This window comes from Streptomyces sp. NRRL WC-3742, from assembly GCF_000720635.1.
GTDB lineage: Bacteria > Actinomycetota > Actinomycetes > Streptomycetales > Streptomycetaceae > Kitasatospora.
Window position 1 is genome coordinate 1 of sequence record NZ_JOCF01000007.1, and the last position, 57,671, is coordinate 57,671.

At 70.7% G+C, this 57,671-nt stretch carries 41 protein-coding genes (1 of these 41 running past the window's edge); 20 read left to right on the top strand and 21 right to left on the bottom strand.

The genetic code is table 11. From position 1 onward, the window contains the following. Positions 1-880: 880 nt before the first annotated feature. A complete protein-coding gene (locus IH61_RS0106100; protein ID WP_078910875.1) occupies positions 881-3,292 on the top strand; it encodes a glycosyl hydrolase family 95 catalytic domain-containing protein in 2,412 nt (803 codons plus the stop codon). Between the two features lie 58 nt (positions 3,293-3,350). On the opposite strand, the gene IH61_RS46760 is transcribed toward IH61_RS0106100, so the two are convergent. The 6 genes from IH61_RS46760 to IH61_RS0106130 all read right to left on the bottom strand — a co-directional run bounded on the left by IH61_RS46760 (position 3,351) and on the right by IH61_RS0106130 (position 10,886). Beyond that, positions 3,351-4,844 (bottom strand): discoidin domain-containing protein, encoded by a 1,494-nt coding sequence (locus tag IH61_RS46760; RefSeq protein ID WP_031066079.1) that lies wholly within the window; start codon positions 4,842-4,844, stop codon positions 3,351-3,353. Between the two features lie 74 nt (positions 4,845-4,918). Continuing rightward, the gene (locus IH61_RS0106110; RefSeq protein ID WP_031066081.1) at positions 4,919-5,221 is read right to left on the bottom strand and encodes a hypothetical protein; all 303 of its coding nucleotides are present in this window, start codon (positions 5,219-5,221) and stop codon (positions 4,919-4,921) included. Between the two features lie 16 nt (positions 5,222-5,237). Further along, entirely contained in the window at positions 5,238-7,649 is a 2,412-nt protein-coding gene (locus tag IH61_RS0106115) for an Ig domain-containing protein (protein ID WP_063763146.1), read from the bottom strand. 101 nt (positions 7,650-7,750) lie between these two features. Continuing rightward, positions 7,751-8,599: a carbohydrate ABC transporter permease gene (locus IH61_RS0106120; RefSeq protein ID WP_078910876.1), complete on the bottom strand. Its 849-nt coding sequence runs from the start codon at positions 8,597-8,599 to the stop codon at positions 7,751-7,753. Further along, the gene (locus tag IH61_RS0106125; RefSeq protein WP_234327051.1) at positions 8,596-9,504 is read right to left on the bottom strand and encodes a carbohydrate ABC transporter permease; all 909 of its coding nucleotides are present in this window, start codon (positions 9,502-9,504) and stop codon (positions 8,596-8,598) included. The genes IH61_RS0106120 and IH61_RS0106125 overlap by 4 nt, the downstream gene beginning before the upstream one ends. An 83-nt stretch (positions 9,505-9,587) precedes the next feature. Continuing rightward, positions 9,588-10,886, bottom strand: a complete 1,299-nt coding sequence (locus IH61_RS0106130; RefSeq protein WP_031066092.1) for an extracellular solute-binding protein — start codon at positions 10,884-10,886, stop codon at positions 9,588-9,590. A gap of 272 nt (positions 10,887-11,158) precedes the next feature. On the opposite strand from IH61_RS0106130, the gene IH61_RS0106135 reads away from it, so the two are divergent. From IH61_RS0106135 to IH61_RS0106150, 4 genes are all read left to right on the top strand, one after another. After that, positions 11,159-12,223, top strand: coding sequence for a LacI family DNA-binding transcriptional regulator (locus IH61_RS0106135; RefSeq protein WP_037971758.1), 1,065 nt, complete (start codon positions 11,159-11,161; stop codon positions 12,221-12,223). A 438-nt stretch (positions 12,224-12,661) separates the two neighbouring features. Further along, a complete protein-coding gene (locus IH61_RS0106140) occupies positions 12,662-13,090 on the top strand; it encodes a hypothetical protein (protein ID WP_158844685.1) in 429 nt (142 codons plus the stop codon). A 140-nt stretch (positions 13,091-13,230) separates the two neighbouring features. Beyond that, positions 13,231-16,275: a right-handed parallel beta-helix repeat-containing protein gene (locus tag IH61_RS42585; protein WP_031066100.1), complete on the top strand. Its 3,045-nt coding sequence runs from the start codon at positions 13,231-13,233 to the stop codon at positions 16,273-16,275. A 119-nt stretch (positions 16,276-16,394) separates the two neighbouring features. Continuing rightward, positions 16,395-18,371 (top strand): glycoside hydrolase family 2 protein, encoded by a 1,977-nt coding sequence (locus tag IH61_RS0106150; RefSeq protein ID WP_267883996.1) that lies wholly within the window; start codon positions 16,395-16,397, stop codon positions 18,369-18,371. Positions 18,372-18,438: 67 nt separating this feature from the next. Here IH61_RS0106150 and IH61_RS42590 read toward each other — a convergent pair whose 3' ends face one another. The 3 genes from IH61_RS42590 to IH61_RS0106165 form a co-directional block, all read right to left on the bottom strand. Next, the gene (locus IH61_RS42590; RefSeq protein WP_158844687.1) at positions 18,439-21,426 is read right to left on the bottom strand and encodes a hypothetical protein; all 2,988 of its coding nucleotides are present in this window, start codon (positions 21,424-21,426) and stop codon (positions 18,439-18,441) included. A 113-nt stretch (positions 21,427-21,539) separates the two neighbouring features. Next, positions 21,540-23,162 (bottom strand): sigma-70 family RNA polymerase sigma factor, encoded by a 1,623-nt coding sequence (locus IH61_RS49490; RefSeq protein WP_031066108.1) that lies wholly within the window; start codon positions 23,160-23,162, stop codon positions 21,540-21,542. A 325-nt stretch (positions 23,163-23,487) separates the two neighbouring features. Continuing rightward, complete coding sequence (locus IH61_RS0106165; RefSeq protein ID WP_107057059.1) at positions 23,488-25,563, bottom strand: glycogen debranching N-terminal domain-containing protein; 2,076 nt, start codon at positions 25,561-25,563, stop codon at positions 23,488-23,490. A 170-nt stretch (positions 25,564-25,733) separates the two neighbouring features. On the opposite strand from IH61_RS0106165, the gene IH61_RS0106170 reads away from it, so the two are divergent. The 6 genes from IH61_RS0106170 (at position 25,734) to IH61_RS0106195 (ending at position 35,133) form a co-directional block, all read left to right on the top strand. Beyond that, entirely contained in the window at positions 25,734-26,768 is a 1,035-nt protein-coding gene (locus tag IH61_RS0106170) for a LacI family DNA-binding transcriptional regulator (protein ID WP_031066112.1), read from the top strand. A 71-nt stretch (positions 26,769-26,839) separates the two neighbouring features. Continuing rightward, positions 26,840-28,093, top strand: a complete 1,254-nt coding sequence (locus IH61_RS0106175; protein WP_031066113.1) for a sugar ABC transporter substrate-binding protein — start codon at positions 26,840-26,842, stop codon at positions 28,091-28,093. Continuing rightward, complete coding sequence (locus IH61_RS0106180) at positions 28,083-29,183, top strand: carbohydrate ABC transporter permease (protein WP_234327053.1); 1,101 nt, start codon at positions 28,083-28,085, stop codon at positions 29,181-29,183. The genes IH61_RS0106175 and IH61_RS0106180 overlap by 11 nt, the downstream gene beginning before the upstream one ends. Continuing rightward, entirely contained in the window at positions 29,170-30,063 is an 894-nt protein-coding gene (locus IH61_RS0106185) for a carbohydrate ABC transporter permease (protein WP_031066119.1), read from the top strand. The genes IH61_RS0106180 and IH61_RS0106185 overlap by 14 nt, the downstream gene beginning before the upstream one ends. A 154-nt stretch (positions 30,064-30,217) precedes the next feature. Next, positions 30,218-31,993 (top strand): alpha-amylase family glycosyl hydrolase, encoded by a 1,776-nt coding sequence (locus tag IH61_RS0106190; RefSeq protein ID WP_234327054.1) that lies wholly within the window; start codon positions 30,218-30,220, stop codon positions 31,991-31,993. Between the two features lie 263 nt (positions 31,994-32,256). Further along, positions 32,257-35,133, top strand: a complete 2,877-nt coding sequence (locus IH61_RS0106195) for a right-handed parallel beta-helix repeat-containing protein (protein ID WP_158844690.1) — start codon at positions 32,257-32,259, stop codon at positions 35,131-35,133. A gap of 148 nt (positions 35,134-35,281) precedes the next feature. Here IH61_RS0106195 and IH61_RS0106200 read toward each other — a convergent pair whose 3' ends face one another. From IH61_RS0106200 to IH61_RS0106245, 10 genes are all read right to left on the bottom strand, one after another. Beyond that, positions 35,282-35,977: a FadR/GntR family transcriptional regulator gene (locus tag IH61_RS0106200; RefSeq protein ID WP_031066127.1), complete on the bottom strand. Its 696-nt coding sequence runs from the start codon at positions 35,975-35,977 to the stop codon at positions 35,282-35,284. A 75-nt stretch (positions 35,978-36,052) separates the two neighbouring features. Further along, positions 36,053-36,904: an amidohydrolase family protein gene (locus IH61_RS0106205; protein ID WP_031066129.1), complete on the bottom strand. Its 852-nt coding sequence runs from the start codon at positions 36,902-36,904 to the stop codon at positions 36,053-36,055. Next, a complete protein-coding gene (locus IH61_RS0106210; RefSeq protein ID WP_031066132.1) occupies positions 36,901-37,212 on the bottom strand; it encodes an L-rhamnose mutarotase in 312 nt (103 codons plus the stop codon). The genes IH61_RS0106205 and IH61_RS0106210 overlap by 4 nt, the downstream gene beginning before the upstream one ends. Continuing rightward, positions 37,209-37,859 carry a LutC/YkgG family protein gene (locus IH61_RS0106215; protein ID WP_031066135.1) on the bottom strand — a complete coding sequence of 217 codons (651 nt, stop codon included), beginning with the start codon at positions 37,857-37,859 and terminating at the stop codon, positions 37,209-37,211. Before IH61_RS0106215 ends, IH61_RS0106210 begins: the two co-directional genes overlap by 4 nt. Beyond that, entirely contained in the window at positions 37,856-39,322 is a 1,467-nt protein-coding gene (locus tag IH61_RS0106220) for a LutB/LldF family L-lactate oxidation iron-sulfur protein (RefSeq protein ID WP_031066138.1), read from the bottom strand. The genes IH61_RS0106215 and IH61_RS0106220 overlap by 4 nt, the downstream gene beginning before the upstream one ends. Then, a complete protein-coding gene (locus IH61_RS0106225) occupies positions 39,319-40,059 on the bottom strand; it encodes a (Fe-S)-binding protein (protein ID WP_031066142.1) in 741 nt (246 codons plus the stop codon). The genes IH61_RS0106220 and IH61_RS0106225 overlap by 4 nt, the downstream gene beginning before the upstream one ends. Next, positions 40,059-41,078 (bottom strand): aldo/keto reductase, encoded by a 1,020-nt coding sequence (locus tag IH61_RS0106230; RefSeq protein ID WP_031066145.1) that lies wholly within the window; start codon positions 41,076-41,078, stop codon positions 40,059-40,061. Before IH61_RS0106230 ends, IH61_RS0106225 begins: the two co-directional genes overlap by 1 nt. Then, a complete protein-coding gene (locus IH61_RS0106235) occupies positions 41,075-41,836 on the bottom strand; it encodes an SDR family NAD(P)-dependent oxidoreductase (protein ID WP_031066147.1) in 762 nt (253 codons plus the stop codon). Before IH61_RS0106235 ends, IH61_RS0106230 begins: the two co-directional genes overlap by 4 nt. Next, positions 41,833-43,185: an L-fuconate dehydratase gene (locus tag IH61_RS0106240; RefSeq protein WP_031066150.1), complete on the bottom strand. Its 1,353-nt coding sequence runs from the start codon at positions 43,183-43,185 to the stop codon at positions 41,833-41,835. The genes IH61_RS0106235 and IH61_RS0106240 overlap by 4 nt, the downstream gene beginning before the upstream one ends. Positions 43,186-43,196: 11 nt before the next feature. Next, on the bottom strand, positions 43,197-44,048 hold the full coding sequence (locus IH61_RS0106245; protein WP_031066153.1) for a fumarylacetoacetate hydrolase family protein: 852 nt from the start codon (positions 44,046-44,048) through the stop codon (positions 43,197-43,199). 535 nt (positions 44,049-44,583) lie between these two features. Between IH61_RS0106245 and IH61_RS0106250 the strand changes: the two genes are divergently transcribed. From IH61_RS0106250 to IH61_RS0106265, 4 genes are all read left to right on the top strand, one after another. Further along, entirely contained in the window at positions 44,584-45,639 is a 1,056-nt protein-coding gene (locus IH61_RS0106250) for a sugar ABC transporter substrate-binding protein (protein WP_031066156.1), read from the top strand. 71 nt (positions 45,640-45,710) lie between these two features. Continuing rightward, positions 45,711-47,267 (top strand): sugar ABC transporter ATP-binding protein, encoded by a 1,557-nt coding sequence (locus tag IH61_RS0106255; RefSeq protein ID WP_037971763.1) that lies wholly within the window; start codon positions 45,711-45,713, stop codon positions 47,265-47,267. Next, positions 47,251-48,273 carry an ABC transporter permease gene (locus IH61_RS0106260; RefSeq protein WP_031066162.1) on the top strand — a complete coding sequence of 341 codons (1,023 nt, stop codon included), beginning with the start codon at positions 47,251-47,253 and terminating at the stop codon, positions 48,271-48,273. Before IH61_RS0106255 ends, IH61_RS0106260 begins: the two co-directional genes overlap by 17 nt. A gap of 184 nt (positions 48,274-48,457) precedes the next feature. Continuing rightward, positions 48,458-49,492 carry a sugar ABC transporter substrate-binding protein gene (locus tag IH61_RS0106265; RefSeq protein WP_031066166.1) on the top strand — a complete coding sequence of 345 codons (1,035 nt, stop codon included), beginning with the start codon at positions 48,458-48,460 and terminating at the stop codon, positions 49,490-49,492. A gap of 76 nt (positions 49,493-49,568) precedes the next feature. Here the strand turns inward: IH61_RS0106265 and IH61_RS49495 are convergent, their stop codons facing one another. Further along, on the bottom strand, positions 49,569-50,987 hold the full coding sequence (locus IH61_RS49495; protein WP_031066168.1) for an LPXTG cell wall anchor domain-containing protein: 1,419 nt from the start codon (positions 50,985-50,987) through the stop codon (positions 49,569-49,571). 323 nt (positions 50,988-51,310) lie between these two features. Then, positions 51,311-52,486 (bottom strand): ROK family protein, encoded by a 1,176-nt coding sequence (locus tag IH61_RS0106275; RefSeq protein ID WP_031066171.1) that lies wholly within the window; start codon positions 52,484-52,486, stop codon positions 51,311-51,313. A 117-nt stretch (positions 52,487-52,603) separates the two neighbouring features. On the opposite strand from IH61_RS0106275, the gene IH61_RS0106280 reads away from it, so the two are divergent. The 5 genes in view from IH61_RS0106280 to IH61_RS0106300 are tightly spaced (at most 9 nt apart) and all read left to right on the top strand, a layout consistent with a single transcriptional unit that may run on beyond the window. Continuing rightward, entirely contained in the window at positions 52,604-53,695 is a 1,092-nt protein-coding gene (locus IH61_RS0106280; RefSeq protein WP_078910880.1) for a Gfo/Idh/MocA family protein, read from the top strand. Further along, the gene (locus IH61_RS0106285) at positions 53,689-55,125 is read left to right on the top strand and encodes a sugar ABC transporter ATP-binding protein (RefSeq protein WP_031066177.1); all 1,437 of its coding nucleotides are present in this window, start codon (positions 53,689-53,691) and stop codon (positions 55,123-55,125) included. Before IH61_RS0106280 ends, IH61_RS0106285 begins: the two co-directional genes overlap by 7 nt. Further along, entirely contained in the window at positions 55,122-56,111 is a 990-nt protein-coding gene (locus tag IH61_RS0106290) for an ABC transporter permease (RefSeq protein ID WP_031066181.1), read from the top strand. Before IH61_RS0106285 ends, IH61_RS0106290 begins: the two co-directional genes overlap by 4 nt. Further along, a complete protein-coding gene (locus IH61_RS0106295) occupies positions 56,108-57,043 on the top strand; it encodes an ABC transporter permease (RefSeq protein WP_031066184.1) in 936 nt (311 codons plus the stop codon). Before IH61_RS0106290 ends, IH61_RS0106295 begins: the two co-directional genes overlap by 4 nt. A 9-nt stretch (positions 57,044-57,052) precedes the next feature. Next, positions 57,053-57,671 carry the 5' portion of a substrate-binding domain-containing protein gene (locus IH61_RS0106300; RefSeq protein ID WP_031066190.1) on the top strand. 575 nt of this gene lie beyond the right edge of the window, so only the first 619 of its 1,194 coding nucleotides appear in the window; its start codon is at positions 57,053-57,055; the stop codon falls past the right edge of the window.

Consider the following 57,671-nt stretch of genomic DNA (forward strand, 5'->3'; position numbering starts at 1 on the left):
TCCCGCACCGACCAGAAGCTGGCCTATCCGCTGCCGGCGGGCGCCGACCCCGCCAAGGTCCGCGCCTCCGCCCTCTACCAGGACCACCGCAGTGACATCGCGGTCTCGGTGGCCGACGGCGCCGTCAGTGTGACCGTGCCGGCGGGTGTGCCGGTCATCGTCTACCTCGACCAGCAGGCACCGGAGTTGATCAACGACAGCTCGTCCGCGATCAGTTACTCCGGCAGCGGGTGGGCGGCGATCACCGGCCGGGGTCTCGGCGACCACGGTGACGACGTGCACGCGACCTCGACCGCCGGGGACTCGGCGAGCGTGAGTTTCACCGGCACCGGTATCGACCTGATCACCGAGACGAACAGCGACCAGGGCGCCGCCGACGTCTACGTCGACGGCCAGCTCGTGCGCAGCGTCAACGCCAACGCCGCCGGCCGGTCGGTGCAGGTACCCCTGTACAGCGTGGCCGGGCTCACCTACGGTGCCCACACCCTGAAGGTCGTGAACACAAGTGGGTCCCTGTTGATCGACGCCTTCAAGGCGTACACCAACATCCTGCCGGTCCAGACCGTCAACGACAACAGCTCCGGTATCGCCTACACCGGAGCCGCATGGACGTACCACCCCTCCCGGACCTTCGGCGACCTGTCCGGTGACGTGCACGCCACGAGCGCCAACGGCGACTCGGCCCTCCAAGCGTGGCCTGACCTCGGGCCCCCACACCGTCACCGTCACCAAGCAGAGCGGCGACTACATGCTGATCGACGGCTTCACCACCGTCAACTGACCCTCCAGGGCCTGGCCGACGGACACATCCGCCGGCCAGGCCCTCACGCTGCCCCGGCGCCGCCGACGGTGGCACCACTTCAGGAAAGGAACCACCGCGTTGAGTGTTCTGAGGTATCGCCGGCCGGCCCGGGCGTGGACCGAGGCCCTGCCGATCGGCAACGGATACCAAGGAGCGATGCTGTTCGGCGGCGTCGAGACCGAACGGCTGCAGATCAACGAAGGCACCGCCTGGTCGGGGAGCACCGCGAGCGAGCAACTGCCGCCGACGGTCACCGCGGAGCAGGCCCGAGCAGCGGTGGAAGCGGCACGGGCCTCGCTGCTGGCGGGTGACCCCGAGGCCGCGGGCACCGCCGTGCGAGAGCTCCAGCACCGGCACAGCCAGGCATTCCTGCCGTTCGTCGACCTGTCGCTGAGGGTGACGCCCGCCGGATCGGGCACCTGGCGCAGCGAACCCGACCTCTACGAGCGCAGCCTCGATCTCGGCACGGCCACCCACGAGACGCGCTGGCGGCGCGACGGCACCGAGGTGCGGCAGACCTCGTTCGCCGGCCATCCCGACCACGTGCTGGTCCACCGGCTGCGGGCCGGGCGCCCGGTCGACGTGGAGCTCTCGCTCACCTCCCCGCTGCGGACACCGGGCGCCGTACGGTCGCCCGGCGGCGCTGCGCTCGCGATCCTGCTGCAACTTCCCAGCGACGTCCGGCCCGCCCACGACCAGGTGCAACAGCCGATCTCCTGGGACGGCACACCGGGCGCCGCACTGCGCGGCGCCGCGACCGTCGCGCTGCTCCACGACGGCGAGGTGGTCGTCGGCGAGGACGGGACGCACGCGACGCTGACGAACGTCACCACCCTGGACCTCGTCATCGCCACCGCCACCACCTTCGAGGGCATGGGACGGCCCCCGCACGGCGACGAGCACGACGCCCTGGTCCGTGCGAGCGCGCAGCTGACCGAGGCGCTGGAGCGCGGTGTCCCGGCGATCCGGGAGCGTCAACTCGCCGACCACCGTGAGCTGTTCGGGCGCGTCAGCTGGGAGATGGACGCGCGGGAGCCGGCCGACGGCTCGACCGGCGAGCGCCTGCTGGCGGCCAACGCCCACCCCCGGGGGGCGCTGGCCGCCGACCCGAGGCTCGCGGTCCTGCTCTTCGACTACGGCCGCTACCTGCTGATCTCCTGCTCCCGGCGCGGCGGGACCCCCGCCAACCTCCAGGGCATTTGGAACGACTCGATGCGTGCCGCCTGGAGCTCCGGCTTCACCACCAACATCAACCTACAGATGAACTACTGGCCGGCCGAGGTCGCCAACCTCCCCGAGACCGTGCCGCCCCTGATCGAGCTGGTCGAGGCGCTGAGCCGCAACGGCCGGGGGACCGCGCGCCGGCTGTACGGGGCATCCGGCTGGGTGGCCCACCACAACACCGACATCTGGGCCTACACCCAGCCGGTCGGCGAGGGCGGGCACGACCCGAAGTGGGCGTTCTGGCCGTTCGCCGGCCCCTGGCTGGTGCGGCACCTCCACGACCACCTCGCCTACGGGGCCCGGTCCGAGCCCGACCCGGAGGAGTTCGCGCGCCGCACCGTCTGGCCGGTCACCGCCTCGGCCGCCGAGTTCCTGCTCGACTGGCTCGTCGAGCAGTCCGACGGCAGCCTCGGTACCGCGCCGTCGACCTCGCCCGAGAACGAGTTCCTCGCCCCGGGCGGTGGAGCGGCGGCGGTGACGCGATCGTCGGCCATGGACCTCGGCCTGGCGGCCGAGCTCCTCCAGAGCCTGCTCGACCTCGCCGCCCGGCTCGGGCGGGCCGACGACCGCCTGGTGGACCGGGCCCGCTCCGCCCTGGCGCGCATTCCCGCTGTGCGCGTCGGCCGGGACGGAGGCATCGCCGAATGGCTCGACGACCACGTTGCCGTCGACCCCCGGCACCGGCACCAGTCGCACCTCTACCAGCTCTTCCCCGGTGCCGGGCTCGACGAAGAGCTGCGCGCGGCGGCCAGTCGGACGCTGGACCTGCGCGGAGACGACTCGACCGGCTGGTCACTGGCCTGGCGGCTCGCCCTGCGCGCGAGGCTGGGGGAGCCGGAGGCCGTCAGCCGCCTGCTCGCGTTGCTCTTCCGTGACATGGAGACCGACCGGGGCCCGTGGTCCGGCGGCCTGTACCCCAACCTGTTCGCCGCTCACCCGCCGTTCCAGATCGACGCCAACCTCGGCTACGTCGCGGCCGTCGCCGAGTGCTTCGTACAGAGCCACGACGGCCGCATCACCCTGCTGCCCGCCGTCCCGGCAGAGTTCGCCGATGGCACCGTGCGCGGCCTGGTCGCGCGACCCGGTGTCCGGGTCGACCTGGAATGGAAGCAGGGAGAGACCGGCGCCGAACTGGTCTCGGCCCGGCTCCGCGCCCTGCACGAGGGAGCCTGCGGCGAGCACGCCATCGCCTACCGGGGGCGGCAGCTGACCGTACGTCTCGACCGGCGGGTCACCGAACTGGGCGGTGACTCGCTCGATCCGTGAGTCATGAGTGCCGGAAGCCGGTCGGCTGGGACGGCCGCCGGCTTCCGGTGTGTGGGGGTCAGCTCAGGACCTGGACCTCGGCGAGGGACAGGGGGCGGTCGGAGCCGCGCAGCTGGACGCGGACGTACCGGGCGGTGCGGTCGACGGGCACGATCAGGGACGTTCCGACCGCGGCCTCCTGGTGGAAGCCGGTCACGCCGGGCTGGGCCAGGGTGGCCGTCAGGTCGGAGGAGGTGAACGGGGTGTCGGAGGTGAGGACGTAGACGTCGCGCAGGCGGTCGGAGCAGCAGTCGGCGCGGTTCCACAGCCTGATCGAGCCGACCTGCCGGGAGGAGCCGAGGTCCACCTGCCACCACGGGTCGGTGTCCAGCGGGCTGTCCGAGGTGTGGGTGACCGAACCGGCCCCGAAGTCGCCGTCGGTGTTGCCGTCCACCGCACGCGCGGCGTCCCCGCCGTAGCCCGTGCTCGACTGCGTGGCGGCCTGGCCGAGTGCGAGGTTGCGTACGGCCTGCCCGATGGCCTTCAGCTGTTCCATGGCCGGTTCGGAGATGTGCCCGTTGCTCCGGTCGTAGCCGACGTCCCAGGTCACCGCGCCGCCGACACGGACCACACCTCTGCTGAGCGAGACGATCTCGTCGGTGCTGAAGGACAGCGGAGCGGTCGGCTCGTCACCCCAGTAGCGCTGCAGGAAGGAGAGGTACTGCAACTGCGTCCGGGTACCGCGGTCGTCCACCCACCGGCTGTCGGTGGGGCGGGGCCAGTCGTCGGCGCCGGTCTCGCCCGGCGTGAAGTCGGACTCCTTGGTCCACGACCTGAGCGGGCGCACAGAGCCGGCGTTGAAGGACACCAGGGCTTTCGGGTTGCCGCGGCGCAGGGTCCTGGCCATCTGGTCGTAGAACGGCTCCAGAAGCTCGAAGAAGGCGCCGTCGACCCAGAAGCCGTCGACGTCGGTCCCCCACTGCGTGGCCCAGGTCTGCACGACCTTGAGCCAGTTGGCCTGGAACACCGGGGTCGGCTGCTCCTGCTTGACCTGGTCCGGGCCGGCGAGCATGAGCCGGGCGTAGTCGTCGTACGCCATGGTGTCGCTGGTCACGTAGACGATGAGTTTCATGCCCTCGGCGTGCAGGGCGGCGCCCAGCTCCTTGATCAGGTCGCGGCGCGACAGCCGGGACGGGTGCTCCGCCGTGGGCGGGACCAGCGCGTCGTAGGTGGCGTTGGGGGAGGTGTAGTAGGCAGTGTTCTGCCCGAGCGCTATCTGCATCCAGCCCGCGCCGACCGACTTCAGCTGCTGGACGACGCCCTTGACGTCATAGGCGTCCACCCGGTCGTTCCACTCCTCGGCCGTCGGCAGCTTCGGGTAGGTGGTGGTCGGGCAGCCGTCGGGCGGACAGCCCTCGGCGAGGAAGTGCTCCATGACACCGAACTTGCCCTGGGACATCCAGTCCGTCGCCGAGCCGCCCGCGGCCTGGGCGGACCCGGTCGGCAGCACCGTCAGGGCGAGGCCGAGCAGTAACGCGACCACGGTCGCGAGGACCGATCTGACTTTTCGCATCGAAGTTCCTTCCTCGGTGGGGGACGTGCGCCCGCGCTCGGGGGGCGCGGGGCGTTCGGCTGCGCGTCGTTCCGTCAGTGAGCCCGCAGAGCGTGCGGCGTGCGGCGCAGCGGCTCGGGAAGTGCGTCTCCGTGGGTGGCGACCATCTCGTCGCACAGCTGCCGGATCTGATCCACCGTCAACTGCGCGGTGGTGGAGGGGTAGGTCATGGCGGCGTGCCGGATGTGGTCGGGGTCGCCTTCCACCGCGGCGGCGACGACGAGTTCGACGACGTTCAGGAACTGCCGGTTGACGGCGGCGAGTTGCACCGGCAGTGCGCCGAAGTTCGGGTTCGGCCTGCTGTTGTCGGCGGGGCACAGCTGGTGGGGGCGACTCACGGGCTGCGGAGCGGACCTAGCTGATCGGGCTGGTCGGGCTGATCGTGAAGGTCTGGACGGCGTCGGCGGTTCCGAGTCCGCCCTTGCCGGTGATGGTGAAGGTCGCGGGCGTCCCGGTGGTCGGGATGCCGGTGATGCCGCCGGTGTCGGGGTTGAGCGTCAGGCCGGCGGGCAGCTCGCCCGAGGTGACCGAGTACCGGATCGTCTGGGGGGTGTTGGTGACCACCCGGGCCTCGTAGAGGGTGCCCGTGCTCGTCGTCGGCAGCGTGGTGGTGGTGAACGCCGGGGTCGGGGCCGTGACGGACTGCGCCGGGCCGGTGGGGTTGCCGTTCGCGTCGAGCTGTTGCAGGGACCAGGACTGTCCGGGGGTGACCACGGACAGGTGCCAGTGGGTGGACTGGTCCCGGAGGGAGGCGAGCTGGGCGGGGGTGAACGAGCCGAGGTCGCGGGCGGTGTCCCACTGCTTGATCGCTTCGAGCAGGACCTCGGTGTTGGGCCCGTCGGTCAGGCTGCCGATGGAGGTGCGGAAGCCGGAGCCGGCGTTCCAGGACGCCGCGCGGGCCAGGATATCCTCCAGGTCCTTGGGCTTGGTGCCACCCTCGAGCGTGATCCAGCCCATCATGCCGGGCAGGTAGTTGGCCCGGTGGTACGCGTTGTGGAGGTACAGCTTGTCCATTCCGGTGTTGGCCTCGCCCCAGCTGGCCCGGGAGATGCCGTCCCAGATGTTGGAGCCCTCACGGCTGGTCTCGGAGATGAAGCCGTCGGGGCTGGTCTGTCGACGGAAGGTCTCGTTGACGAGCCTGGCCATGCCGTAGGCGCCCCAGCCGGACTCCGAGGCGGACTCCAGCCCGTCGAAGGAGGTGGCGGCGATGCCGGTGGTGTTCCAGACGGTGGCGAACCGGCCGGCGACGGCGTTGACGATGTTGATGCCGCCGAGCGCGCCGCCGTATTCGTTCTCGGGTATCCGGGCGGTCGGCGTGCCGGCCTGGTGGGCGTCCGAAGCGCTGTCCCATGCCTTGCGCTTCACGTCCGTGACCTGGCACTCGCCACCGGCCTGCGTGTAGCCGCCGTAGGTGACGACCTCCTGGCCGACCAGCATGCGCTGGCCTTTGGGGCCCTTCGCCAGCGGTGCGCAACTGGTGAGGTACAGGGTGGTGTCGGCCGGCCCGAGGTTGCGGCTCAGGGTGGTACTCAGGCCGAGAGCCATGTCCGGGCTGAACGGCGGCTGGATGTAGGGATCGTTCGGGGTGACGAAGTCCGACAGGGTGTGCACTCCCAGCCGGACGCCCTCGGCCCTGGCCTCGTCGGCCATCGCCTTCGCGGCGGTGTCGCTGTTGCCGAAGTCACTGTCGAACCCGTAGTGCCCGTCGGAGTCCCAAGGGCCGTCCTGGGGGCCCAACTTGTAGATCAGGCTCATCCCGCCGGCCTTCGCGAGCTTCGCGGCCTCGCCGACGTTGCCGGTGTTCAGGTCGGAGAGGACCAGGATCGACTGGGAGGTCGCCTGGGCGCTCTTCTGCCACTGCCCGTTGATGGTCGGGTACGGCAGGCCCTGCCCGCGTGCGAGGTTCGACAGCACGGTGGGCGCCAGGTCGGGGGTGGTGCCGAACAGCGCGATCTTCGAACCGACCACGCTGCCCTGCCCGTTCGGCAGCGGACCGACGGGCATCGGGTAGACGTCCGTCGAGCCGTCGCCGGTGGTCACACGGGTGCGCGTCCGGGTGTAGTCGAAGGTGAACGCCCGCAGCACCGTGCCCCACGGCGTGCGACCCCCCACGCTCCACTGCTCATGGGCGTCGTCCACATTCATCGGGTTGGACGCGACCTGGTTCTGCCAGCCGATGGGGGTGTTCAGCTCCTCGCGGGGCCAGCCGCCCTCGGTACGGTCGGTGAGCGGCTTCATGCCGAGGGCGAAGTCGTCGTCGCGGACGATGCCGGCGCTCTCGCCGAGGGTCTGGGTGATGTTCGTGGCCAGCGGCCCCCACAGGAGGGTCTGGAGGTCGGCGCCGTCCGGAGCGGTGGCCTTGGTGACGGTGAGGGTGGAATACGTGGTCAGGTCCTGGACCGCGACGTCGACCTCGAACCCGCCGGGGCCGGTGAAGACGAGCGTGCCGCCGTCGAGCGCGAGCGCCGAGGGCATCACCTGCCGCCCGTCGACCATCAGGCTCACCAGCGGCGCGGTGCCCTGGCCGGTGGCCACGTACTCCTTCGCGGTGCGCTTGTCGACCAGGGAGGTGACCTGTCCCGTGGCGTCGAGGTCAAGGTGCAGGTAGCCGGCGTCCAGGACGACACCGCCCGACCCGTCCGGACCGACGGCGGCAGCGGCGGCAGTCGCGGGCGTCCTGCCCAGGCCGGTCAGTCCGGCCACCGCGAGCGCGGTGACCACCCCGAGCACGGCGGCCCGGGTTCCTGCTGTGGGGGTGGAAGGCATTCTCGTACCTCTCAGGGGGATTTGAGGAACGGTGCAGGGTCTGGGCGGTCATGGCGGTGCGGTCGAGGCCCGGCCACTGGTGGTCGCCCCGGGTGCGGCGCCTACTTGGAGGCCCCGCTGGTGAGGCCCTTGACGAAGTGGCGCTGGAAGGCGAGGAAGAGGATGAGGACGGGGAGGGAGGCGAGCAGCATGAAGGCGAAGAGCTGGCCGTAGTCGGTGGAGTGCATGCCGACCGCGCGGTAGACGCCGACGGTGACGGTGGTGCCGCTCTCCGGCCCGAGGATGATCAGCGGCGTCAGGAAGTCGCTCCACAGGTAGACACCGAGGAAGATCGTGACGCTGGCGGTGGCGGGGCGCAGCAGCGGGAAGACGACGAGCCAGAAGGTGCGGAACCGGCCGGCACCGTCGATGGCGGCGGCTTCCTCGAGTTCGAGGGGTACGGAGCGGACGAATCCGGCGAAGAGGAAGACGCCGAAGGGGACGTAGTAGCCCATGTTGCACAGGACGAGTCCGGGCAGGGTGTTCATCAGGCCGACGGTGCGCAGGATCTCGACCATCGGGTTCAGGATGACCACGCCGGGGACCATGAGCCCGGCAAGGAGGAAGACGAGCAGGAGCCGGGCGCCGATGTGGCGCGAGCGGGCGATGGCGTAGCCGAGCATGGCGGAGGTGACGGTGACGGCGACCATCGAGATGACGGTGATCTGGAGGCTGTTGAGCAGGCCGCTCCAGAAGAGGTGGTCGGGGCCGCTGATCACCTGGCGCAGGTTGGCCAGGGTGGGATGGGTGGGCAGGGTCCAGGGCTCGGTGGCGATGTCGCGGTTGGGTTTGAGGACGTTGGCGACGACGAGGTAGAGGGGCGTGGCGTACAGCGTCGCGCAGGCCAGGGAGAGGACGGGGCGCAGCCAGGGGATGCGGTCGTCGGACCAGCGTCGGGTGCGGAGGTTCACAGGTTCTGCTCCCGCCGTTGCAGGAGTCGGAGGGTCACGGTCGAGACGACGGCGGTCAGGACGAGCATGACCACGGCGTAGGTCGACGAGTAGCCGACGCGGTTCTCGTTGAAGCCGATCGTGACGATGTTGTAGGCCAGGGTCGTGGTCGCGTCCGTGCCGGGCCCGCCGTTGGTGATCACCTGGACCTGGTCGTAGGTCTTGAACGCGTTGATCAGCAGCATGACCGTGTTGATCGTCACCGCGGGTGCGAGCAGGGGCCACGTGACGTGGCGGAAGCGCTGCCACGCGGAGGCGCCGTCGAGGGTGGATGCCTCGTTGAGCTCGTGCGGGATGGTCTGCAGGCCGGCGAGGTAGACCACGACGCAGAAGCCCACGCTCTGCCAGATGGCGACCGTCGCCACGCTGTACAGGGCGAGGTGACGGTCGGTCAGCCAGCCGGGAGGCTCGTGCACGCCGAGCTGCGCCAGCATCGTGTCCAGGATCCCGCCGTCGGCCAGGATCGCCTGCCAGATGACGCTGACCACCACACCGGACAGGATGACGGGCACGAAGAACACGCTGCGCAGCGCCCGGTAGAGGCGGCTGGAGCGGTCGATGAGCATCGCGACGGCCAAGCCCAGGGCGTTGGGGACGACGATCGTCAGCACCGCGAGGATCAGCGTGTTGGTCAGGGCGTGATGGAACGCGGGGTCGTCGAGCAGGTCCTGGTAGTTGCGCAGGCCGATCCAGCGGGTCGGCGGGTTGAACATGTTCCTGTTCGTGAAGCTCTGCCACAGGGCCATCACGGTGGGCAGCGTGACGAAGGCGAGGTAGAGGAAGACTCCTGGCCCGGCGAAGCCGAGCCAGTACGACCCGGTCCGCACCCGGTTGCCTCGTGACGCCGTCTTGAGTGCGCTCGGCACTGTTCTCCTCCTGATCGACGGACGGTCCACCGGTGCGGTGTCCCTGGGCGGGCCGCCGACCGGCGCGGGGTACGACCGGGGTGTCAGCCGCTGGTGTTCTTCCTGTAGGAGTCCTGCATGACCTGGGCGAACTGCGCCGCACTCCTGCCGCCGTTGACCAGGTCGACGATCGCCTTGTACATGTCGTTGGTGACACCGGAGGGCAGGGCGTCGTTGACGGCGAACGCCTTGACCGTCCTGTTGGCCGCCACGGCCTTCTGGTACAGCTCGTAGCCGGCCGTGTAGTTGGCGCCCAGCGTGCTCGGCGGGGTGTAGCCCTTGACCGCCATGAACAGGCCGTCGGCCTTGACCGCGGCATCGAGGTTGTCCTTGTCGGTGCTGAACGCCAGCGCCCACTTCTGGGCCAGCGCGACGTTCCTGGACTTGGCGCTGACGGCGGTCCCGCCGCCGGTGTCGGCCGGCATCACGATCTGCCCGCTGTCGGTCGGCCAGGTGAACACCCCGACCGGGAAGGAGGGCGGATCGGTGTCGGCGGAGGCCGGGAACCAGCTGCCCATCGGGTACATCGCGGCCTTGTGCTCGCGGAACGCCTGCTCGGTGTTGGCGTAGCTGCGGCTGAGCCCCGCCTTGTCCAGGTAACCCTCCGAGGCGAGCGTGGCCACCTTCTGCGCGGCGGCCACGAACCGGGGATCGGTGAAGGACGCCTTGCCGGAGGCGAGGTCCGCCACGAACGTCGGGGCCGCGGGGTACAGGTCCGCACTGACGGCGGCGACCAGCGGGTACTGGTCGGCCCAGCTGTCGGCGCCGCCGCCGCCGATCTCGATCGGGGTGATGCCGGCGGCCTTGAGCTCGGCGCAGTCGGCCAGGAACTCCGACCAGGTCGTCGGCGGGTGGTCGATCCCGGCCTTGGCGAAGTCGTCCTTGTTGTAGTAGACCATCGGCACGGCCTGGGTGGCCCAAGGCGTCTGGTAGCTCCTGCCGTTGATCGAGTTGGCCATGGGGTCCACGAAGCCGGTCAGCTGGTCGGCCGTGAACGGGGCCAGGGCGCCGGCCTTGACGAAGTCGGTCGGCGAGATGCCGATCATCACGTCCGGAAGCTGGCCCGAGGCGAGCAGCTGCTTCGCGTAGGTGGTGTAGTCGGTGTTCGGCGTCACCAGCTTCCTGATCGTGACGCCGGGGACCTTGGCGCTGGTGCGTGCGATCGCCGCGTCCCAGTACGCGGCGTTCAGGTTCGGCGTCTCGAACGTGAGGAACGTCAGCGTGACGCCGCCCGAGGCGCCGCCACCCGATGTGGACGAGCCGCCCGCGGAACAGCCTGCGGTCAGTGCGAGCGCGGCCGTGGCCGCGGTGAGGAACACGAGCCGGCGGGAACGTCCGAGCATGGTGGCTGTCCTTCGGGGGCGCCGCCGGCGGGGGTCGGCGGGATGAGGACGGGACGGGGGCCGCGGAGAGGGCTCGCCCGTCGTCATGAATGCGTATTCACGTTGGCGGCGACGTTAGCTCCGCCCGAATCGGCGGTCAAGACCCGTGGGTGGAAGCGGCTCGTGAGCGGATTGACAGCCTCGACATGCCCTGCCCAGGATGGACCCGCCCTGGGAGTGAATGCGTATTCCTACGCACGGTTACCCGGGGCCGGAGAGGAACACCGAACACCATGGCCACCAGTGAGGATGTGGCTCGGCTGGCAGGGGTCTCCCAGGCGACCGTGTCGCGCACCTTCTCGGGTTCGGCGCGGGTGAGCGAGGCCACCCGGGCCAAGGTCGAGGCCGCCGCGACCGCGCTCGGCTACGTGCCGGACGCTGCGGCGCAGAGCCTGGTCACCGCGACGTCCAGGACGATCGCCCTGAACGCGTTCGGCAACGAGGCGCTGCTGTCCCTGCTGTCCCGGCCCGACCTGTACTTCTACATCGGGGTGCTGCGGGCGCTGCAGGAGCACGCCGCACTCGCCGGCTACGACCTGCTGATGCCCTCCACGCCCGACCGGCCCGACCGGTCCGACGGCGCCGGCTACATCCGCCGACTGCGTTCGCGCAAGGTGGCCGGCGTCATCAGCCTGGGCGCCCCCCTGGACACGCGCAGGCAGGCGCTGCTGGAGTCGGGCATGCCGACGGTGTTCATCGACGCGGCGGGATCGGGGCCGAGGGCCACCCATGTGAGCTCCGACAACGTCGACGGTGCCAGGCAGGCGGTACGTCATCTGCTGGAACTCGGCCACCGGAAGATCGCCCGCATCGCCGTCCCCGAGACCGTACTGCCCGGGCGCGACCGCGCGGCCGGTGCCCGCGCCGCGCTGGCCGACGCGGGTGTGCTGGAGGACCCCAGGCTGGTGGTTCCTTCGGACTGGACCCCCGAGGGCGCCTACGACGCGACGACCATCCTGTTGGCCGGCGGCGTCGAGTTCACCGCAGTGGTCGCGGAGAGCGACATCGAGGCGTTCGCGGTGATCCACGCGCTGACCGACCACAGGCGGCGGGTGCCGGAGGACGTCTCCGTGATCGGCTTCGACGACCTGGACCTGTGCACCTTGATGCGGCCCGCCCTGACCACCGTGCACCAGGACGTCCACCGGATCGGGGCGCGCGCGGTGGAGGCGCTGCTGCACACCATCGAGCAGGGCGGCGCCCCGGACCCGATCGTCGTCCCGGCCCGTCTGGTGGTGCGCGACTCCACCGCGCCGCCCCCGGCGGCCTCCGGAATCACGTCTGCCGCATCGGCCTGAACCGCGGGTGCAGACCTTCGGCTCGGGGTGAAACGGTCTGCTCATCAGAACCTCAGGTTCTCCGTGGCACTCTCATCGCGTGCAGGCCACCCGGCTCGCACCGGAGGACGGGCTCCGACGCGGCCCAGGCCCACGGGTCGCCGGCACCGGTGGGTACCGCCGCCATCGCCACCTGGCGGACGGCCGTACGACCGGCACCGGCCCGGACCGGGTGCCACCTCCTGACCATCCGGACAGCGGCGGAAGACGGGCGAGATCATGGCGGCGGATCAACGGCAGCTCCAGCGTGGGCAGTTCCTCCGAGAGGCGGCGGCATTCCAGCGTGCCAACGCCGGCGGCAGCCGGTACCTGGCACGGATCGCGTTCCCCTCCGCCGAGGATTCGAACGGGGTCCCCCTCGTCCTGGTCACCACGGTGAGTCCCAGGTCGGGAGCGCCGGTGCTGCTGCCGGCCACGGCGACCCGGCACGACCTTCACGTCGCCCTCGCCTCCGAAGGCGGATGGGCTGCCCCGGACCCGAGGCCCCTGACCCGGTTCCCGGTGACGGGGGAGGCGCCGCCCCTGCTGGTCTACGCCGACCTCCTCGAGGACATCGGCGACCTCCTGTTCACTTTCACCGACTACCCCGCCAACGTCGGCCGCCCGGACGTCGTGGCCAGCCTGGACACCGTCGGCCTCGTCGGCGAGACCACCGCGGTGGTCGAGGTGTCCGCCCTCGGTTCGGTCCACCGGGTCAGCATCCCGCTGGACTCCGGATTCCCGCTGGTGGCCGTGCCGTTGGAGATCGCCGAGCACCTGCTGACGGTTCGGCCGTCCGAGGACGGCGCTCCCTCCGCCGAGTGGGAGTACCCCGTCGGCCGGTGCTGACGGCGGGCAACGCCCAGATTTGTCCACTCCATTGACATTGATCGGATGCTTGTTCACTATCGGGCCTGAAATGCACGCATTCAGCGCCCCGATCACTCGCTGACATCCGATGTCTAGGCAATGTCGCAAGGAGTACCCCCATGGCTCCGCCCACCCTGCGGACAGCGGCCGTGGCTGTCGCCACGGCTGCCACCCTGGTCGCCACCGTCGGCAGTCTCGCCGCCACCCCGGCGCGTGCCGCCGTCCAGACCGTCCTGTACGCCTCCCCCTCCGGCTCGGGAAGCGCCTGCACCCTTGCCGCCCCCTGCTCCCTCACCGCCGCCCGCGACCTGGTCCGCACTCTCGCCCCGAGCATGAGCGGCGACATCGCCGTGCAACTGCGCGGCGGCACCTACCGGTTGGCCGCGTCCTTCGAGCTCGGCCCCCAGGATTCCGGTACCGGCGGCCACACCGTCGTCTACCAGGCGTACCCGGGTGAGCAGCCGGTGCTCAGCGGCGGCCGGCAGGTCACCGGCTTCACCCAGGTCGATGCGGCCAAGAACATCTGGAAGGCCCCCGCTCCGGCCGGAGCCCAGGGTCTGCAGATGTACGTCAACGGCCAGCGCGCGGACCGCACCCGCTCCGCGCTCAACCCGGCGGGATTCAGGAAGTCCGCCGCGGGGTTCACCACCGCCGATCCCTCGTACACCACCTGGCGCAACCCCTCCGACGTGCAGATCGCCGCCCTGTCCTACTGGAAGCACCTGCGCTGCCCGCTGTCCGGCATCACCGCGGCGGACGGGGGCTCCAGCCTCGACGCCGCCCAGCCGTGCTGGGCGAACAGCACGGAGTCGCCCGCGCCCGGGTACCCGTACAACGGATCCGGCCGCCCCCCGTTCGACCCGCTCAGCTGGATCGAGAACGCCTACGAACTCCTCTCCGCTCCTGGGCAGTTCTACCTGGACCGGACCGGAGTGGTGGACGGCAGCGGGACGCCGCAGGTGTACTACATCCCCCGCACCGGGGAGAACCTCGCCGCCGCGGACGTCGAACTGCCCACGCTGGAAACCCTGGTGAACGTCGCCGGGACTCCGGGCCACCTGGCGCCCGTCAACGACGACGACACGAGCGCCGTGTACGGGGGCTCCTGGGCCGTCTCCGGCAAGCGCGGGTACGGCGACCTCGGCGACGACGTGCACTTCACCCACACCGACGGCGACTCGGTCGCCTACACCTTCGACGGCACCGGCCTGGACGTGCTCGGCGAGACCAACACCGACGAAGGCGGCCTGGACGTCTACGTCGACGGCGTGCGCACCGGTTCGGCCTCCGCGTACAGCTCCACCCGGCTCGCACAGCAGGTGATCGCCTCGGTCCGCGGTCTCGCCAAGGGCTCGCACACCGTGAAACTGGTCAAGACCGGCGGTGGCGTCCTGACGGTCGACGCCTTCACAGTCGTGCCCGACGTGGTCGCGCCGGTCCACGACATCGCCTTCCAGGGCATCACCTTCTCGTACGCCACCTGGTTGCAGCCCGCCGGCCCGGACGGCTACGCGGACAACCAGGCCGGCGTCCTGTGGGCGGGCAGGTCGACCCAGGTGGTGCGCACCCCGGGGGCGGTCCAGGTGCACCACGGGCAGCGGATCTCGATCACCGGCGGCGAGATCAGCCACGTCGGCGGCAATGCCGTGGATCTGGCCGACGGCACGCAGGACTCCGGCATCACGGGCAACCGCATCCAGGACACCTCAGGGGCGGGAGTGTGGGTCGGGGAGGTCGACGACTACTACCTCAACGACACCGCGCTGATGACCTCCGGTGACACGGTCTCGGACAACGCGATCGTGAACATCGGCCGCGAGTACGCCGACGCGGTCGGCATCATGGTCGGCAACTCCCGCGCCGTCACCGTCGCCCACAACGAGATCGCCCACACCCCGTACTCCGGGATCTCGGTGGGCTGGGGCTGGGGATGGGCCACCCAGGGCGTCGCCCAGCACGGCACCGTCTACTCCGGCGGCAACCGGATCCTGGCCAACTACGTCCACGACACCATGCGCGTCCTCGAGGACGGCGGCCCGGTCTACACCCTCGGCGGCCAGGGCACCGGCGACGGCAATGCCACGTCCGTGGTGGCCGGCAACGTCCTCGCCGTCTCCACCGGCAACAACGGCGCGGCCTACGGCCTGTACCACGACGAGGGCAGTTCCAACTGGGACAGCTACGACAACGTCATCAGCCAGATGGGCAGCGACTGGAACCACGAGTGGCTCTGGACGATCCACGACATCACCATCCACAACAACTACACCGACACCTCCCGCTACCTGAACAACGGCACCAGGGTCGACGTCAACAGCAACAACACCGTGGTGACGAACGGCTCCTGGCCGCAGGGCGCCAAGGACATCATCGCCCGGGCGGGCCTGGAAACCGGCTACAGGTCCCTGATGCCGCCGGACGCCGACCTGCTCAACGACAGCGACTACGGCGGCCTGACGGCCCCGGCGACCATCTCCTACACCGGCAGCTGGAACGTCTACAGCATGCGCCAGACCGGCGACCTGGGCGCCGACGTCCACGCCACCCCGGCCAACGGCGACACGGCCACCATCAAGTTCACCGGCACCGGCCTGCGCGTCCTCGGTGAACTCTCCTCCGACCAGGGCCAACTGGCCGTCACCCTGGACGGCGCCCCCGCCGGCACCGTCGACACCTCCACCGCCGGCGCACGCCAGGCCCAGGTCGCCATCTACCGGACCGCGAACCTGCCCTACGGCAACCACACCGTCACCCTGACCAAGACCAGCGGCAGCACGGCCACCATCGACGGCTTCCAACTGGACCACTCCGTCAACGACACCGACCCGTCGCTCGCCTACTCCGGCAACTGGTCCCACCTCACCGGCCGCGGCTTCGGCGACTTCAACGACGACGTCCACTGCACCACCACCGACGGCGACTCGGTCACCGCCACCTTCAACGGCACCGGCGCCGACGTGGCCACCGAGACCAACAGCGACGAGGGCACCATGGACGTCTACGTCGACGGCCAACTCCGCGGAAGCGTCAGCGCCAACACCCCCACCCGCACCGCCCAGCAGCGGGTCTACACGATCGACGGGCTGCCCTACGGAGTGCACACCCTGAAGCTGGTCAAGACCGGCGGCGACTACCTGCTGGTCGACCGCCTGACCTACCGCTAGAGACGGCGGGCCGACCGGGGCAGCAGACCCGGTCGGCCCGCCGTACCAGCGAGAATCCGCCGCTACGGAGTGTCTCGTGCGACTCGCGGGGGGCCGCGAGCCCGCGAACGTCGATCAGCCTGAACCAGGGCTGGCAGTTCACCAGGTCCGACGTCAACGGTGCCGAGGCGCCCGGCTTCGACGACTCCGGGTGGGCGGCCGTGAACACCCCGCACACCTGGAACGCCGCCGACTGCGTCACCAAGACCTACTACCGGGGCATCGGCTGGTACCGGCAGAGCTGCACGGTTCCCGCCGAGCTGGCCGGGCGGATGCTCTACCTGCAGTTCGCCGGCGTGAACCAGGTCGCGGACGTGTGGGTCAACGGCAAGCACGTCGGCCGGCACAAGGGCGGCTACTCCCGCTTCCGGTTCCCTGTCACGGGAGTTCTGGTGCCGGGGCAGGACAACGTGATAGCGGTGAAGGTGAACAACGCCCACGACCCGGACATCGCCCCGCTGAGCGCCGACTTCTCGTTCGACGGCGGCATCTACCGCAACGTCAGCCTGCACGCCGTCGACCCGCTCCAGGTCCAGATGCTCGACCTCGCCGGGCCGGGTGTCTACCTGCGCCAGAGGGACGTCTCAGCGAACTCGGCGACGGTCACGGTCACCACGAAGCTGTGGAACCACCACACCGACGCACGGTCGGCATCGGTCCGGACGGTCATCACCGACGCGACCGGGACGGTGATCGCCGACCAACGCACCGCCGCACGGGAGATGGCTCCCGGTACCGGGGCCGACGTGGTGCAGACCGTCACCGTCAGCCGACCGCGGCTGTGGAACGGGGTGACCGACCCCTACCTGTACCAGGCCAATGTCGAGGTCCACGACGCCACCGGCGGAGCCGACACCATCACGGACGCGGTCACCGAGCCGCTCGGCCTGCGCACCTTCAAGCTCGACCCGGCGACCGGTTTCCACCTTAACGGGAAGCCGCTGGGACTGCACGGCGTCAGCCTGCACCAGGACCTGGCCGACAAGGGCTGGGCCCTCTCCGACGCCGACCGCGCCCGGGATTTCGATCTCATCCAGGACCTGGGCGCCAACACCGTCCGCATGGCGCACTACCAGCACGACCAGAACGACTACAACCTCGCCGACGAGCGCGGCATCGTCGTCTGGGCCGAAATTCCCCTGGTCGACACCGTCACGGCCTCCACCGGGTTCACCGAGAGCACACAGAACCAGCTCCACGAGCTGATCCGGCAGAACTACAACCACCCCTCGATCGTGTTCTGGGGCATCGGCAACGAGCAGCGCAAGGACGACACCGCGACGAACACCCTGCTCGGATCCCTCGCCGACATCGTCATGGCCGAGGACCCGGACCGGATCTCCGCCTATGCGGACGACAGCGGCACCTGGGACGTCGGGATCCGGCGGCACTCCCAGACCTTCGGCGGCAACCAGTACTACGGCTGGGACGACGGGGGCTCGATCCACGACGACCTGGGAGAGTGGGCCGACACCGTCCACGAGAACGACCCGACCCGCCCGTTGGGCCTGTCCGAGTACGGCGCCGGCGCCAACACCGCCCATCACGCCCTCAACCCGTCCTCGGTCGACGCGGAGAGCCAGTGGCATCCGGAGGAGTACCAGGCGCTGTTCCACGAGGCGGCCTGGCAACAGCTCGCCACGCGCCCGTTCATCTGGGGAACGTATGTCTGGAACATGTTCGACTTCGCCTCGTCCTGGCGGAACGAGGGAGGTCAGCCCGGCATCAACGACAAGGGGCTGGTCACCCGTGACCGCGCCGTTCGGAAGGACGCCTTCTACTTCTACCGGGCCAACTGGTCCACCGCGCCGACCCTGTACATCACCAGCCGACGCTGGACCCGGCGCACCGATGCGGCAACCGAGTTGAAGGTCTACTCCAACGCCGACACGGTCTCCGCCACGCTCAACGGCTCGTCCCTCGGCGGCCGGAGCAGCGCGAGCCGCATCTTCCGGTGGACCGGGGTGACCTTGCAACCGGGTCCGAACACCGTGGTGGTGACCGCGACGATCAACGGCGAGACCCACACCGACACGGTCACCTGGTCCCTCGCGTAGTCGCGCCCCAAAGGCCCGGGCGAGGTCCTCCAGGACCTCGCCCGGGCCTTTGGCGTCGGGGCGAGGATCACCTGATGTCGAACCTGTCGACCAACAGGTAGCCGCCGCCGGCCTTGGTGAGGGTGAGGGTGTGGTGGCCGAGCGTCAGGCCGCCGGCTGAGTAGAGGTTCTGCTGAGCGGCGCGGGTCGCGGAGTAGGCGTTGCGGCTGCCCTGCGAGGTGCCGTCGAGGGAGACGCTGACCGTGCCCTGATCGGTGTTGGTCTCGGTGAGGTAGTCGATGCCGGTGCCGTAGAACGTGACGGTGACCGCGTCACCGTCGGCGGTCGCGGCGTGGACGTCGTCGCCGTGGTCGCCGAAGCCGCGGCCGGTGGATGCCTGCCACGAGGATCCCGTGTACTGCAGCGACGGGTGATCGTCGTTGACCGTCCGGGTGACCTGGAAACCGTCCAGGGTCGCGAAGGCTCCGCTGCTCTTGACGACCTTGACGGTGTGGGAGCCCGGGGTCAGGCCGCTGGTGCTCCAGACGACCTGCTGGACCTGGCGGGTATCGGCGTGGGTGTCCACCTGGCCCTGGGAGACACCGTCCAGGTACACGGTGACCAGGCCCTGGTCGGCGCCCTTCTCGCCGAGCACCTGGATGCCGGTGCCGGTGAAGGTGTAACCGGCGGCGTCACCGTCGGTGGTGGCGACGTGGATGCCGTCGTTGAAGTCGCCGAGGCCACGGTTGCTGCTGTAGCCCCAGGAGCCACCGGAGTAGGAGATACCGGGATCGTCGTCGTCGATCCGCCCGGTCAGTGGCCTGTACTGCGCTCGCGGGCCGGCGGCGGTGATGATCGCCTGCGCGGGGGCCGGCCAGGCGCCGTCGGTGACGACGGTGGCCGGCTCGACAGTGGCGCCCTTGCCGTTCTCGGAGAGGGACGTGTCGGAGTAGTTGCTCTTGACGGTGGTGTCGTGGACCGATCCGTCACTCTGTACGCCGACCCAGGAGCTGGGTGCGATGAAGCGCATCACGTTGTCGTGGACGTCCCACCAGGAGCTGCCTTCGTCGAGGTAGACGGAGCAGCAGGCGTGGCTGGCCACGGCCAGGTAGTTGCCGGAGATCACGGATGTGGTGGTGGTGCTCGCGTTCGTCCCGCTGCCGCTGTTGCCCTGTCCGCCGTTGAGGTAGACGGGGCCGCCGTCGCGGAGGAGGAGCATCACGTTGTGGAGGGAATTGCCGGTGATCCGGTTGTCCCCGGCGTAGTTCGTGCCGTAGTGGGTGGCCCAGCCCCAGCCCCAGCCGAGGGAGATGCCGGAGTACGGCATGTATCCGATGTCGTTTTCGGCGATCGTGACGTTCTGGGTGTAGCCGGCCCAGACCCCGATGGTGTCCTGGTACTGCTGCCCCACGTACGTGATGGTGTTGTCGGTGATGGTGTCGCCGGTGGTCATCAGCTCGGGGCGGGTCTGGTAGTAGTCGTCGGCCTCGCCCAGGGAGACGCCGCCGCCGGAGGTGTCGGTGATGATGTTGCCGGTGACGGCGGAGTTCTGGGTGCCGTCGGCGAGGTCGAGGGCGGTGGAGCCGAGGTGGGTGAAGGTGTTGCGCGTGAAGGCGATGGCGTTGCCGCGGTGGACCTGGACCGCGCCGGGGATGCGGGTCGGGGTCGGGTACTTCGTGGCGGTGTTCCACAGCACCCCGGCCTGGTTGTCGACGTAGCCGGTGGTGGTGGGCTGGTTCCAGGTGTTGTAGGCGAAGGTGACGCCCTGGAAGGTGATGTTGTGGACCGGCTGGACGGTGTCGGGGATGACGCTGAACCCGTCGACGAGCATCTCGGAGCCGCCGGCCTTCACCAGCTTGACGGTGTGCGTGCCCTTGCTCAGCCCGGATACGTCGACGAGCGGCTGCTGGGCGAGCCGGCGGCTGCCCGCAGCGCTCGCTGCCGAGACGGTCCGGGTCTTGGTGCCGTCGACGTAGACGTCGATGTCGCCCCCGTCGGGGTGCTTCTCGGTCAGGACCTGCACACCGGTGCCGGTGAAGGTGTAGCTGACGGAGTCGCCGTCGGTGCTGGTGGCGTGGACGTCGCCGTACAGATCCCCGAAGGAGCCGCGGTCGCCGAGGGCGGTCCATGAGCCCGTGTAGACGGCGTCGGGGTCGTCGTCGTTCACGGGCGCGATGTGGCCGGGTGTGCCGGAGAGGTCCAGCAGCTCGGCGGCGGTGGGCAGTTGGACGTCGGCGCCGGCGAGGTTCTCGCCGGCGCGCGGGATGTAGTACAGGTAGCCCGCGTCGCTGTCCAGGTAGAACTGGCCGGGCTGGGTGAGCAGTTGGTACGCGTTCTCGATCCAGGAGATGCCGTCGAGCTTCGGCAGGCCGGAGCCGTTGAAGGGGAAGCCCGGATTGGGGACGCTGCTGTTGTTGTTCTTGAAGCAGTCCGCGTTGACGTTGAGGCTGGAGCCGCCGCTGTCGGTCGCGGTGATGCTCTTCAAGGGGCAGCGCATGTGCTTCCACTCCCTGTTCGCCACCACCTCGATCCGGCTCTGATCGGTGAACGAGGCGTAGGACGGATCGCTGGTGGTGAACGAGGACCCGGACAGGTCGAAGCCCTGGGGGTTCAGCGGTCCGCGGGCCCGCTGCGCGCGCACTCCGTTGACGAACAGCTCCCGGCTCTGCGTGCCGACGGGGACGGACGCGCGCCAGATGTTCTTGGAGCTGTCGTAGGCGCTGAAGCCGGTGACCTGCTGCCCGCCGCTGAGGACCGGGACCTCGCCGGGGTAGGCGACCCAGTTGACGTTGTGGCCGCCGGTGCCGGAGTCCTGCGGGCCCAGGGCCAGCGGGCTGGTGCGGTGGTAGGTGCCACCGCGCAGGTAGACGGTGATGTCGGCGGTCATCGAGCCGTTGGCGGACCGGACGGCGTTCTGCGCGCCGTCCAGACTGCAGGGGGCGGTGATGGTGCATTCGCTGCCGGAGCCGGCCGGCGAGGCGTAGACGACGGTACCCGTGGCGGCCTGCGCGGTGCCGGCAAGCGGCACGGCTGCCAGAAGCAGGACCCCGGCCGCCAAGCCGGATAGTGCTGCCATTCGTGACATGGCGCTCCTTGAGGGGTGGGGGTGGGGGCGCTCCTGACGAGGGGCTAGGCCCTCGTCGGGTCGTGGCCGACCGGCGGCGTTTCGCAGTGCCGGTCGCGTCTGCGTCAGCCCGAGAAGTCCTGGGTCATCCAGATCCTTCCGGAGCCGTCCCGGACGATCGAGATGCCCACGTGGCGGTACGAGCAGCCGAGGATGTTGCGGCGGTGGCCGTCCTCGGGTGCGGTCTCGGCAAGCATGGCGTTCGTCAGGCCGACGGCCATCCCGCCGATCGCTCCCGGTGTGTTGGCCACCGGTCCGCCGTTGCCGATGTTCTCGGCGGTGGCCGGTCCTCGGGCGCCGAGGTTCGGCTCGCCCGGGCAGGTGTGGTTCAGTCCGCAGCCGGACAGCATCGCCTGGCTGTGTCCGTTGGCGCTCCGGTTCAGCGCGGTGGTGCGCTGCAGTGCCGGCAGATTCTGCTCGGCGCGTGCCCGGTTGATGGCCACGAGTACCTGTTCCTCGGGTTCGGCCGCTCCGGCGGAGCCGGTCGTGGACGTCGCCGCCGAGGGGGTGGCCGTTGACGGAGCGGCCGACGGGGTGGCGGACGCCGCCGGGGAAGGTGTCCCCCGCGATGCCGACGGCGACGTCACGGAGGAGGGAACGGGGGCCGGCCCGGTGGGTGAGGGGGAGGCGTGCCGGGGGATCGGGTCGGCGGTCACCGGGGCGGAGGCCGCGCCGGTCGGCCGGGGGGTGGCGGCGGGGGAGTCCGGCGCCGACGCGGACGGGAGAGGCGCGGATCGCGGCGTCGGGTTCCCGGTCTCCGGTTCGAGGACGGCCGCCGTGCCGCCGATCGCCGTCACGGCCACGACGGCCGCGGCGACCTTCGTCTTCCAGTGGTCCTGCCGGGACTTCGGCTTGCGGTGGGAGGCCCGGCCGTGCGCCTGCGCCGGTCCGGCGGGCACGCCGGGCAGGTTCGACGTGACCTTGCCGACAAGGCCGACGGGCAGGGGGACCAGCGCCAGCCCGGCCAGGAGGCCCTCGACGGGCACCAGGTCGCTTCCGGCGTCCCGGCAGCGGCGGCAGTCCTGGGTGTGGCGGGCGATGCGCTTGCGCCAGAGCGGTCCGGGAACGCCGGGCCAGTCGGCCGTGAGGGCCGTGAGGTCCGGGCAGCGCGGGGTGGCGGCCAGCGCGCGGACGATGCCGCGCGCCGTGTCGAGCTGCTTCTTCATCCGGCCGATCCGCACGGTGACCGCGTGCGCGTTCGCACCCGTCGCGGCGATGAGGTCGGCCCGGCTCAACTGGCCCGACTCGACCAGCCACCAGAGCGACAGCAGGTCCCGGTGGTCGTCGTCCAGCCAGGCGGCGGCCCGGGCGGTCTCCTGCCGCTGGCCGGTCAGCCGCAGTTTCCACACCGACAGTTCGGCGAAGTCGGCTTGGGGATCGGGGAGGGTGTCGAAGACATCCTGGGGGTGCGGGTCGGCCTGCCGGGGCCGGTGGTGGCTGCGGACCTGGTTCATCGTGATCGCCACCAGCCAGGACCGGAAGGCTTCCGGATCGCGCAGGCCGGGCAGGCCGCGGACGACGTGGAGCATGACGTCCTGCACGGTGTCGTCGACCTCGGCGTCCCGGGCCAGGGCCCGTCCGACGATGTTGTACACGAGCGGGAGGTAGGCGGCGACGACCTCGTCGAGGGCCGCTCTGTCGCCGTCCCGGGCTGCCGTCACCAGGGTCGTGTCGACATCCGTCACCATCCGTCAGACTCCAGACATGCGGGATTTCGAGGGCCTCTGCACGGGGAGACGGGCGGCGACTGCCGAAGTCACACAAAGAGCACGCCTCCGTCGGCAGGGATGCGCGGTGCGACGGGCGCAGCCCGGTGAGCCGCTCAACGTCCAAGCGGTGACCGGCTGATGACTTCCCCAGGCCGACGGCTGTTCCGCCGGGAAGTAATAGTTAAATTACATTACGACCCGCGGGTTTGCCCAGACCGGTCGCCGTGAAGTTCGCTCCGGGCCCGGTGATGGCCGTCGCCGCCGGGGAGCGCCGGGGAGCGCCGGGCGGCGCTCCCCGGGCGGGTCAGTGCTCCACCGTGACCGTGAACCCGCGGGGCGCGCGCAGGTCGACCGCCCCGCTGTGGTCGGTCGTCACCTCGATCGGCAGCCCCGCCACCGTCAGGCCGGTGATCCGCAGGGACTCGTAGCCGGCCGGGACCCGGCTGCGGATCCACAGCCGCCGGTTGGGCGCGTCGGCCTGGAGGCCGAGCAGCGACTGCAGGACCAGCACGGCGGACGCGGCGGCCCACGCCTGCGGCCGGCAGGAGGCCGGGTACGGGACGGGGCGGGCGTACCGGGCGCGCGGGTAGCCGGCGAACAGCTCGGGAAGCCGGTGGTCGAACGCCGCCGCCGCCCGTACCAGTCCGGTGGCCAGCGGCGCGGCGGCCTCGTGCAGCCCGGCGCGGGCCAGGCCGTGTACGGCGACGGCGCTGTCGTGCGGCCAGACCGAACCCGTGTGGTAGCCCAGCGGGTTGAAGCCGGCCGCGCCGGCGTCCAGGCTGCGCAGGCCGAAGCCGCTGTCCATGCCCGGGGCGGTGAGCCGCCGCGCCACCAGGGCCGCTTCCTCGGTGGAGAGCAGCCCAGTGCCGAGCAGGTGGCCCATGTTGGAGGCGACCGAGTCGACCGGGCGCTTGTGCCGGTCGAGCGCGACCACGGGGTAGCGGCCGTGCTCGTCCTCGGCCCAGAACCGGGCGCGGAAGCGCTCGCGCAGCCGCTGCGCCCACTGGCGCCACCGCTCGGCGCCCGGGCGGCCGAAGGCGTCCAGCAGCGCGGCCGCCGCGAGCGCCGCCTCGTGGGCGTACGCCTGGACCTCGCTGAGCGCGATCGGGGCGTCGGCGATCCGGCCGTCACGGAAGCGGATGCTGTCGGAGGAGTCCTTCCAGCCCTGGTTGGACAGGCCCCGGCCGGTGCTGTCCGCGTACTCCAGGAAGCCGTCGCCGTCCGCGTCGGCGTACGTCCCCAGCCAGTCGAGGGCGGCCTCGGCGTGCGGCAGCAGCTCCTCGACCTCGTGCTCGGGCATGCCCCAGCGCCAGGCGTCGTGCAGCAGGACGAGCCAGAGCGGGGTGGCGTCGGCGGTGCCGAAGTAGCAGGGCGGCAGCCGGGAGCCGGTGTCCAGGTGCTGCTCGTCGCGCCGGACCTCGTGCAGGATCTTGCCGGGCTGCTCCTCGGTGGCCGGGTCGACGGTGCGGCCCTGACGGCGGGCGAGGGTGCGCAGGGTGCCGGCGGCGAGGTCGGTGCCGAGCGGGAGCATCATCCGGGCCGCCCAGAGCGAGTCCCGGCCGAACAGGGTGAGGAACCAGGGTGCCCCGGCGCCGAGGAAGGTGTCGCCGGGGTGCAGCGGGTCGGTGAGCAGCAGGCCGCGCAGGTCGCTGTGGGAGCGGGCGATCCAGTGCGCGAGGTCGTGCTCCCTGCCGATCACCGCGGGCGTGGTCCAGGGGGCGGTGTCGGCGGGCGGTGCGGGGAAGAGGTCGCCGTCGCGGTGTTCGGCGGTGCATTCCAGGACGGCCTGCCAGCTTTCGCCGGGGGCCAGTTCGATCACGAAGCCGAGGGTTCCGGTGGCGGCGTCGAGCCGGTCCGGCGCCGGGGTGGCGGTGAGGACGGCGGTGAGCGGGCCGCTGCTCCAGCGCAGGGCGTCGCCGCCGAGGGCCGTGGGCGCCAGCGGGACGCCGGTGCGGCCCGCCTTGACGGTGTCCATGGTGGCGAAGTCGCTCTCCGCGCGGATGTCCAGGCGCAGCCGGGCGGTGAGGTCTCCCGCGTTGCGCACGGTGAGGCGTTCGACCAGGCGACCGGGGTGCAGGTCGCGGCGGCGTTCCAGGGTGGTGGCCGGGTCGGCGGTGCGTTCGGCGAGGCCGCGCAGCACGGTGACGAAGGAGAGCTGCCCGTCCTCACCGTGCGAGGCGGCGACCGGTGCGCCGACGACCGGTGCGCCGGAGATCCCGGCGACGTCGGCCTCCAGGCGGGAGAGGAACCGGCGGTCCCCGTGGTAGAAGCCCTCGGCGCCCCCGGCGATCCGGCCGTCGGGGCGCGAGGCGCAGAAGCTCGGGGCCGCCACGGAGAGGCGGGCGTCGTGCAGGAAGGGCTGCAGCTCGATCGCTGACATGGTCTCCACATCCTCGTTCCGGGGCTTGACAGTTGCTTCCAAAGGGGCGCAACCTTTCCGTCATTGGAGCGTTCCAAGACATTAACCCCGCTGATGGGGGAGATGGAACCCCCACTTGGAACGCTCCAACTCCTTCTCGTCGATCGAGACCGAGCCCTAGGATCGCCGTCATGCATGCGAACCCATCGCCCAAGCCGAAGACGGGCACCGCCGTGACCCTGGAGATGGTCGCCGCGCGGGCCGGTGTCGGCCGCCAGACGGTATCCAACGCGATCAACGCGCCCGAACTGCTGCGCCCGGAGACGCTGGAGCGGGTCCGGCGCGTGATCGACGAGCTCGGCTACCGGCCGCACCGCGCCGCGCAGGCGCTCAAGTCCAGGGCGAGCAAGCTGATCGGCTACGGCGTCCGGGCCGGCGGCACCGGAGCCGCGACCCCGGTCCTCGACCAGTTCCTGCACTCACTCGCCGAGGCCGCCGACGGGGCCGGCTACCGCGTGGTGGTGTTCGCCGTCACCCCCGGGGACAGCGAACTCACCGGCTACCAACGGTTGTTGGACGAGCACGGCGCGGACGGCTTCGTCCTCAGCGGCACCGAGCGCGGCGATCGCCGCCAGGCATGGCTGCACGAGCACGGCGTCCCCTTCGTCGCCTTCGGCCGCACCTGGTCCGGCAGGGACGTGGGGGACTGGGTCGACGTCGACGGCGCCGCAGGGACCTCGGCCGCCGTCCGGCACCTGGCCGCGCTCGGCCACCGCAAGATCGGCTTCCTCGGCTGGCCCAAGGGCTCCGGCGCCGGCGACGACCGCGCCCGCGGCTGGCAGAGCGCCATGCGTGAGCTGGGCCTGCCCACCCGCGGCCGCCGGACCGAGAGCGTGAACGACCCGGCCGAGGCCGCCGAGGCCGCCGAGAAACTGCTCGCCGCCGGTGCGACCGCCGCCGTGGCCGTGAGCGACACCCTGGCCCTCGGCTGGTACCGGGCCCTGCGCGCCGCCGGCCGCACCCCCGGCCCGGACGCGGCCGTCATCGGCTTCGACGACTCGCCGATCGCCCCCCTGGTGTTTCCCGCGCTCTCCAGCCTCGCCCAGCCGATCGACGCGGTGGGCCGCGCGTGCATGCGGCTCCTGCTCGACCGGCTGAACGGCGGACGCCGCCCCGCCCAGCACGTGTTGCTCGCCCCGGAACTGGTCCTGCGCGAGAGCCTCTGACCACCGGGCGGCCGCCCGAGCCCCATGACTCCCTCCCCGGACCCCCACCCACCCCCGCAAGGAGACCCAGCATGGCCACTTCCCGTACCCTCTCCGCGGCCGCCGTCTGCGCGGCGCTCGCCCTCGGCGCCGTCACCGGCTGCTCCTCCTCGGGCGGCTTCGGCGACAGCTCGGCCAAGCAGTCCTCCGGCGGAAAGCAGAGCCTCACGGTGCTGATCGCCACCTCCGGCGAGGCCGAGACCGCAGCGGTCAAGGCGTCCGCCGCCGGCTGGGCCCAGAAGACCGGCAACACCGTCACCGTGCAGATCGCCAGCGACATCAACCAGCAGCTCGGCCAGGCGTTCGCCGGCGGCAACCCGCCGGACCTCTTCTACGTCAACTCCGACCAGTTCGCGAACTACGCCAAGGGCGGCTCGCTCTACCCGTACGGCGACCAGATCCCCGACGCCTCCGACTTCTCGGAGCAGCTGCGCAAGGCGTTCAGCCGCGACGGCAAGCTGACCTGCCTGCCCAAGGACAGCTCCACCCTCGGCCTGGCGGTCAACACCACGCTCTGGCAGAGAGCCGGGCTCACCGAAGCCGACTACCCGACCACCTGGCAGCAACTGGCCGACGTCGCCGCCAAGCTCACCAAGGACGGCGTGACCGGCCTGGTGACGACCCCCGAGTACCAGCGGCTCGGCGTGTTCATGAAGCAGGCCGGCGGCTGGATCACCAACCCCGAGCAGAGCGCGATGACCGCCGACAGCCCGGCCGACAAGCAGGCTCTGGAGTACGTGCAGTCCCTGCTGAAGGCCGGCAGCGCCAAGTACGTCTCCGAGGTCGACGCCGGCTGGGGCGGCGAGGCGCTCGGCAAGGGCAAGGCCGCGATGACCATCGAGGGCAACTGGCTCAAGGGCGCCATGGCCAAGGACTACCCGAACGTCCCGTACAAGGTGCTCCCGCTGCCCGCCGGCCCGGCCGGCCAGGGCACCCTGGCCTTCAGCAACTGCTGGGGCATCGCCGCGAAGAGCACCCACCAGGCGGCCGGCGTCGACCTCGTCAAGCACCTCACCTCCGCCGACCAGCAGCTGGAGTTCGCCAAGGCGTTCGGGGTCATGCCCTCGCGCACCAGCGCGCTGGCCGCCTACGCTGCGAAGTACCCCGAGTCCAAGGCATGGGTCGACGGCGTCGCCCACGCCCAGTCGCCGGTCACCGTCGCCGGGTTCACCAAGGTGCTCACCCAGTTCAACACCGACCTGCAGTCGCTGCGGACGGGCGACCCGGCGACCGTCCTCGGCAACCTCCAGCGCAACGGCGAGCAGGCCCTCAAGAATGCCAAGTGACAGCACCACTCGCACGAAGCGCCGCCACCTGCGCGAAGGAGCGTGGGGCTGGCTGTTCGCCGGCCCCATGGTCCTGGTCCTCGGCCTCTTCCTGGTCCTGCCGATCGGCATGGCCCTGTGGGTCAGCCTGCTGCACTGGAACGGCCAGTCCAGCCCGTTCAGCGGCAGCGCCGACTTCGTCGGCCTGGACAACTACCGCCGCCTCTTCGCCGACGACGGCCTGGACCGCACCCTCTTCGCCACCTCGCTGCGCAACACGTTCTACTACGTCCTGCTGACCGTGCCGCTGCAGACGGTGCTGGCACTCCTGCTCGCCCTCCTGGTCAACCAGCGGATGCTGCGCGGCCGGGGAGCCCTGCGCACCGTCTTCTACTTCCCGTCCGTCACCAGCACGATCGCCGTCTCGACGGTCTTCCTGTTCCTCTTCCAGGGCAGCGGAGCCGTCAACCGGATGCTCGGCTGGTTCGGCGTCCAAGGGCCCAACTGGTTCGCCGACCCACGCGGCGTGGTCTGGCTGGTCCTCGGCCCGCTCGGCGTCCACCAGCCCGCGCCGGGCGGGGGAGGCCCGCTCGGACTGTCCTGGTCCGAGTGGTTCGCCGGGCCCTCGGTCGCGATGTTCACCCTGATCCTGATGGCCGTGTGGACCACCTCCGGCACCTTCATGCTGATCTTCCTCGCCGCCCTCCAGGACATCCCGCGCGAACTCGAGGAGGCCGCCGCGCTCGACGGCGCCAACCGCCGCCAACTGCTGCGCCACGTCACGCTTCCCGCGCTGCGGCCCGTGCTCTTCCTGGTCCTCACGCTCGGACTGATCTCCACCTGGCAGGTGTTCGACCAGGTCTACGTGATGGGCAAGGGCGCGCCCGGCAACACCACCCTCACACCCGCCTACCTGTCCTACTCGGCCGGCTTCGACAACGCCGACTACGGGCAGGGCGCCGCCATCGCGTTCGTCCTGCTCGGCCTGATCCTGCTGCTGACCGCCCTGCAGCGGTGGGTCCTGCGCGAGCGGGACGGCCGGCCGAAACGGCGATCCCGCAGCCCCCGGAGCTTCGGCAGCCCGAAGGGAGCCCGTCGTGCCCCGCGCTGACAAGCCCGCCCGGGAGCGGGCGGTCCTCGGCCGCTTCCCCGCGCCCCTGCGGTACCTCGGCTACGCGGCCGTGGCCGGGTTCGCCCTGCTCTACCTGCTGCCGTTCCTGCTGCAGCTGGCGAACAGCTTCAAGACCGATCCCGACGCGGCGGCCCACCCGATGACGCTGCTGCCGCAGGGCGGCACGCTGGCCTCGTACCGGCGGCTCGTCGGCCTCGCGGACGGGGTCGAGAACGTCCCGTTCCTGCGCTGGCTGGGCAACAGCGTCCTGGTCACCGTCCTGGTGACGGCCGGCCGAGTGCTGTTCGACTCGATGGCGGGCTACGCGCTCGCCCGGCTCCGCTTCCCCGGACGGCGGCTGCTGTTCGTCTTCGTGCTGACGGTGATGGCCGTCCCGGGCGTCGTGCTGCTCATCCCGAAGTTCCTGGTGCTGAAGAGCTTCGGCATGTTCGACACCTACGGCGGGATGATCCTGCCGCTGCTGGTGGACGCCGCCGGGATCTTCATCATGAAGCAGTTCTTCGAGTCGGTGCCGCGTGAGATCGAGGAGGCGGCGCGGATCGACGGCGCCGGGACGTTCCGGATCTTCTGGTCCGTGGTCCTGCCGATGTCCAGGCCCGCGCTGATCACGCTCACCGTGCTCTCCTTCCAGGGCTCCTGGAACGAGTTCACCCACTTCCTGGTCTCCACCCAGTCCAGTGAGCACGACACCCTCACCACGGGCCTCGCGCACTTCGTCTCCGGTGGCCTCGGCTCCGGAACGCAGTACCCGCTCAAGCTCGCGGCCGCGCTGATCTCCACGGTGCCGGTGGCGGTGCTGTTCTTCTGCTTCCAGCGCCACTTCGTCCGCGGCGCCAACTCGGGCTCGTCCAAGGGCTGAAGCCGTGCCTCTTCCGTCCTGAGGGAGGCCGGTCCGAGTGCGGCCCGCTCATCAAAACCTAAGGATCGCCCTGTCACAATCCGCGTCATCGGCCGCGCGGTTGCCGCAGCCGAATCACTGGCCTGGCACCGGCCGCAGGCCCACGCTGCCCGGAGTGCGACAGCGGACCCCACCGGAAGCGGCGGCCGCCGGCCTGATCCCCCACAGTCAGTTCAACCGTCGATTGGAGGCGGACATCATGGTGTCCCGACGCAATTTCCTCGTCGGATCCGGAGCTGTCATCCTCGGTTCCGCACTTGCCAACAGCACGTTCAGCGGGATCGCCCACGCCGCACCGCAGGGTGGTCCGGCCTGGCTGGAGAAGTCGGTGATGTACCTCCTCTACCCGCAGACCTTCGCCGACTCCGACGGCGACGGCATCGGGGACATCAAGGGCATCATCGGTCGCCTGGACTACCTGAAGTGGCTGGGTGTCAACCTGATCTGGATCCCCCCGATCTATCCCTCGCCCTTCAAGGACGCCGGTTACGACGTGTCCGACTACAAGGCCGTGGCGTCGCGTTACGGCACGCTGAAGGACTTCGAGACCTTGGTGAAAACCGCGCGGGAGAAGGGGATCCGGATCCTGCTGGACTTGGTCGCCGGCCACACCTCGGACCAGCACCCCTGGTTCACCGCCTCGGAGACCGACCTGAAGGACGGCCGTTACATCTGGACCGGCCCGGACCACGCGGACGCCGACGACCTGCCCGGAAACTACGTCCTGCGGGAGGGATCGAAGCGCGGCGCATTCCTGCACAACTACTACGAGAGCCAGCCCGCGCTGAACTACGGCTTCGCGCGGATGGACCCCGAGGAGCCGTGGCGCCAGACCGTCGACGCCGAAGGCCCGATGGCGAACCGTGCCGCACTGCAGGAGATCATGAAGCACTGGCTGGACCTCGGGGTTTCCGGCTTCCGCTGCGACATGGCGTTCTCCCTCGTCAAGGATGACCCCGGCTACGCGGAGACCTCGAAGATCTGGCGAGCAAACCGGAAGTGGCTCGACGCCAACTACCCGGAGGCCATGCTGATCTCCGAATGGGGGTACGCCAAGCAGTCGATCGATGCCGGCTTCCACGCGGACTTCTTCCTCCACAACCTTGGTTCCACCTCCCCGGACCCCACCAAGGGCGGAGCATGGAATTCGCTCTTCCTCAGCGGCAAGGACCCGTACTTCAGCGACTCCGGCAGTGGGTCGGCCAAGATCTTCGTGGACACCTGGACGCAGTGGAGCGGGGACATCCGCCAGCGCGGGGGGTACATCGCCCTGCCCACGGGCAACTTCGACGACGCCAACCGCCTGAACGACGGTAATCGTGGCACCGCCTCCTTGAAGTCGGGCCTGGTCCTCCAGCTGACCTGGCCCACCCTGCCGATGATCTACAACGGCGAGGAGATCGGCATGAAGATGATCAAGGGTCTGCCGAACAAGGAGGGCAGCGACGACGGTGATCCCGACGGGGACCGACAGCGCAATCGCACGCCGATGCAGTGGGACTCCACGGCCAACGCGGGATTCTCCAAAGCCCCCGCCGACAAGCTCTACCTGCCGATCGACAAGGACCCGAAGCGCCCGACGGTGGAAGCGCAGCAGGACGATCCGGACTCGCTGCTGTGTCTCGTGCAGCGGCTGATCAAGCTGCGGAAGTCGGAAACGGCGTTCGATCCGAGCTCGGAACTCCGGGTCCTCTCCACCGGCTATCCGTTCACCTACCTCCGTGGTGACCGCTACCTCGTGGCCGTGAACCCGCGGCGGGACGCGGCCGAGATCGTGGTCGACGACGCGCGGCTCGGTCGCGCCCGGTCGGTGGAGAACGTCGGCACGACGATCGACGGCCCCCGACTGCAGGTCGACGGTTTCGGCTTCGGGATCTTCGACCTGAGCTGAGCCTGGTGCTCGCCCCCGCAGGCTTTCGCGCCAGGCGATACATCGGATGACGTTGCCGACGCGCCGTCCCGGAAGCCGTGCCTCCTCGGAGGCATGGCCACCGGATCTAACCTTTCCCCACCAGCATCTTGACGTTCAGGACCCTTCGCGCCCAGGATTCACCCACGCGCCACATCCGGCCACACATCGGATGTCTCCCTCAGGTGCGGCGGCAGGTGTCACCCCCCGGCACCTGGCAACCGTCCAGCGCAAGGAGCCGCAACATGCCGAACTCCCACCCCCACCGGTCCGGCCGCCCGAGACGGCCGTCCCGACGCATGCTCGCCCTGGCCGCCTCGACCGCCCTCATCGCGGTCGCCCTCACCCCGGCCCTGTCCACGCCGGCGGCGGCCGTGACGCCCTCCGACCCCGCCGCGGTGAACCTCTACGTCGCGACCGACGGTGACGACGACAACGAGGGCACGTCGGAGGCGCAGGCATTCCTGACCCCCGTCCGGGCCCAGACCGCGGCCAGGGAGGCGAGTGCGGCCGGCAGCGCCGTCCACATCTGGGTCCGCGGCGGCACCTACTACCTGGCGGCCACCCTGTCGTTCTCGGCCGCCGACTCCGGGAGCGCGTCGGCCCCGGTCACCTACTCCGCCTACCCGGGCGAGAAGGTCGTCCTCAGCGGTGGCCGCGCGGTGCGGTCGGGCTGGTCGACGTACTCGGGCGACATCAAGGTCGCCGACGTCGGCACCGGCCTGGACATGGACGGGCTGTTCGTGAACGGGAAGAAGCAGATCCTCGCCCGTTACCCGAACTTCGAAGCCGACGCGGAATTCCTCAACGGCACCACCAGCATGTCCACGCTCAACAGCCGCGCACAGAACTGGAAGAACCCCGCCACGGGCTTCGTCCGCGCACTGCACAACGGGCACTGGGGAGGCAACGACTTCCGGATCACCGGCCGCACCTCCTCCGGGCTCCAACTGGAGTGGGTGGGCGACAACAACCGCGGCAGCGGCAAGGACGACAGCACGGTCGTGGCGGAGAACGTCTTCGAGGAGCTCGACGCCCCGGGCGAGTGGTTCTACGACAAGGCGGCCGGGAAGCTGTACTTCCAGCCGCCGGCCGACACCGATCTGAACACCGCCGTGGTCGAGACCGCCGAACTCAACGAGCTGGTGCGGATCGAGGGCGCGTCGGCTTCCCAGCCGGTCCACGACCTCGCCTTCGACGGCTTCACCTACACCGGGACCCATCGCACGCTCTTCAACACGCCCTACGAGGGCCTGCAGTTGGGCGACTGGGCGATCGCCCGGGCCGGAGCGGTCCACGCCAAGAACGCCGAGCGGATCACCGTCTCCAACTCCGCCTTCCAGGAGGTCGGTGGCAACGGCGTCGTCATCGACGGATACAACAAGGGCGACGTGGTCACCCGCAACCGGTTCACCGGCTCGGGCGCCAGCGACGTGCAGGTCGTGGGCTCCCGCAGTGCCGTACGCGATCCCTCCACCTGGGCGTCGATGGTCAACCCGCCCACCGACTCCACCCCTGGCCCCAAGAGCGAGGACTACCCGCGCGACATCACGGTCAGCTACAACAGCATGGCCGACATGGGCCGCTTCGAGAAGCAGAGCGCCGGCGTCAACATCTCCATGAGCAGCCGGGTCACCGTCTCCCACAACACGGTCCACGGCAGCCCGCGCTCGGGCGTGAACGTCAACGACGGCACCTGGGGCGGCCACCTCATCGAGTACAACGACATCTTCGACTGCGTGAAGGAGACCTCGGACCACGGGCCGATCAACGCCTGGGGCCGCGACCGCTTCTGGCCCGTCGCCGGCCCCAACCTCAATCCGGACGCCGACTCCGACGCGTACCAGAAGAAGATCTCCCAGCTCGACGTCGTCGAGCCGATCACCATCAGCAACAACAGGATCTGGCACAACAGCGAGTGGGCCGTCGACCTCGACGACGGCTCCACCAACTACGTCCTCAAGAACAACCTGCTGCTGAACGCCGGCATCAAGCTCCGGGACGGCTTCAACCGCACCGTCACCAACAACATCCTGGTCAACGGCACCATCTACGAGCAGATCACCCACCGCAACGTCGGTGACACGATCAAGAACAACATCACCCTCTCCGGCAAGGCGTACGACAACTACCAGAGCGACCCGGCCACTGCGAAGTACACCGCCGACAACAACCTGTTCTGGAACAACGGCCAGCCGGTCAGCGGCCTCGGCGGTACCTGGGAGTCCAACGGCCTGGACAAGAACTCCAGGACCGCCGACCCGCTCTTCGCGCAAGGCTCGCCCTGGACCGACCCCGCGATGAAGGACTACACCGTCGCCGCCGGATCGCCGGCACTGGCGCTCGGCTTCACCAACTTCCCGATGGACCGGTTCGGCACCGGCAACGCCGGCGAGGCCACCCCGCCCGCCGTCACCTTGCCCACCTCGCCCGTCGTGCCGAGCATCAAGGACCAGAAGGAGCTGTTCCTGGGCGCCACCGCCAAGGACATCGGCGGCAACGCGGACCAGTCCGCCACCGGCCTCCCGGACCAGAACGGCTTCCTCCTGACCGCCGTGCCCACCGACTCGCCCGCCTACACCCAGGGCCTGCGCGCCAACGACGTGGTCCGCAGGATCAACGACATCACGGTCACCGACCGCAACAGCTTCTGGACGGTCTACAACAAGGTCGCCCCCGGGAGCACGGCCGCCCTCGACGTGTGGCGCGGCCAGCAGGGCGGAACCGCTGTGACGGTGACCAAGCCGGTCACCGCCCAGACCTACAACGACACCGCCGGGGTGACCTACTCCGGTGCCGGCTGGAGCTGGCACTACGCGGCCATCGGCGGAGCCAACTCCCTGATGGACGACATCTGGGCCACCACCACGATCGGTCACTCCTTCAGCTACACCTTCAACGGCACCGGTGTCGAGTTCATCACCGAGACCAACACCGACGAGGGCCAGATCGAGATCTCGATCGACGGCGTCGTCCAGAAGACCGTCGACGCCTACAGCGACAGCCGCAAGTACCAGCAGACCGTCTACTCCACGAGCGGCCTGGCCCCGGGCGAGCACACGATCACCGGGGTGATGAAGACCGGCCAGTACATGATCGTCGACGGGTTCAGGGTCTCCTAGACCCTCTGGAGCTCCTGGACCCTCTGGAGCTCCTGGACGCTCGACGGACGGCGCACCTCAGCTCCGTCGGTGCCACCGCGGCGGTGGTGGCACCGACGGTGAGGTGACGCCGTATTCGTGCGCCTCATGTGCGGGGCGGGGCCGCGGATCAGCCGAGGGCCGAGCCCGCCGCGCCCAGGGTGCCGCGCAGCCACTGCTCGACGCCGCCGATGTGGACCGTCGTCCACGCCTGTGCGAGGTCGGGGCGACGTGCCGCGATGGCGTCGACGATCGCCTGGTGCTGCTGGCGGGTGCGTTCGACAGCGCCCTCCTCCGTCAGGCCCCGCCAGATCCGGGCCCGCGCGGTCGGCCCGGACAGGCCGTCGACCAGCGAGCCGAGCACCGCGTTCCCCGAGCCGGCCGCGAGCCTGCGGTGGAACTCCAGGTCGTTCTCGATCAGCTCGTCGAGCGAGGGGTCGTCGCTCAGGCCCGCCAGTACGGCGCCGAGTTCGGCGATGTCCTCGTCCGACATCGCGCGCGCGGCCATCGCCGCGGCCGCCGGCTCCAGGATGCGGCGGACCTCCAGGAAGTCCAGCACCGTGTCGTCCTGGTGGAAGTCGACGACGAATCCCAGGGCGTCGAGGAGCAGATCGGGGGCCAGGCTCGTGACGTACGTGCCGTCGCCCTGGCGGACGTCGAGGACCCGGATGAGGGAGAGCGCCTTGACAGCCTCCCGGAGGGAGTTGCGGGAGAGCCCGAGCCGGTCGGCGAGGTCGGCCTCCTTCGGGAGCCTCGATCCCGGGCTCAGCTCTCCGCTGACGATCATGGCCTTGATCTTCTCGATCGCCTCGTCGGTGACTGGCACTTCTTCGCCCCTCCAGAATGGTCCGATGTCTAAAGAATAGACCCGCCCCGTTCGACGGGGCGGGTCGGTGGCTGCTCAGAGGGCGTAGACGCGGACCGCGTTGTCGTGGAACACCGCCGACTTCTCGGCGGCGGTCAGCCCGTCCGTGAGGCTGTCGGCGATCCGCAGGACCTCCTGGTAGCCGGCCTCCAGGGTGCACACCGGCCAGTCCGAGCCGAAGAGGAGCCGCTGCGGGCCGAAGGCGTCCAGGGCGGCATCGGCGTACGGCTTCAGGTCCTCGGTCCGCCAGCGCCCAGGGGCCGCCTCGGTGACCAGGCCGGAGAGCTTGCAGACGGTGTTCGGCAGGGCGGCGAGGCGGTGCAGGTCCTCGGCCCAGGGGGCGACCTCGCCGGTGGCGATCGGAGGTTTGCCGAGATGGTCGAGGACGAACGTCAGACCGGTCAGGCCGGCGGCGGCGAGCGTGGCGGCCTGCAACTGGTGCGGTTTGAGCACGAGGTCGTAGGCGAGCCCGGCGGCGGCGACGGCGAGCAGGCCGCGGCGCACGTCCGGGCGCAGCAGCCAGTGCGGGTCGGGCTCCTCCTGGACCTGATGGCGGATGCCCACGAGCCTGTCGCCGCCCGGGAGTTCACGCAGCTCGAGGATGGCGTCGGCGACGTTCGGGGCGGTGAGGTCGGTCCAGCCGACGACCCCGGCGACCAGGGTGCTGCCTGCGGCGAGGGCCAGCAGCTCGGGGGTCTCCTCGGGGACACAGATGGTCTGGACGACGACGGTGCCGACCACGCCGGCCGCGCGGGCCTCGGCGGTGAGCTCGTCCGCGGTGAAGGAACGGGCCAGCGGAGCGAGGGCCCCGCCGGTGATCCAGGGCTGCGGGCGCGCCGCCAGGTCCCAGACGTGGTGGTGCGCGTCGATGATCCGCGGGGGCGTCACAGCTCCCACACCACCGGCAGCCCGGCCGCGCCACCGGCGGCCGAGTAGTCGTGGACGACGTCGAGGAGCTCGGCCATGCGCGCTTGCCAGGCGATGTTGACCGGCAGGTTCTCCAGCTCGGCGAGCAGGCGGGCGTAGTCCTCGCACTCCAGGACGTGGAACAGCTCGGAGCCGCTGCGCCAGATCGTCCACTCGCGTACGCCTGCGGCCTTGATGGCGTCGGTGAGTTCGGCGGGCACCTCGCGGTGCGCGGCCTCGTACTCCTCGATCCGGTCCTCGCGGACGCGGGTGTGCAGGGCGATCCTCATGGCTGCTCCGGCGTGGGGAGGTCGACGACGATGACGTCGAGGGTGCGGGGGCCGTGGACTCCCTCGACCCGGTCGAGTTCGATGTCGCTGGTGGCGGACGGTCCCGAGACGAACGTCAGGGGGAGGGTGGGGTCGAGGCGCGCGAGGGCGTCGGGGACGTCCTCGGCGATCTGCTCGGCGCGGACGACGCACAGGTGGTAGTCGGGGACGAGGCTGAGGGCCCGGCGGCCCTGGCCCGGGCCGGTGTCCAGGACGATGGTGCCGGTGACGGCGATGCCGACGGAGGCCAGGGTGATCGCGCCGTCCAGTGCGTCGAGGTCGGGGACGTCGAGCGGTTCCGGGTGCCACTCCCAGCCGCCGGTCGGCAGCATCTCGAGGGGGAAGCCGTCGGGCAGCGCGAGCCGCGTGGCCCCGCGTGCGGTGAGGGCGGCGGCGATGGCGGCGGGCAGCCCGGCGGGGTCGGTCCGGGTGACGGTGGCGCGGTAGTCGGCGACCCGCTCGGCGAACAGGGCCACGGCGTCCTGACCGGGCTCGACGTGGCTGCGACGGTAGTTCCGTGGGACGGGCACGTCGTTCGGGAGCTCGTCGGCCGGGACGTCGGCGAGGGCGGCGCGGATGCGGGCGAGGACGGCGGCGCGGCTGCTCATCGGTCACCTTCCCTGTTCTTGCGCCACCAGGTGCGGAAGGACTCGGCGGGCGGCGCGGGGGTGTCGCGGGTGTCGGACCAGCCGCTCAGCGGGCCGGGCAGTCGGCGGATGCGGCCGCGCCGGGCGAGCGCGCGCCCGCCGAGCGAGCCGGCCTTCTGGGCGGCGGTGAACAGCGCGGGGGAGTCGAGGACGGTGGTGGCGGCCTTCATCGCCAGAGCCTCGACGGTGGGCAGGTGTCGTCCGGCCCGTTTGGCCTCGACGGCTTCGGCCCGCAGGTGGGCCAGCAGCTCAGGGATGTTGATCTTCACCGGGCAGGCGTCGTAGCAGGCCCCGCACAGGGTGGAGGCGAAGGGCAGCGAGGCCGCCTTCTCGACGCCGACCAGTTGCGGGGTGAGGACGGCGCCGATGGGCCCGGGGTAGACGGAGCCGTAGGCGTGGCCGCCGGTGCGCTCGAAGACGGGGCAGACGTTGAGGCAGGCGGAGCAGCGGATGCAGGCGAGGGCCTGGCGGCCGAGGGTGTCGGCGAGGGTGTCGGCGCGGCCGTTGTCGAGCAGGACGAGGTGGAACTCCTGCGGCCCGTCGCCCTCGGTCACCCCGGTCCAGGTGGACGTGTAGGGGTTCATCCGCTCGCCGGTGGAGGAGCGGGGGAGCAGCTGGAGGAACACCTCCAGGTCGTCCCAGGTGGGGACGACCTTCTCGATGCCCATGACGGTGATGAGGGTCTCGGGCAGGGTCAGGCACATCCGGCCGTTGCCCTCGGACTCGACCACCATGACCGTGCCGGTGTCGGCGACGGCGAAGTTGGCGCCGGAGACGGCGACCTTCGCGCTGAGGAACTTGTCGCGCAGGTGGCGGCGGGCCGCTTCGGCGAGCGCCTTGGGGTCGTCGGTGAGGCCGTCGGGTGCGGGGAGGCCCCAGTTGCCCATCTCGGCGGCGAACAGGTCGCGGATCTCGCTGCGGTTCTTGTGGATCGCGGGCACGAGGATATGGGAGGGCCGGTCGTCGCCCAACTGCACGATCAGTTCGGCGAGATCGGTCTCGTAGGCGGTGATCCCGGCTTCGGCCAGGTGCTCGTTGAGGCCGATCTCCTGGGTGGCCATGGACTTGACCTTCACGACCTCCTTCTCCCCGGTGGCCCGCACCAGCGCGGTGACGATCCGGTTGGCCTCGGCGGCGTCGGAGGCCCAGTGCACGGTGCCGCCCGCCGCCGTGACGGAGCTCTCCAACTGCAGCAGGTACCAGTCGAGATGACGCGAGGTCCGGCGCTTGACCGCTTCGGCGGCGGTGCGCAGCTCCTCCCAGTCGTCCAGCTCCGAGGCGACGGCGAGGCGCTTGTCGCGGATGGTGCCGGTGGCCCGCTTCAGGTTGGCGCGCAGCTGGGTGTTCCCGAGTGCGCTGCGGGCCGCGTCGGGAAAGGCGGGGGAGCCGAGCCACACGACGCCCCGGTCGGTCGGGTTGCTCATCGCGGAGCTCCTTCGGTGCTGGCGAGGATCTCGGCCAGGTGCATGGTGCGCACCGTACTGCCTTGGCGGGAGAGTCCGCCGCCGATGTGCATCAGGCAGGAGTTGTCGGCCGCGCACAGGACTTCGGCGCCGGTCTCCAGGACGTCTGTGGCCTTGTCGGCGAGCATCGCGCCGGAGGTCGCGGCGTTCTTGAGGGCGAAGGTGCCGCCGAAGCCGCAGCAGGAGTCGGCGGCCGGGAGGTCGACCAGGTCGAGGCCCTCGACGGCGCGCAGCAGCCGCTGCGGCCGGTCGCCGAGGCGCAGTCCGCGCAGCGAGTGGCAGGTGGGGTGGTAGGTGACGCGGTGCGGGAAGCGGGCGCCGACGTCCTCGAGGCCGAGGACGTCGGTGAGGAACTCGGTGAACTCGTGCACCTTGGGGGTCAGTTCCGCGACCTGCCGTTGGAGGACCCCGTGGCCGTACTGCTCGGCGAGCACCGGGTGGTTCTCCCGGATCATGCCGGCGCAGGAGGCGGACGGGGTGACGACGGCGTCGTAGCCGGCGAAGGTCCGGGCGAAGCGGGCGACCAGGGGCATGGCGTCCGGGCGGTAGCCGGTGTTGAAGTGCATCTGCCCGCAGCAGGTCTGCTCCTGGGGGAACTCCACGGTGTGGCCGAGCCGTTCGAGGACGGTCACCACGGCGCGGCCGGTGTCGGGGAACATGGTGTCGGCCATGCAGGTGATGAACAGGGCGACGCGCATCAGCTCGCCTCCCAGGGGGTCGGGACCTCGAGGGGGATCAGCCCCTGCTCCTTGAGGTCGGCCCAGAGGGCGTCCGGGACGCGGTGGTCGAGCATGGCGGCGGCGTCCCGGACCTCGGCGGCGCTGCGGGTGCCGACCAGCACGCTCGCCACGGCGGGGTGCCCGAACGGGAAGCGCAGGGCGGCGGCGCGCAGCGGCACCCCGTGCTCCTCGCAGACGGCCTTGAGGTCCAGGGCGCGGGTGAGCAGTTCCTCGGGCGCGGCGGCGTAGTCGAAGGTGGCGCCGGGGCGCGGGTCGGCGAGCAGACCGGAGTTGAAGACCCCGCCGACCACGACGGCGACCTTGCGTTCCTCGGCCAGCGGCAGCAGTTCGGCGAGCCCGCGCTGGTCGAGCAGGCTGTAGCGGCCCGCCAGCAGGACGGCGTCGAGGTCGGTGTCGCGGACGAAGCGGGCGGGCAGCTCGGCCTGGTTCATGCCGATGCCGATCGCCCCGACGACCCCCTCCGCCCGCAGGCGTTCCAGCTCGGGGTACGCCTCCTCGAGGGCCTGCTCCGCGTGGTCGTCGGGATCGTGGAGGTAGGCGATGTCGATGCGGTCCAGGCCCAGCCGCCCAAGGCTGTCCTCGATCGAGCGGCGCACGCCTTCGGCGCTGAAGTCCCAGCGGCGCCGGTGGGTGGCGGGGACGGCGAAGCCGTCGGCGAGGTCGTCGGCGAGGTCGTCGGCGAGGTCGTCCCCGAAGGTGGGGACGGGGTCGAGGAGGCGGCCGACCTTGGTGGACAGGACGTACTCGTCCCTGGGGCGATGGCGCAGGGCCTGTCCGAGCCGGCGCTCGGACAGGCCCAGGCCGTAGTGCGGGGCGGTGTCGAAGTACCGCACACCGCAGTCCCAGGCCGCGTCGAGGGCCTCGGCGGCCTGCTCGTCGCTCAACGGGGTGAACAGGTTGCCGATGCCCGCCGCGCCGAAGGCGAACTCGCTGACCCGGAGCGGGCCGCGTCCGAGCCTGTTCCGGCGCAGGGTCATGGCGTCGGCTCCGGTCGCAGGCGCAGCCCCGCCATGCCGCCGTCGACCGCCAGGGCGGTGCCGGTGGTGCTGCCGGCTGCGGGGGAGGCCAGGTAGGCGATGGCGGCGGCGACCTCCGCGGCGGCGACCAGGCGGCCGGTGGGCTGGCGGGCGTTGAGCGCGGCGCGCTCGGCGGCCGGGTCGTCGGCGGCGTCGAGCAGCCGTCCGACCCAGGGGGTGTCCACGGTGCCGGGGTTGACGCAGTTGACGCGGATGCCCTCGCGGACGTGGTCGGCGGCCATGGCCAGGGTGAGGGAGAGGACGGCGCCCTTGCTGGCGGAGTAGAGCGCGCGCTGCGGCAGGCCGGCGGTGGCGGCGATGGAGCAGGTGTTGACCACCGAGGCGTGGGCGGAGCGCCGCAGGTACGGGAGGGCGGCGCGGGTGGTGCGGACGATGCCGAGGACGTTGACGTCCAGGACGCGGTGCCACTGCTCGTCCGGGTTGTCCTCGACCGTCCCGGCGGCCCCGATACCGGCGTTGTTGACGAGGATGTCGATCCCGCCGAGCGCCTCGGCCGCCCTCTGAACGGCCGCGCGGACGGACAGGTCGTCGGCGACGTCGGCGGCGAAGCCGTGCAGCGGCGCGTGTGCGCCCTTGGGGTCGAGGTCGAGGACGGCGACCTCCGCTCCGCGCTCGCTGAGCAACTGGGCGGTGGCGAGCCCGATTCCGGAGGCGCCGCCGGTGACCAGGGCGGTGAGCCCGTCGAGGTCGGTCGTCATGCGTCCTCCTCCGTGCCGGAGCCGGCCAGGTCGGCCGCCCAGAACGTTCCGTCGGGGTAGATGTAGGTGTCGATGGTGCTCTGGTGCATGGCGGCGGAGAAGCCGGGCGCGGTGGGGGCACGGTAGTGGCCGTCGGTGATCACCACCGGGTCGAGGAAGTGCTCGTGGAGGTGGTCGACGAACTCGATGACGCGGTCCTCGGTGGTGCCGGTGAGGGCGACGTAGTCGAACATGGACAGGTGCTGGACGAGTTCGCACAGGCCCACGCCGCCGGCGTGCGGGCAGACCGGGACGCCGAACTTGGCGGCGAGCAGCAGGATGGCGAGGTTCTCGTTGACGCCGGCGACCCGGGCGGAGTCGAGCTGGAGGATGTCGATGGCGTCGGCCTGGAGCAGCTGCTTGAAGACGATGCGGTTCTGGACGTGTTCGCCGGTGGCGACCTTCACGGGGCTGACCCCGCGCCGGATCGTGGCGTGTCCGAGCACGTCGTCGGGGCTGGTGGGTTCCTCGATCCAGTACGGGTCGAACTCCGAGAGCGCCGTGGTCCATTCGACGGCCTCGGCGACGTTCCAGCGCTGGTTGGCGTCGATGGCCATCCGGATGTCGGGCCCGACGGCTGCGCGGGCGGCCCGGCAGCGGCGGATGTCGTCGGCGAGGTCGGCGCCGACCTTGAGCTTGATCTGGGTGAAGCCGTCGGCGACGGCCTCGCGGGCGAGGCGGGTGAGCTTCTCGTCGGAGTAGCCGAGCCAGCCGGGGGAGGTGGTGTAGGCGGGGTAGCCCCGGCGCAGGAGTTCGGCGGCGCGCCCGGTGGCGCCCTGCTTGCCCTTGGTCAGCAGGTCGAGGGCTTCGTCGGGCGTCAGCGCGTCGGCGATGTAGCGGAAGTCGATCTGGGAGACGAGCCAGGCGGGGTCGGCGTCGGCGAGCAGCTGCCACAGCGGCTTGCCCTCCTGCTTGGCGGCGAGGTCCCAGACGGCGTTGACGACGGCGCCGACGGCCATGTGCATCACGCCCTTCTCCGGGCCCAGCCAGCGCAGTTGGCTGTCGCCGATCAGGTCACGGTACAGCGAGCCGGGGTCGGCGCACAGCTCGGCGACCGTACGTCCGACGACGTGGTCGCGCAGCGCGTCGATGGCGGCGACCTGGACGTCGTTGCCGCGCCCGATGGTGAAGGTGAAGCCGTGGCCCTCGTGACCGCGCTCGCGTCCGTCCTGGGAGGTCCGCAGGACGACGTAGGCGGCGGAGTAGTCGGGGTCGGGGTTCATCGCGTCGGACCCGTCCAGCTCCCGCGAGGTCGGGAAGCGGACGTCGTAGGTGTCGACGGCGGTGATGCGTGCTGCGGTTGCGGACAAGGGGGTGCCTCTCACGCGTTGCGGAAGGTCTGGCGCTGGGTGCCGAGGCCGTCGATGGACAGCTCGACGGTGTCTCCGTCGCGCAGGTAGGGGTTGCCGGGCAGTCCCAGGGCCACACCGGCCGGGGTGCCGGTGTTGATGACGTCGCCGGGGCGCAGCACCATGTACTGGCTCAGGTACCGGACGAGGTACGCGACGTCGAAGACCATGTTCTTGGTGTGGCCGCTCTGGCGGGTCTCGCTGTTGACGGCAAGGCGCAGGGCGAGGTCCTGCGGGTCGCCCGCCTCGTCCGGGGTGACCAGCCAGGGGCCCAGCGGGTTGAAGCTCTCGCAGGACTTGCCCAGGTCCCACTGGCCGGAGAACTCCAGCTGGAACTCCCGCTCGGAGACGTCGTTGCTGATCGCGTAGCCCGCGACGCACTCCCGCGCCGCCTCCGCGTCGGCGAGGTAGCGGGCCTCGCGGCCGATGACGACGGCGAGTTCCACCTCCCAGTCGGTCTTCACCGACCCGCGGGGGATCAGCACCTGGTCGTACGGGCCCACCACGGTGGACGGGTCCTTCATGAAGACCACCGGGCGCTCGGGGACGGCGGCCCCGGTCTCCTCGGCGTGGTCGCGGTAGTTGAGGCCGATGCAGACCACCTTGCCCGGGCGGGCGACGGGAGGGCCGATCCGCTGGTCGGCCGGGTCGATGGTCGGCAGGGTGCCCGCGGCCAGTGCGTCCCGGACCCGGTCGATCCCGTCCGAGGCGAGGAAGGGCCCGTCGATGTCGGCGGTCAGGCCCGAGAGGGAGTAGGTGCACCCGTCCTCGCCGAGGACGGCCGGGATTTCCGCCCCCGGAGCCCCCATACGCAGTAGCTTCATGCGGTGTCTCCTGTCGTAGTTCCGGAGGTCGTGGCCCTCCGCCGGCAACACATCGGATGATTCTGCCGTGCCCTGACCATACGAGCCAGGGCACTTCATCGCAAGAAGTCATCGGATGTCTTGGGACATCTTTGGATCTCTGCCGTCCTCGCTCGGTGGATCGCCTTGTTGCGTGTACGGGTCGGAACGAGGCGTAACACTTCTTGACAATGCAGGTTGGACACCTGGATGTTACGAATGGGAATCATCCGAGGTCTTCTCTTGTCAGCCTGATGGCGCCCTCGTAAAGTCCTCACTACCGCAATCCATCCGATGACTGCGGAGGCGTGATCCGTTCCCCCGTCGCGGGCCCGCCGGACCGGGGAATCGGCCTCCCTCCCGGATGAGGGCCGGGAGGGAGGCCGATTCCCCCCTCACTCTGCTCCCTCTGCTCCGCCACCCCGCGGGGACGAGCCGCTCGGCTCCCCCGCGCCGGACCGAACCGCTTCCCGCCAGTCCCGAGGAAGCCGGCATCCCAGCCAAGGAGATCAGCACCATGAAGCCTCGCTCCTCCAGAATCGCGGCCACCGCCGCCGCCGTGGTCGTCCTGGCGGGGGCCGCCACGGCCTGCAACCGTGGCAGCGACTCGGCCTCCTCGTCCTCCTCCGGTGGCGGAAAGGCGGCGATCGGCATCGACCTGCCCCGTGCGGACTCCGACTTCTGGAACTCCTACGCGCAGTACGTCAAGAAGGACGCCTCCTCCCAGGGCCTGAACACCCTGCCGGTCAGCAACTCGCAGAACGACGTGACCAAGCTGGTCGCCAACGTCCAGGTCTTCCAGAACACCGGGGCCAAGGCCGTGGTCATGGCCCCCCAGGACACCGGTGCCATCGCCTCCACCCTCGAACAGCTCTCCGGCAAGAAGATCCCGGTGGTCAGCGTCGACACCCGCCCCGACAAGGGCAACGTCTACATGGTCGTCCGCGCCGACAACAAGGCGTACGGCACCAAGGCGTGCGAGTTCCTCGGCAAGCAGCTCGGCGGCAAGGGCAAGGTCGCCGAACTCCAGGGCGCGCTGAGCTCCATCAACGGCCGCGACCGCTCCGAGGCGTTCGCTGCCTGCATGAAGGAGAAGTTCCCCGACATCCAGGTGATCGAGCTGGCCACGGAGTGGAAGGGGGACGTCGCCTCCGCGAAGCTCCAGTCCACGCTGGCCGCCAACGCCGACCTGGGCGGCATCTACATGCAGGCCGGCGGCGTCTTCCTCCAGCCCACCATCGCCCTGCTCCAGCAGAAGGGCCTGCTCAAGCCGGCTGGCCAGCCGGGCCACATCGCCATCGTCTCCAACGACGGCATCCCGCAGGAGTTCGACGCGATCCGCAAGGGCGACATCGACGCCACCATCTCCCAGCCCGCCGACCTGTACGCCAAGTACGCGCTCTTCTACGCGCAGGCCGGCGCCGAGGGCAAGACGTTCCAGCCCGGCGCCACCGACCACCAGTCCACGATCATCCAGCTGCCCAACGGCCTGGAGGACCAGCTGCCCGCGCCGCTGGTCACCAAGGACAACGTCGACGACAAGAGCCTCTGGGGCAACAACGTCAGCAAGTAGTCCCCAGAGCCGTGAGTGGCGGCAGGCTGCTCGCCGCCACTCACGGAACCCCCAGCGGAAAGGACATCCCCATGGCGGACCCCAGCCCCGTCCGGGGCCCGGTCGTCGAGGCCGACGGGATCAGCAAGCGCTTCGGCGCCACCGTCGCCCTGAGCGCCGCGCGCATCTCGGTCGAGCCCGGTGAGTCGCACGCCCTCGTGGGCCGCAACGGCGCGGGCAAGTCCACGCTCGTCTCGATCCTCACCGGACTGCAGACGCCCGACACCGGCTCCCTGCGCTTCGACGGCGAACCGGCACCGGCTCCCGGTGACACCGACGCCTGGCGCTCGAGGGTCGCCTGCGTCTACCAGCGCTCCACGATCATCCCCGCGCTCAGCGTGGCAGAGAATCTCTTCCTCGACCGGCAGAGCGCGGGCGCGCTGCGCCCGATCAGCTGGAAGCAACTGCGCCACCGAGCCGCAGAGTTGCTCGCCGAGTACGGCGTCGACGTCGACCCCACCGCGCGCGCCGAGGACCTCACCGTCGAGCAGCGCCAGTTCGTGGAGATCGCCCGGGCGCTGTCCTTCGGCGCCCGGTTCATCATCCTGGACGAGCCCACCGCCAAGCTCGACGCACGCGGCATCGAGAAGCTCTTCGAGAAGCTGCGCTCACTGCAGGAACAGGGTGTCGCCTTCCTGTTCATCTCGCACCACCTGCAGGAGGTCTACGAGCTCTGCACCACCGTGACGGTCTACCGCGACGCCCGGCACATCGTCACCGCCCCGGTCGTCAGGCTGGACCAGCAGGCGCTGGTGGAGGCGATGACCGGCGAGAGGGCGGGTGGCGCCGAGCCCGCGTGGTCGGTGAAGGGGAGAGCACGATCGGACGGCGACCCGCTGCTGGACGTCTCCGGTCTCACCCTGGCCGGCGTCTACGAGGACTTCTCCCTGACCGCGCGCCCCGGAGAGGTCGTGGGGCTCGCCGGGGCGGCCGCGAGCGGCAACGTGCAGCTCGGCGAGACCCTCGCCGGCCTGCACAGGCCCGGCAGCGGCACGGTCACCGTCGCAGGGCGTCCGGTCCGGACCGGACGGGTCCACGCCGCCCTCGCGGCCGGGATCGGGTTCGTCCCCGAGGACCGCCACGTCCAGGGCCTGGTGCCCCAGCGCAGTGTCGCCGAGAACGCGACCCTCACCGTCACCGACCAGCTCGGCCCCTACGGCACCGTGCTGCCCTCCCGTACCCGGGCGTTCGCCGAGCGGATGATCAAGGACCTGGACATCAAGACACCCGGGGCCTCCGCCCCGGTGTCGGCCCTGTCCGGCGGCAACCAGCAGAAGGTCGTCATCGCCCGGGCACTGGCCACCGCACCGCATGTCCTGGTCGCGATCCGCCCGACCAACGGCGTGGACATCAAGTCCAAGGAATCCCTGCTCGGCACCGTCCGCCAGGTCGCCGACGACGGCAAGGCCGCCCTGATCGTCTCCGACGAACTCGACGACCTGCGGGTCTGCGACCGCGTGCTGGCCATGTTCCACGGCCGCGTCGTCGCCGAGTTCGAGCACGGCTGGAACGACGAACAACTGGTCGCGGCCATGGAGGGCATGACCGGCCCGACCGATACGAAGGAACCCCATGACTCCCACCACTGAGGTCCCCGCCGCGGCGGTCGCCGCCCCCGCCGGGCGCCGCTTCGACCTCGCCCGCTACCGCGACCTGTCGCTCGTCCCGGTCCTGCTGGTCCTGGGCGTGATCGGATTCATCGTCTCCCCGGCCTTCCTGACCTCGGACAACCTCCTCGGCGTCGGCCAGCAGGCCACCGAACTGAGCCTGCTCGTCCTCGCCGAGGCGCTCATCCTCATCGCCGGCCGGATGGACCTGTCCCTCGAATCCACCATCGGCGTCGCCCCCGTGATCGCCGTCTGGCTCGTCCTGCCCGACCACGGCGCCCGCTTCAACGGCCTCGGCCTCTTCCCGGAGTGGAGCGCCATCCCGCTGTGCCTGCTGGTCGGCGCCCTCATCGGCGCGATCAACGGCTTCCTCATCCTCAAGCTGCGCCTCAACGGCTTCATCGTCACCCTCGGCGCGCTCACCCTGCTGCGCGGCCTCCAAGTCGCCGTCTCCCAGGGCCAGTCCATCGTCAACGTGCCCGACTCCTTCCGCTACCTCGGCAGCGCGAGCTGGCTCGGCGTCCCGGCCGCGATCTGGATCTGCGCCCTGCTGTTCCTGGCCGGCGGCAGCGCCCTCGCCTGGCTGCGGCACGGCCGCGCCCTCTACGCGATCGGCGGCAACGCGGAGGCCGCCCGGGCGGCCGGTATCCGCGTCGACCGGATCGTCTGGGCCGTACTGATCCTCGGCGGACTGCTCGCCGCCTTCGCCGGCATCCTCTACACCGGCCACTACGGCTCGATCTCTGCCGACCAGGGCAACGGCTGGATCTTCCAGGTCTTCGCCGCCACCGTCATCGGCGGCGTCAGCCTCAACGGCGGCCGGGGCACGCTCTTCGGCGCCCTCACCGGTGTCCTCACCCTCCAGCTCGTGGTCAACGTCATGACCCTCGCCGGAGTGCCACCCCTGTGGAACCAGTTCCTCAACGGCGCGATCATCATCATCGCGCTGATCATCTCCCGCTACGCCTCGGGAGAGAAGCAGGAGTGACCGGTACCACCACCTGAAGCCGCCGGAGCGGCGCCACCAGTCCGTCGGGGAACCTGGTCGCGCTGCTCCGGCCCTTTTCGCTCCCCGGCCCCGGCCTGCCCGCTTCGGTGGCGGGCCGGGGCCTCGGACCTCCGCCGTCTCCGCCACCCGGTGCGAGAACCCCACCCGAAGGACGGTCTGACGAATGAAGAGACGAAAGGCCCGGAGAACCTGCCTGTGCGGCGCCGCGGTCCTGCTCACCGGATGCCTCAGCGCGTGCGGCGGCAGTGCCGAGCCGAACGGAGCACCGCCGCGGATAGGCATCGACACCCCCAGCACCGATTCCGACTTCTGGAAGGCGTACGCCAGGTACGTCCGGCTGGAGAGCGAGAGCCTGGGGCTGAACATGCTGCCGCCGACGGCCTCGAACGGCGACGAGGCGACGTTCACCGCCAACATCCAGGCGTTGGCCGCCCAACACCCCAAGGCCATCGTCATGGCGCCGCAGAACACCAGAGCCCTGCAGCCGCTGCTCGACAGCCTCAACGGCCAGAAGATCCGTGCGGTCAGCGTCGACACCGAGCCGGAGGGCGGCGAGGTGTACATGGTCGTCCGCGCCGACAACCGCTCCTACGGCTCCAAGGCATGCGAGTTCCTCGGCCAGCAGCTGCACGGGAAGGGCAGGGTCGCCGAGCTCCAGGGCTCCCTCGCCTCGATCAACGGCTACGAGCGCTCGAACGGCTTCGCCGCCTGCATGAAGCGGAACTTCCCGGGGATCGAGGTCATCGAGCTGGCCACCGAGTGGAAGGGGGACGTCGCCTCCGCGAAGCTCCGGTCCACGCTGGCCGCCCACCCGGACCTGGGCGGCATCTACCTGCAGGCCGGCGGTGTCTTCCTCCAGCCCACCATCGCCCTGCTGCAGCAGAAGGGCCTGCTCAAGCCCGCCGGGCAGAGCGGCCACATCGCCATCGTCTCCAACGACGGCATCCCCGCCGAGCTCGACGCCATCCGCAAGGGCCAGATCGACGCGACCGTCTCCCAGCCCGCCGACCTGTACGCCAAGTACGCGCTCTTCTACGCGAAGGCCGCCGCCGAGGGCAGGTACTTCCAGCCCGGCCCCACCGACCACCAGTCCACCATCAAGCTCCTGGCCAACGGCCTGGAGGACGAGCTCCCCGCCCCCCTGGTCACCAAGGACAACGTCGACGACAGGACCCTGTGGGGCAACAGCCACGGCTGACCGGGGCCCGGGGCAGGTGGGGGGAGGGGCCGTCCGCGAGGACGACCCCTCCATCGATCAGGCCGATTCGGCCGGATCAGTGACGACGGTGCCGCACCTGGCGGCGGCGGCGCAGGACGAGCACCGCACCTCCGCCGAGGAGGGCGGTGCCGATCAGCGTCGGGACCATGACGCTGCTGCCGCCGGTGGCGGCGAGCTGCGGGCCCTTGGCGGCGGGCGACGCCGACTGGTCGGAAGCCTTGACCGGCGACTTGGCCAAGGCCAGGTCCTCGGTCGTGTCACCGGGGTGGGAGTGGCTCGCGCTCGGCGTCGTACGGGGGGCGGTGGTGGCCGGCTTGGGAGCGGCGTCCGCGCCCTTGCTCGCGCCGGGCGTGGCGCTCGCGGTGCCGGACTGGGCGCCTTGGAAGGCGAGGTCGACGGTGACGTCGACCCCGTCGGCGGTCATCTTGCTGTAGCTCAGCTTGATGTGGTGAGCGAGGTCGGTCATCGGTTCGGTGCCCGTGAAGGAGCCGACCATCTTGGCCTTGTCCTCCGTGGTGTTGCGGAGGTTGTCCGGGTACAGGTAGTTCCCCCCGCGGACCAGGAAGACGAAGACGCCCGGGTTCTCGACGTCGGTGTCCACGCTGTCGGCGACATTGGTGCGGTACTCGAGGACGACCCGGTCGCCGTCGCTGCCGAAGGGTATGTCGACGACCCGGGAGCCACCGGCGGCCGCCGGGGCGTGGAGGGGGGTGAGGTGGACCGTCGTGGTCGTCTTGGGCGAGACGATCCGGTCGGCGGGCAGCCACTTCTTGGCGATGAGCTCGGGTGAGGACAGCCCCTTGTGACCGCCGCCCCCGCCCATGGGGGTGATGTGGCTGGTCCCGTCGCCCGAGCAGTTGGTGAACTGCCCGACGGGGCACAGCGCGCGTCCCTGATGGGGGAAGCCCATGTTGTGCCCGAACTCGTGGAGGGCGGCGGTGGTGTCGTCGCCGTTGATCGCTCCCTCCTGGAACCAGGTGGTCGGCCCCGGCTGCGAGCCCAGACCCCACCAACTGCACGCGTTGCCGCCGGGCATGACGATCGACAGGTGATCGCGCTTCACGTCGGCCGGCATGGCCTTGGCGGCCAGATCGGCGATCTTGCCGGGATCGCACTGGGACTTGTCGATGTCGATGTCGAACGGTCCGAAGACGCCGTCGCCCTGCGCCGGTACCACGGCCACGCGCCCGCCGGAGTTCGTGGCGTAGTACGCGGCGACGGAGTCCTTGGACTTGAAGAACTGCTGAACGGCCTTCTCGTGCACCACCTTGGCGTCGGAGAGCGAGGCGTTGCGGAAGTTCACCAGGACCACCGCGTGGTGGTCCGTCACCTCCGGCCCCGGCTCGGCCGCGGCGGGAGCGGTGAACGGGCCTCCGGCGAGCACCGTCGTGGCGGTGGCGGCGGCCAGGGCGAGCGCCCGGCGGCCGAGTGGCCGCCGACCGGAGCGGGTGGTGCGGAGATCTGTGCGTGCCATGCGCGCATTCCTTAACTCCCCGGGCGTCCGACCTCGCGTCGTGCGTCCCGGGGATCGGTTGGCAACAGGTTTCCGTGACGGCGGCTGCCCCGGGGCGGGGCGCGCTGTCACACGGAGGACCGGGAGTGCCCGAGGCGGGCGGCACCGGTGATGCTCCTCCACCCGGAGGAGACGGGCGCCGACGGTCCAGGTCACAGAAAATCTCCGCGCGACCCGACGTTGCCGATCCGTTATCAAGCCCCGCAGTCCGGGCCGTTGCTCTCCCTGTTCTCGAATAGTTAAATCCTCTTACAAGGAGAAGGTCTGGGACGGCGCTCGCTCACTCACCGCTCGGCGCTCGCGACCGAGCGGTCCACTGCCATGGGGCTGAGGACGTGTTCGATGACCATGACGGAGGCGCCGATGACGCCGGCGCGGTCGCCGAGTTGGCGGCCCCGGATCGTCAGGTGCTGGGTGGCGAGAGGGAGGGAGCGGCGGTAGACGACCTCCCGGACGCCGGCCAGCAGGTGCTCGCCCGCGTCGGCGACGTCGCCGCCGATGATGATCACGCCGGGGTTGAAGAAGTTCACCAGCGTCGCGAGGACGTCGCCGATGTCGCGCCCGGCCTGGCGGATCAGCTGGATCGCCTTCGGATTCCCGGAGCGGACCAGCCTGACCACGTCGCGGCCGTCGGCGGCGTCCATGCCCTCCTCCCGCAGCCGGGCGGCGAGGGCCGCGCCACCGGCGACGGCCTCCAGGCAGCCGGTGTTGCCGCAGCGGCAGAGCCGGTCGCCGGCGGAGGCCACCCGGATGTGGCCGATGTCCCCGGCGGCGCCCTGTGCCCCACGGTGGAGGCGGTGCTCGGTGATGATGCCGCTGCCGATCCCCGTGCCGACCTTCACGAAGAGCAGGTGCGCGACCTCGGGGCTGGCGGCCCAGTGCTCCCCGAGCGCCATGATGTTGACGTCGTTGTCGACGAGGACGGGCGCGCCGATCCGCGGGCCGAGCCACCCGGGCACGTCGAAGCCGTCCCAGCCGGGCATGATCGGCGGGTTCACCGGCCGTCCGGTGGTGTGTTCGACCGGCCCGGGCAGGCCGATGCCGACGCCGCAGACGTCGGCGAGGGTGTGCCCGGACTCGGCCAGCAGGCCCGTGAACTCCTCGACCAGCCAGCCCAGTACGGGCTCGGGCCCCTCGGTGATCGGCATGTCCTGGCTGCGCTCGGCCACGACCCGGGTGGTCATGTCGGTGACGGCGATCCGGGCGTGGGTGGCGCCGAGGTCGGCGGTGAGGACGATCCTCGCCCCGACGTTGAAGGCGAACGCCACCGCGGGTCTGCCACCGGAGGAGATGGCGTCGTCGGCCGGCACGATCCACTGCTGGTCGAGAAGGGCGTCGAGCCGCTGCGACACGGTGGACCTGGCCAGCCCCGTGAGCTGCATCAACTCGGCGCGGGTCCGGGCCTGACCGTCGCGCAGGATCGCCAGGAGGGCGCCCGCGCCCGCCGCTTCAGTGGTCAACTTCGCGTCTCCTTCTCGTCGCACCCGCCGCCCGTCGGCCGGCCAGCCGTACTTAATCATAACGAGAACCGTACTTATGCTTGACGGCCGTCATAAGTAGTTCCTACTCTCTGAAACATGCTCGACATACGACGACAGTCGGCGGAACTCAGGGTGGGAATCGTCGGAAGTGGCTTCATCGGCCGCGTCCACGCCAGGGCCGTCCGACAAGCCGGTGCCCGGCTGGTGGGGATCGCAGGAGTGAGCGTGGACAGAGCCGTCGAAGGCGCCCGAAGCCTCGGTGCGGAGAAGGCGTTCGAGTCGGCGGAGGAGCTGATCGGCTCCGGCCTCATCGACGTCCTGCACGTCTGCACGCCCAACCACCTGCACGCCCCCATCGCCCTGAAGGCGCTGGACGCCGGCCTGGCCGTCGTCTGCGAGAAGCCGCTGGCGACGGACGCACCGACCGCGGCCCTGATGGCCGTTCACGCGCAGGACACCGGAGCGGTCGCCGCCGTCCCCTTCGTCTACCGCTTCCACCCGATGATCCGTGAGGCCAGGGCCAGACTGGCGGGCCTCGGCCGAGTCAGCCTGATCCAGGGCGGCTACCTCCAGGACTGGCTGCTGAGGTCCACGGACGACAACTGGCGGATCGACCCCGAGCAGGGCGGGCCCGGCCGCACGATCGGCGACATCGGCTCCCACTGGTTCGACCTGGCCGAGTTCGTGACAGGGGACCGCATCACCAAGGTCTGCGCGCAGACCTCCGTGGTCGTCGCCGACCGGGTGACCAGCGGCCCGGTCCGCACCGAGGACCTCGCCACCGTCCAGTTCACCACCGCCTCCGGCGCGCTCGGCTCGGTCGCCGTCAGCCAGGTCGCCCCCGGCCGGAAGAACCGGCTCTTCCTCGAGATCTCCGCCGCCTCCGGCAGCCTCGCCTTCGACCAGGAGAACCCCGAGCACCTGTGGCTCGGCGGCCGCACCTCCTCCCAGGCCCTGATCCGCGACCCGATGACCCTCTCGGCCGCCGCCAGGCCGTACTCCCCGCTCCCGGCCGGCCACGCGCAGGGCTTCCACGACTGCTTCGACGCCTTCGTCGCCGACACCTACGCCACGATCGGCGGAGAACACCGCGAGGGCCTGCCCACCTTCGACGACGGCTCCCGCGCGGCCCACCTCACCGACGCCGCCCTACGCTCCGTCAAGGAAGGCGGGTGGGTCGCGTGCTGACGATGAAGGGCATCGGCAAGAGCTTCCCCGGCGCCCGGGTACTGACCGACGTGGACCTGGAGGTGACGGCCGGCGAGGTGCACGCCCTCATCGGCGAGAACGGCGCCGGGAAGTCCACCCTGATGAAGATCCTCGCCGGGGTGCACACCCCCGACGAGGGGACGATCGAACTCGACGGCCGCAGCGTGGCGTTCGGGCACCCGCTCGACGCCCGGCGCGCCGGTGTCTCGATCATCTACCAGGAGCTCACCCTCCTGCCCGAACGCACCGTCGCCGAGAACGTCTTCCTCGGCCGCGAGCCCGTGCGCCGCGGCCTGGTCGACCGGGCCGCCATGGAGACGACCACCGCCCGGCTGCTCGACGAGATCGGCGAGGAGTCCTTCGGCCCCCGCGACCTCGTCCGCCGGCTCTCGGTCGCCCAGCAACAGGTCGTCGAGATCGTCAAGGCCCTCTCGGTGGACGCCCGGATCGTCGTCATGGACGAGCCCACCGCCGCGCTCGCCGAGCACGAGGTCGAGCTGCTGTACCGCCTGGTCCGCGGGCTGAGCGAGCGCGGCATCGCCGTCCTCTACATCTCCCACCGGCTGCGCGAGATCTTCGAACTCGCCGACCGCGTCACCGTCCTCAAGGACGGCGCCAAGGTCACCACGCTGCCGATCTCCGAACTCACCACCGCCGAACTCGTCCGGCTGATGGTCGGCCGCGAACTGACGGACTACTACCCGCCCCGCGCCACCCGCCCCGCCGCCGACGTCCTGCTCTCGGTGCGCGGCGGCGGCAACGACAGGCTCGACGACATCACCCTCGAGCTGCGCGCCGGGGAGATCGTGGGCCTCGCCGGGCTGCAGGGCGCCGGCCGTACCGAACTGGCCAAAGCCTTGTTCGGCGCCGAGCCGTTCACCCGCGGCGAGATGACCCCGAGCCGCCCCGCGTCGGTCCGGGAGGGCATCGCCGCGGGCATCGGACTGGTCACCGAGGACCGCAAGTCCGAGGGCCTCGTCCTGCACCAGTCGGTGCGCGACAACGCCCTCCTGGTCGCGCGGACCGGCAGGGCCGCCAACCGCGACTCCGTCCTGGACGTACTGCGGCGCGTCCGTCTCGCCCCGCCCAGCCCCGAGAAGGAGGTGCGCCACCTCTCCGGCGGCAACCAGCAGAAGGTGGTGCTCGCCAAGTGGCTGACGGTCGCACCGAAGGTGCTGATCTTCGACGAACCCACCCGCGGCGTCGACGTCGGGGCCAAGGCCGCCATCCACGAACTGGTCCGGGAACTCGCCGAGGACGGCATGGCCGTCCTGATGATCTCCTCCGAGCTGCCCGAACTCATCGGCATGAGCGACCGCGTGATCGTCCTGCGGGAAGGACGCATCGCCGGCCACCTGCCCGCAGGCTCCACGGAGGAAGCCGTGATGCACCTGGCGGCCGGGTCATGACCCAGCAGCTCGAAACGCTCGCGCCGAAGAGACCCGCGCTACGGGCCCTCGCCGCCGACAGCCCCGCCCGTCCCGTGTTCCTCGCCCTGGGCGTCCTGCTCGTCGTCGGCTGGATCGTCTTCACCGTCGACGGCGGCCAGTTCTTCGGCCAGAGCAACATCGTCGGCATCCAGCAGCGCTCGGCCGCACTCGGCATCGTCGCCGTCGGACAGACCCTCGCGATCCTGGCCGGGTCACTCGACCTGTCCGTCACCTACCTCATCAGCCTGTGCTCCCTCGTCGCCGCCGAGACCATGGCCGACTACGGAGTCGTCCCGGCGATCGCCGCCGTCCTGGGCGTCAGCGCCCTGACCGGGCTCGTCAACGGACTGGTCATCACCAAGCTCAAGGTCCACGCGTTCATCGCCACCCTCGGCGTCTCACTGATCATCAAGGGCATCCTGGAGAGCCGGTACGCCGGGCCCGCGGGCAGCGTCCCCGAATCCTTCCAGCACCTCGGCTACGACCGGATCGGGCCCGTACCGGTCGCGGCCCTGCTGTGGCTGGCGATCGCGGCGGCGGCCTGGTTCCTGCTGCGCCGCACCGCTCTCGGCTACCGCATCTTCGCCGTCGGCGGCGACCCCGAGGTCGCCCGGCTGTCCGGGGTGCGGACCGAGCGGGTCATCGTCACCACGCACGTGCTCTGCTCGCTGGCCGCCGGCGCCGCCGGACTGCTGCTCGCCGCCCGGCTCGGCGCCGGCTCGCCCACCGTCGGCACGGACGGCGGCTACGACCTGGAGTCCATCGCCGCCGTGGTGCTCGGAGGCACCGCCCTCGCCGGCGGGAAGGGCGGGGTCGCGGGCACCGTCGGGGGAGTGGCCCTCCTGGCCGTCCTCGACAGCATCTTCAACCAGCTCGAGATCAGCTCCTTCGCCAAGGACGTGGTGCGCGGCGTCGTCCTCGTCGCCGCCCTGGCGATCTACGCCCGCAGGAGGTTCGCCCGATGAAGCGAAACCTGCCCATCCTCGGCGTCCTGGCCGTCCTGCTCGTCGCGATCGCCGTCGCCAACCCCTCGTTCTTCGAACCCCAGAGCCTCCTGGCCTTCGTCAAACGGTCCGCTCCGCTGGCCATCCTCGCCGCAGGACAGTACTTCGTCATCGTCTCCGGCGAGTTCGACCTGTCCGTCGGCTCGCTCGTCACCGCCGAAGTCGTGGTCGCCGCCCGGCTCATCGACGGCGAGTCGGGGGCGACCTGGCCGGTGATCGCGCTGCTGCTCGCCGTCGGGGCGCTGGTCGGTGCGGTGAACGGGCTGGTGACCACGCGGCTTCGCGTGCCGTCGTTCATCGTGACGCTCGGCACGCTGCTGATCCTCTCGGGCGCGGTCTTCCTCTGGACGGACGGAGCCCCGCGCGGCGCCCTGTCGCAGGAGTTCCGCCGGTTCGGGCGCGGCAGCCTCGGACCGGTGCCGTGGTCGGTGCTCATCCTCGCCGCAGCCGTGGCCGCCGTCATCGCCCTGATGCGCGCCGACTTCGGACGCACCCTCGTCGCCACCGGAGACAACCCGCTGGCCGCCGGGCTGTCCGGTGTGCGCGTCCACCGCGTCAAGACGCTGGCGTTCGTCCTCTCCGGACTGTCCGCCGCCGTCTGCGCCATCCTGCTCGGCGGGTTCGCCGGCGTCTCCGCCAAGGTCGGACAGGGCCTGGAGTTCAAGGCGATCACCGCCGTCGTGGTCGGCGGCGTGGTGCTCGGCGGCGGTCGCGGCTCGGTCGTCGCGGCCATCGCCGGAGCCTTCACCCTGCAGTCCCTCTTCACCCTCCTCAACCTGCACGGCATCTCCGGGGCCATGGAGTACACCGTCCAGGGCCTCATCCTCATCGCCGCGGTCGCCCTCGGGACCGTGCAGCTTCCGCGGCGCAGCCGCTCCGCCTCCACCGCATAGGGGACCACCATGCTCCTCACCCGCAGACGCCTCCTCGCCGCGGCCGCGTTCGCCGTGCTGCTCCCGCTGGCGGCCTGCTCCACCGACATGACGGCGAACGGCGACAGCACCGCCCACGCCGGCGTCACGCCGAACACCGGTGACCAGTCGAAGTTCTTCGTCCAGGCGGACTACGACTCCCAGCTCGCGATGCGCACCAAGACGCCGACCGGCCCGGCCGACAAGCCGTGGGAGCAGGCCATCGACCCCCAGCCCGTGGACACGGCGAAGTACAAGAAGGCCGGCCCGTACCACCTGTGCTTCTCCAACGCCGCGACCAACAACCCGTGGCGGCAGGTCGGTTGGAAGTCCATGCAGGCCGAGGCCAAGAGCCACCCGGAGATCTCCGAACTCACCGTCCTGGACGCCGAGGGCAAGGACGACAAGCAGATCTCCGACATCGCCGAGCTCCAGGCCAAGGGCTGCGACGCGCTGATCGTCTCGCCCAACACCACCGCCACGCTCACCCCGGCCGTCAAGGCGGCCTGCGGGAAGATCCCGGTCATCGTCTTCGACCGGGGCGTGCAGACCGACTGCCCCGTCACGTTCATCAAGCCGATCGGCGGCTACGCCTTCGGCGCGGCCGGCG

Coding starts and splice junctions, on each gene's coding strand:
- IH61_RS0106295 (WP_031066184.1), top strand. CDS start 56,108: ATGAAGCGAAACCTGCCCATCCTCGGCGTCCTGGCCGTCCTGCTCGTC.
- IH61_RS0106195 (WP_158844690.1), top strand. CDS start 32,257: ATGCCGAACTCCCACCCCCACCGGTCCGGCCGCCCGAGACGGCCGTCC.
- IH61_RS0106220 (WP_031066138.1), bottom strand. CDS start 39,322: ATGAGCAACCCGACCGACCGGGGCGTCGTGTGGCTCGGCTCCCCCGCC.
- IH61_RS0106165 (WP_107057059.1), bottom strand. CDS start 25,563: ATGTCAGCGATCGAGCTGCAGCCCTTCCTGCACGACGCCCGCCTCTCC.
- IH61_RS0106290 (WP_031066181.1), top strand. CDS start 55,122: ATGACCCAGCAGCTCGAAACGCTCGCGCCGAAGAGACCCGCGCTACGG.
- IH61_RS0106265 (WP_031066166.1), top strand. CDS start 48,458: ATGAAGAGACGAAAGGCCCGGAGAACCTGCCTGTGCGGCGCCGCGGTC.
- IH61_RS0106215 (WP_031066135.1), bottom strand. CDS start 37,859: ATGAGCAGCCGCGCCGCCGTCCTCGCCCGCATCCGCGCCGCCCTCGCC.
- IH61_RS42585 (WP_031066100.1), top strand. CDS start 13,231: ATGGCTCCGCCCACCCTGCGGACAGCGGCCGTGGCTGTCGCCACGGCT.
- IH61_RS0106180 (WP_234327053.1), top strand. CDS start 28,083: ATGCCAAGTGACAGCACCACTCGCACGAAGCGCCGCCACCTGCGCGAA.
- IH61_RS49495 (WP_031066168.1), bottom strand. CDS start 50,987: ATGGCACGCACAGATCTCCGCACCACCCGCTCCGGTCGGCGGCCACTC.
- IH61_RS0106130 (WP_031066092.1), bottom strand. CDS start 10,886: ATGCTCGGACGTTCCCGCCGGCTCGTGTTCCTCACCGCGGCCACGGCC.
- IH61_RS0106255 (WP_037971763.1), top strand. CDS start 45,711: ATGGCGGACCCCAGCCCCGTCCGGGGCCCGGTCGTCGAGGCCGACGGG.
- IH61_RS49490 (WP_031066108.1), bottom strand. CDS start 23,162: ATGGTGACGGATGTCGACACGACCCTGGTGACGGCAGCCCGGGACGGC.
- IH61_RS0106235 (WP_031066147.1), bottom strand. CDS start 41,836: ATGACGACCGACCTCGACGGGCTCACCGCCCTGGTCACCGGCGGCGCC.
- IH61_RS0106135 (WP_037971758.1), top strand. CDS start 11,159: ATGGCCACCAGTGAGGATGTGGCTCGGCTGGCAGGGGTCTCCCAGGCG.
- IH61_RS0106210 (WP_031066132.1), bottom strand. CDS start 37,212: ATGAGGATCGCCCTGCACACCCGCGTCCGCGAGGACCGGATCGAGGAG.
- IH61_RS0106115 (WP_063763146.1), bottom strand. CDS start 7,649: ATGCCTTCCACCCCCACAGCAGGAACCCGGGCCGCCGTGCTCGGGGTG.
- IH61_RS0106280 (WP_078910880.1), top strand. CDS start 52,604: ATGCTCGACATACGACGACAGTCGGCGGAACTCAGGGTGGGAATCGTC.
- IH61_RS0106230 (WP_031066145.1), bottom strand. CDS start 41,078: ATGACCCTGCGCCGGAACAGGCTCGGACGCGGCCCGCTCCGGGTCAGC.
- IH61_RS42590 (WP_158844687.1), bottom strand. CDS start 21,426: ATGGCAGCACTATCCGGCTTGGCGGCCGGGGTCCTGCTTCTGGCAGCC.
- IH61_RS0106250 (WP_031066156.1), top strand. CDS start 44,584: ATGAAGCCTCGCTCCTCCAGAATCGCGGCCACCGCCGCCGCCGTGGTC.
- IH61_RS0106225 (WP_031066142.1), bottom strand. CDS start 40,059: ATGCGCGTCGCCCTGTTCATCACCTGCATGGCCGACACCATGTTCCCC.
- IH61_RS0106170 (WP_031066112.1), top strand. CDS start 25,734: ATGCATGCGAACCCATCGCCCAAGCCGAAGACGGGCACCGCCGTGACC.
- IH61_RS0106175 (WP_031066113.1), top strand. CDS start 26,840: ATGGCCACTTCCCGTACCCTCTCCGCGGCCGCCGTCTGCGCGGCGCTC.
- IH61_RS0106260 (WP_031066162.1), top strand. CDS start 47,251: ATGACTCCCACCACTGAGGTCCCCGCCGCGGCGGTCGCCGCCCCCGCC.
- IH61_RS0106245 (WP_031066153.1), bottom strand. CDS start 44,048: ATGAAGCTACTGCGTATGGGGGCTCCGGGGGCGGAAATCCCGGCCGTC.
- IH61_RS46760 (WP_031066079.1), bottom strand. CDS start 4,844: ATGCGAAAAGTCAGATCGGTCCTCGCGACCGTGGTCGCGTTACTGCTC.